Source organism: Citrobacter sp. Ce129, assembly GCF_030334545.1.
Taxonomy (GTDB): domain Bacteria; phylum Pseudomonadota; class Gammaproteobacteria; order Enterobacterales; family Enterobacteriaceae; genus Citrobacter; species Citrobacter europaeus.
In genome coordinates, this window is the sequence record NZ_JAOWDS010000062.1 from 229,480 (window position 1) to 287,150 (window position 57,671).

Annotated in this window: 51 protein-coding genes (2 of these 51 only partly in view); 37 read left to right on the forward strand and 14 right to left on the reverse strand. The window is 52.6% G+C overall.

All coding sequences use genetic code 11. From position 1 onward, the window contains the following. The 4 genes in view from vexB to vexE are tightly spaced (at most 25 nt apart) and all read left to right on the forward strand, a layout consistent with a single transcriptional unit that may run on beyond the window. A protein-coding gene (vexB, locus tag OGV77_RS13090) for a Vi polysaccharide ABC transporter inner membrane protein VexB (RefSeq protein ID WP_087051224.1) crosses the window boundary here: on the forward strand, positions 1-290 show its end. The gene continues 505 nt to the left of window position 1, outside the view; only the last 290 of its 795 coding nucleotides appear in the window; its start codon lies beyond the left edge, outside the window; it ends in the stop codon at positions 288-290. A 25-nt stretch (positions 291-315) separates the two neighbouring features. Continuing rightward, positions 316-1,011 (forward strand): Vi polysaccharide ABC transporter ATP-binding protein VexC, encoded by a 696-nt coding sequence (vexC, locus tag OGV77_RS13095; protein WP_043017468.1) that lies wholly within the window; start codon positions 316-318, stop codon positions 1,009-1,011. Between the two features lie 22 nt (positions 1,012-1,033). Next, positions 1,034-2,335 (forward strand): Vi polysaccharide ABC transporter inner membrane protein VexD, encoded by a 1,302-nt coding sequence (vexD, locus tag OGV77_RS13100; RefSeq protein ID WP_043017467.1) that lies wholly within the window; start codon positions 1,034-1,036, stop codon positions 2,333-2,335. Positions 2,336-2,354: 19 nt separating this feature from the next. Further along, positions 2,355-4,337, forward strand: a complete 1,983-nt coding sequence (gene vexE, locus OGV77_RS13105) for a Vi polysaccharide transport protein VexE (protein ID WP_087051225.1) — start codon at positions 2,355-2,357, stop codon at positions 4,335-4,337. A gap of 297 nt (positions 4,338-4,634) precedes the next feature. On the opposite strand, the gene OGV77_RS13110 is transcribed toward vexE, so the two are convergent. After that, on the reverse strand, positions 4,635-5,171 hold the full coding sequence (locus OGV77_RS13110; RefSeq protein ID WP_075145667.1) for a GNAT family N-acetyltransferase: 537 nt from the start codon (positions 5,169-5,171) through the stop codon (positions 4,635-4,637). Positions 5,172-6,001: 830 nt separating this feature from the next. On the opposite strand from OGV77_RS13110, the gene pgaA reads away from it, so the two are divergent. The 6 genes from pgaA to OGV77_RS13140 all read left to right on the forward strand — a co-directional run bounded on the left by pgaA (position 6,002) and on the right by OGV77_RS13140 (position 12,925). Continuing rightward, positions 6,002-8,464, forward strand: coding sequence for a poly-beta-1,6 N-acetyl-D-glucosamine export porin PgaA (gene pgaA, locus OGV77_RS13115; protein WP_087051226.1), 2,463 nt, complete (start codon positions 6,002-6,004; stop codon positions 8,462-8,464). A gap of 9 nt (positions 8,465-8,473) precedes the next feature. Continuing rightward, positions 8,474-10,495, forward strand: a complete 2,022-nt coding sequence (pgaB, locus tag OGV77_RS13120; protein ID WP_087051227.1) for a poly-beta-1,6-N-acetyl-D-glucosamine N-deacetylase PgaB — start codon at positions 8,474-8,476, stop codon at positions 10,493-10,495. Next, positions 10,492-11,826 (forward strand): poly-beta-1,6-N-acetyl-D-glucosamine synthase, encoded by a 1,335-nt coding sequence (gene pgaC / locus OGV77_RS13125; protein WP_043017462.1) that lies wholly within the window; start codon positions 10,492-10,494, stop codon positions 11,824-11,826. The genes pgaB and pgaC overlap by 4 nt, the downstream gene beginning before the upstream one ends. Further along, positions 11,823-12,329 (forward strand): poly-beta-1,6-N-acetyl-D-glucosamine biosynthesis protein PgaD, encoded by a 507-nt coding sequence (gene pgaD, locus OGV77_RS13130; RefSeq protein ID WP_043017461.1) that lies wholly within the window; start codon positions 11,823-11,825, stop codon positions 12,327-12,329. Before pgaC ends, pgaD begins: the two co-directional genes overlap by 4 nt. A gap of 81 nt (positions 12,330-12,410) precedes the next feature. Continuing rightward, positions 12,411-12,641 (forward strand): 4Fe-4S mono-cluster protein YjdI, encoded by a 231-nt coding sequence (yjdI, locus tag OGV77_RS13135; protein ID WP_047413384.1) that lies wholly within the window; start codon positions 12,411-12,413, stop codon positions 12,639-12,641. An 11-nt stretch (positions 12,642-12,652) separates the two neighbouring features. Then, a complete protein-coding gene (locus tag OGV77_RS13140; protein ID WP_003033869.1) occupies positions 12,653-12,925 on the forward strand; it encodes a GNAT family N-acetyltransferase in 273 nt (90 codons plus the stop codon). A gap of 42 nt (positions 12,926-12,967) precedes the next feature. Here OGV77_RS13140 and OGV77_RS13145 read toward each other — a convergent pair whose 3' ends face one another. Further along, positions 12,968-13,897 (reverse strand): LysR substrate-binding domain-containing protein, encoded by a 930-nt coding sequence (locus tag OGV77_RS13145; protein WP_043017460.1) that lies wholly within the window; start codon positions 13,895-13,897, stop codon positions 12,968-12,970. 391 nt (positions 13,898-14,288) lie between these two features. On the opposite strand from OGV77_RS13145, the gene OGV77_RS13150 reads away from it, so the two are divergent. The 7 genes from OGV77_RS13150 (at position 14,289) to OGV77_RS13180 (ending at position 22,792) form a co-directional block, all read left to right on the forward strand. Then, positions 14,289-14,894: an ankyrin repeat domain-containing protein gene (locus OGV77_RS13150; protein ID WP_047408940.1), complete on the forward strand. Its 606-nt coding sequence runs from the start codon at positions 14,289-14,291 to the stop codon at positions 14,892-14,894. 93 nt (positions 14,895-14,987) lie between these two features. Further along, entirely contained in the window at positions 14,988-15,809 is an 822-nt protein-coding gene (locus tag OGV77_RS13155; protein WP_075145668.1) for an oxamate carbamoyltransferase subunit AllH family protein, read from the forward strand. Further along, the gene (gene fdrA, locus OGV77_RS13160; protein WP_080626138.1) at positions 15,787-17,334 is read left to right on the forward strand and encodes an acyl-CoA synthetase FdrA; all 1,548 of its coding nucleotides are present in this window, start codon (positions 15,787-15,789) and stop codon (positions 17,332-17,334) included. Before OGV77_RS13155 ends, fdrA begins: the two co-directional genes overlap by 23 nt. Then, positions 17,334-18,752, forward strand: coding sequence for a YlbE family protein (locus OGV77_RS13165; RefSeq protein WP_047408946.1), 1,419 nt, complete (start codon positions 17,334-17,336; stop codon positions 18,750-18,752). Before fdrA ends, OGV77_RS13165 begins: the two co-directional genes overlap by 1 nt. Positions 18,753-18,869: 117 nt before the next feature. Further along, the gene (locus OGV77_RS13170; protein ID WP_047408949.1) at positions 18,870-20,420 is read left to right on the forward strand and encodes a hypothetical protein; all 1,551 of its coding nucleotides are present in this window, start codon (positions 18,870-18,872) and stop codon (positions 20,418-20,420) included. 26 nt (positions 20,421-20,446) lie between these two features. Beyond that, entirely contained in the window at positions 20,447-21,397 is a 951-nt protein-coding gene (locus tag OGV77_RS13175) for a carbamate kinase family protein (protein WP_087051228.1), read from the forward strand. A 12-nt stretch (positions 21,398-21,409) separates the two neighbouring features. After that, positions 21,410-22,792 carry an amidohydrolase family protein gene (locus OGV77_RS13180; RefSeq protein WP_087051229.1) on the forward strand — a complete coding sequence of 461 codons (1,383 nt, stop codon included), beginning with the start codon at positions 21,410-21,412 and terminating at the stop codon, positions 22,790-22,792. A gap of 45 nt (positions 22,793-22,837) precedes the next feature. On the opposite strand, the gene OGV77_RS13185 is transcribed toward OGV77_RS13180, so the two are convergent. Continuing rightward, positions 22,838-23,737, reverse strand: coding sequence for a nickel/cobalt efflux protein RcnA (locus tag OGV77_RS13185; RefSeq protein WP_087051230.1), 900 nt, complete (start codon positions 23,735-23,737; stop codon positions 22,838-22,840). Positions 23,738-23,857: 120 nt separating this feature from the next. Between OGV77_RS13185 and rcnR the strand changes: the two genes are divergently transcribed. Next, entirely contained in the window at positions 23,858-24,130 is a 273-nt protein-coding gene (gene rcnR / locus OGV77_RS13190; RefSeq protein WP_043017452.1) for a Ni(II)/Co(II)-binding transcriptional repressor RcnR, read from the forward strand. Positions 24,131-24,914: 784 nt separating this feature from the next. On the opposite strand, the gene OGV77_RS13195 is transcribed toward rcnR, so the two are convergent. Together OGV77_RS13195 and OGV77_RS13200 are read right to left on the reverse strand one after the other, a co-directional pair. Beyond that, positions 24,915-26,144 carry an amino acid permease gene (locus OGV77_RS13195; RefSeq protein ID WP_003825569.1) on the reverse strand — a complete coding sequence of 410 codons (1,230 nt, stop codon included), beginning with the start codon at positions 26,142-26,144 and terminating at the stop codon, positions 24,915-24,917. 142 nt (positions 26,145-26,286) lie between these two features. Then, the gene (locus OGV77_RS13200; protein WP_043017451.1) at positions 26,287-26,742 is read right to left on the reverse strand and encodes a multidrug/biocide efflux PACE transporter; all 456 of its coding nucleotides are present in this window, start codon (positions 26,740-26,742) and stop codon (positions 26,287-26,289) included. Between the two features lie 101 nt (positions 26,743-26,843). Between OGV77_RS13200 and OGV77_RS13205 the strand changes: the two genes are divergently transcribed. From OGV77_RS13205 to araE, 5 genes are all read left to right on the forward strand, one after another. Then, positions 26,844-27,728: a LysR family transcriptional regulator gene (locus OGV77_RS13205; RefSeq protein WP_043017450.1), complete on the forward strand. Its 885-nt coding sequence runs from the start codon at positions 26,844-26,846 to the stop codon at positions 27,726-27,728. Between the two features lie 102 nt (positions 27,729-27,830). After that, positions 27,831-29,009 (forward strand): acetyl-CoA C-acetyltransferase, encoded by a 1,179-nt coding sequence (locus OGV77_RS13210; RefSeq protein WP_043017449.1) that lies wholly within the window; start codon positions 27,831-27,833, stop codon positions 29,007-29,009. A 599-nt stretch (positions 29,010-29,608) separates the two neighbouring features. Further along, the gene (gene kduI, locus OGV77_RS13215; protein WP_008785720.1) at positions 29,609-30,445 is read left to right on the forward strand and encodes a 5-dehydro-4-deoxy-D-glucuronate isomerase; all 837 of its coding nucleotides are present in this window, start codon (positions 29,609-29,611) and stop codon (positions 30,443-30,445) included. 56 nt (positions 30,446-30,501) lie between these two features. Continuing rightward, positions 30,502-31,263 carry a 2-dehydro-3-deoxy-D-gluconate 5-dehydrogenase KduD gene (gene kduD / locus OGV77_RS13220; RefSeq protein WP_003033923.1) on the forward strand — a complete coding sequence of 254 codons (762 nt, stop codon included), beginning with the start codon at positions 30,502-30,504 and terminating at the stop codon, positions 31,261-31,263. Positions 31,264-31,579: 316 nt separating this feature from the next. Beyond that, positions 31,580-32,998, forward strand: coding sequence for an arabinose-proton symporter AraE (gene araE, locus OGV77_RS13225; RefSeq protein ID WP_043017983.1), 1,419 nt, complete (start codon positions 31,580-31,582; stop codon positions 32,996-32,998). Between the two features lie 55 nt (positions 32,999-33,053). Here the strand turns inward: araE and OGV77_RS13230 are convergent, their stop codons facing one another. Then, positions 33,054-33,941, reverse strand: a complete 888-nt coding sequence (locus tag OGV77_RS13230) for an Rpn family recombination-promoting nuclease/putative transposase (RefSeq protein ID WP_043017448.1) — start codon at positions 33,939-33,941, stop codon at positions 33,054-33,056. A gap of 196 nt (positions 33,942-34,137) precedes the next feature. Continuing rightward, positions 34,138-34,464 (reverse strand): cupin domain-containing protein, encoded by a 327-nt coding sequence (locus OGV77_RS13235; RefSeq protein ID WP_043017447.1) that lies wholly within the window; start codon positions 34,462-34,464, stop codon positions 34,138-34,140. A gap of 141 nt (positions 34,465-34,605) precedes the next feature. Here OGV77_RS13235 and OGV77_RS13240 point away from each other — a divergent pair, with 141 nt between their 5' ends. Beyond that, on the forward strand, positions 34,606-35,313 hold the full coding sequence (locus OGV77_RS13240) for an aspartate/glutamate racemase (RefSeq protein ID WP_043017446.1): 708 nt from the start codon (positions 34,606-34,608) through the stop codon (positions 35,311-35,313). Here the strand turns inward: OGV77_RS13240 and OGV77_RS13245 are convergent. Then, positions 35,285-36,220, reverse strand: a complete 936-nt coding sequence (locus OGV77_RS13245) for a LysR family transcriptional regulator (protein WP_043017982.1) — start codon at positions 36,218-36,220, stop codon at positions 35,285-35,287. The genes OGV77_RS13240 and OGV77_RS13245 overlap by 29 nt on opposite strands. A 118-nt stretch (positions 36,221-36,338) precedes the next feature. Between OGV77_RS13245 and lysA the strand changes: the two genes are divergently transcribed. Then, positions 36,339-37,595, forward strand: coding sequence for a diaminopimelate decarboxylase (gene lysA / locus OGV77_RS13250; protein ID WP_043017445.1), 1,257 nt, complete (start codon positions 36,339-36,341; stop codon positions 37,593-37,595). Positions 37,596-37,682: 87 nt separating this feature from the next. On the opposite strand, the gene OGV77_RS13255 is transcribed toward lysA, so the two are convergent. Then, a complete protein-coding gene (locus OGV77_RS13255) occupies positions 37,683-38,693 on the reverse strand; it encodes a LacI family DNA-binding transcriptional regulator (RefSeq protein ID WP_043017444.1) in 1,011 nt (336 codons plus the stop codon). Positions 38,694-38,706: 13 nt separating this feature from the next. Continuing rightward, positions 38,707-39,735, reverse strand: a complete 1,029-nt coding sequence (gene galR / locus OGV77_RS13260) for an HTH-type transcriptional regulator GalR (RefSeq protein ID WP_043017443.1) — start codon at positions 39,733-39,735, stop codon at positions 38,707-38,709. A 597-nt stretch (positions 39,736-40,332) separates the two neighbouring features. On the opposite strand from galR, the gene aas reads away from it, so the two are divergent. Then, the gene (gene aas, locus OGV77_RS13265) at positions 40,333-42,492 is read left to right on the forward strand and encodes a bifunctional acyl-ACP--phospholipid O-acyltransferase/long-chain-fatty-acid--ACP ligase (RefSeq protein ID WP_087051232.1); all 2,160 of its coding nucleotides are present in this window, start codon (positions 40,333-40,335) and stop codon (positions 42,490-42,492) included. Continuing rightward, positions 42,485-43,678 carry a lysophospholipid transporter LplT gene (gene lplT / locus OGV77_RS13270; protein WP_075145678.1) on the forward strand — a complete coding sequence of 398 codons (1,194 nt, stop codon included), beginning with the start codon at positions 42,485-42,487 and terminating at the stop codon, positions 43,676-43,678. The genes aas and lplT overlap by 8 nt, the downstream gene beginning before the upstream one ends. A 100-nt stretch (positions 43,679-43,778) precedes the next feature. Here lplT and OGV77_RS13275 read toward each other — a convergent pair whose 3' ends face one another. The 4 genes from OGV77_RS13275 to mutH form a co-directional block, all read right to left on the reverse strand. Then, entirely contained in the window at positions 43,779-44,819 is a 1,041-nt protein-coding gene (locus tag OGV77_RS13275) for an NADP(H)-dependent aldo-keto reductase (RefSeq protein WP_003033954.1), read from the reverse strand. Positions 44,820-44,925: 106 nt separating this feature from the next. Beyond that, positions 44,926-45,144 (reverse strand): lipoprotein YgdR, encoded by a 219-nt coding sequence (gene ygdR, locus OGV77_RS13280; protein WP_000758660.1) that lies wholly within the window; start codon positions 45,142-45,144, stop codon positions 44,926-44,928. Positions 45,145-45,288: 144 nt separating this feature from the next. After that, positions 45,289-46,002: a TerC family protein gene (locus OGV77_RS13285; protein ID WP_003033961.1), complete on the reverse strand. Its 714-nt coding sequence runs from the start codon at positions 46,000-46,002 to the stop codon at positions 45,289-45,291. A gap of 75 nt (positions 46,003-46,077) precedes the next feature. Continuing rightward, complete coding sequence (mutH, locus tag OGV77_RS13290; RefSeq protein ID WP_043017438.1) at positions 46,078-46,773, reverse strand: DNA mismatch repair endonuclease MutH; 696 nt, start codon at positions 46,771-46,773, stop codon at positions 46,078-46,080. A 684-nt stretch (positions 46,774-47,457) separates the two neighbouring features. Here mutH and rppH point away from each other — a divergent pair. From rppH to ptrA, 10 genes are all read left to right on the forward strand, one after another. Next, positions 47,458-47,988 carry an RNA pyrophosphohydrolase gene (gene rppH / locus OGV77_RS13295; protein ID WP_003825602.1) on the forward strand — a complete coding sequence of 177 codons (531 nt, stop codon included), beginning with the start codon at positions 47,458-47,460 and terminating at the stop codon, positions 47,986-47,988. A 12-nt stretch (positions 47,989-48,000) separates the two neighbouring features. Then, complete coding sequence (gene ptsP / locus OGV77_RS13300; protein WP_043017437.1) at positions 48,001-50,247, forward strand: phosphoenolpyruvate--protein phosphotransferase; 2,247 nt, start codon at positions 48,001-48,003, stop codon at positions 50,245-50,247. A 222-nt stretch (positions 50,248-50,469) separates the two neighbouring features. Next, entirely contained in the window at positions 50,470-51,345 is an 876-nt protein-coding gene (gene lgt / locus OGV77_RS13305) for a prolipoprotein diacylglyceryl transferase (RefSeq protein WP_043017436.1), read from the forward strand. A gap of 6 nt (positions 51,346-51,351) precedes the next feature. Then, the gene (gene thyA, locus OGV77_RS13310; protein WP_043017435.1) at positions 51,352-52,146 is read left to right on the forward strand and encodes a thymidylate synthase; all 795 of its coding nucleotides are present in this window, start codon (positions 51,352-51,354) and stop codon (positions 52,144-52,146) included. 183 nt (positions 52,147-52,329) lie between these two features. Then, positions 52,330-52,800: a prepilin peptidase-dependent protein gene (locus OGV77_RS13315; protein WP_043017434.1), complete on the forward strand. Its 471-nt coding sequence runs from the start codon at positions 52,330-52,332 to the stop codon at positions 52,798-52,800. Then, a complete protein-coding gene (locus tag OGV77_RS13320) occupies positions 52,791-53,354 on the forward strand; it encodes a prepilin peptidase-dependent protein (protein WP_043017433.1) in 564 nt (187 codons plus the stop codon). Before OGV77_RS13315 ends, OGV77_RS13320 begins: the two co-directional genes overlap by 10 nt. Continuing rightward, positions 53,351-53,758 carry a DUF2509 family protein gene (locus OGV77_RS13325; protein ID WP_043017432.1) on the forward strand — a complete coding sequence of 136 codons (408 nt, stop codon included), beginning with the start codon at positions 53,351-53,353 and terminating at the stop codon, positions 53,756-53,758. Before OGV77_RS13320 ends, OGV77_RS13325 begins: the two co-directional genes overlap by 4 nt. Next, positions 53,743-54,066: a prepilin-type N-terminal cleavage/methylation domain-containing protein gene (locus tag OGV77_RS13330; protein WP_286502742.1), complete on the forward strand. Its 324-nt coding sequence runs from the start codon at positions 53,743-53,745 to the stop codon at positions 54,064-54,066. The genes OGV77_RS13325 and OGV77_RS13330 overlap by 16 nt, the downstream gene beginning before the upstream one ends. A 12-nt stretch (positions 54,067-54,078) precedes the next feature. After that, the gene (recC, locus tag OGV77_RS13335; protein ID WP_043017430.1) at positions 54,079-57,447 is read left to right on the forward strand and encodes an exodeoxyribonuclease V subunit gamma; all 3,369 of its coding nucleotides are present in this window, start codon (positions 54,079-54,081) and stop codon (positions 57,445-57,447) included. Positions 57,448-57,626: 179 nt separating this feature from the next. Continuing rightward, on the forward strand, positions 57,627-57,671 hold the 5' end (the start) of the coding sequence (gene ptrA, locus OGV77_RS13340) for a pitrilysin (RefSeq protein WP_043017429.1). The gene runs 2,844 nt beyond the window's last position; the window shows 45 of its 2,889 coding nt (coding positions 1-45); its start codon is at positions 57,627-57,629; its stop codon lies off the right edge, out of view.

Consider the following 57,671-nt stretch of genomic DNA (forward strand, 5'->3'; position numbering starts at 1 on the left):
GTGATGCTCTGTCTGAACGGTTTTCGCTGGTCTATAAAGCGGTTCCTGTGGTGTTAAGACCTATGTTTTTGATTTCAGCTGTATTTTATACTGCGAATGAATTGCCATATTCATTATTAAGTATATTCAGTTGGAATCCTCTTCTTCATGTCAATGAGATAGTCAGAGAAGGAATGTTTGAAGGGTACCACTCTTTTTACCTTGAACCTTTTTATCCTCTGGCATTTTCCGCAACGTTATTCCTCGCGGGCATCATTTTTCACCGGGTTTATGACACTAAAAATCACTGACTTTAGCTTCAGGAGAGACGCGTTCGTGTTCGGTTTATTAGGTTGTACACGCTATTTTGAGTCTGATAAAGGCCCGCGAGTGGTCCTTGATAAAACAGATTTTGTCATGGATTACCATGAGCATATCGGTATTCTGGCGGCTCCTGGTTCAGGCAAAACGACGCTAACTCGAGTGCTGTGCGGCATAGATGCTCCTGATGAAGGGGATTTTCTGGGGCTGCGGGGTGATGCACTTCCGCTGGGGGCAAATGCTTTTGTTCTGCCCGGATTAACCGGCGAAGAGAATGCGCGCATGATGGCCAGTCTTTATGGTCTGGATGGAGATGAGTTTTCACATTTTTGCTATCAATTGACCCAGCTTGAACAGCGCTATACCGACAGGGTGAGTGAATACTCTGTCACGATGAAAGCGCATCTGGCATTTGCCATTAATTTACTGCTTCCCTGCCGTCTTTATATTGCCGATGACAAGCTGTATACCGGGGACAATGCCTCACAATCGCGTATGCAGGAGGCGCTAGCTCATGAGCTAAAGCAGAAAGGGTTGATTGTGCTAACACGCAACCCCCGGCTTATTAAAGAACACTGCCATGCCTTTGGCGTACTGCTGCATGGGAAAATTACCATGTGTGAAGATTTAGCCCAAGCGTCTGCGCTTTTTGAACAATATCAGTTAAATCAGGCGATGATGCAAACTGATGATTATTCTTTTGATATTTAAATAGAAAATATACGGATAGCGTGTGGAAAATTCAGAACGTATTAAAAAATGGAAAGAAGGAAGGGCGAAGGTAGCAGAAGAAAGCCGAGCCTCGCGACTGCAACAAAAAGAAGAATGCGCCCTTCGCCAGAAGGAAAAAATGGCAGAATCGATAAGTCATAATCGACCAGACTCAGTCTGGTCTGCGACGGATGCTGATTCTGTCCGTAGAGCATCATTGGTTATTAAAGAACGGCGTGTTCAGCAAGCCAAACGATCGCTACGTCGACTCTTTCTTTATATTGCTTTGCCGCTACTGATTATTATGCTTATGTCGTGGTTATTAACCTCGCGTTTTTACAGCGCGGATGCCACCTTTATTGTGCAAACTGATGCCAGCCAGGATAATTTTTCTGGAACAGCTTTCTTTGGCGCAGGTAATGAGATGTCAGAAGGCTTTCAGGTTCGCGAGTTTATTCTTTCGAAAGAAATGATGGATCGAATGGAAAAAGAACTCGGCTTTTTATCTTATTTTGCGCAAGATGATATCGCATTATTTTCTCGCTATCACGCGCCGCTGGGAATTAATGATGATCCCTATCGTTACTATTTATCAAAAGTCTCGGTCGCTATTGATATTCAACAGGGCATGCTGCGTTTAAACGTGAAGGCACGGAGTGCGGAACAGGCTGAGTTTTTTGCCCAGCGTATTTTGGCTTTTGCGGAACAGCACGTTAATACCGTTTCAGCGCGGATGCAGCAGGAACGGATATTATGGCTGGAGAACGATGTTAAATCGGCCCAGGAAAATCTGGGGGCGGTTCGGCTTGAATTGCTAAAAATACAGCATATACAAAAAGATATTGAACCACAGGAAACAGTGACCGCGATTTATCAACTGATTGCAGGTTTTGAAACGCAACTGGCGGAGGCGAAAGCGGAATATGCGCAATTAATGGCTAATGGTTTGGATCAAAACCCCCTTATTCCCAGACTGTCGGCCAAAATCAAGGTCCTGGAAAAGCAGATCGGCGAGCAGCGTAACCGTCTGTCCAATAAGTTAGGGTCGCAGGGATCTTCAGAAAGTTTGTCTTTGTTTGAAGATCTTCGCCTGCAGAGTGAAATCGCTAAAACACGCTGGGAATCTGCGTTACAAACCTTACAGCAGGGGAAGCTGCAAGCGCTACGTGAGAGGCGGTATTTGCTGATCATTTCTCAACCAATGGTGGTGTCGGACACCACCCGCTATGCCGATGGTACAAAGTGGTTACTGTTCTTTGTGTTGCTGGGTATCGCGTACCTGGTGACCTCGCTCCTGATAACCATCAGGCGGATGCGTGAATAAAGCTTATTAAGGAAAAACGATGAGCTTGCTCTCTACATGTGAAAAAATATCGCCTACCACCCTGCTCAAACAAGAGGATTGGGATGGGCTATACCGCTATTTTGCTCAGCATCCTGAAAAAGTGCTCGATAGTGCCGGAAATGAGCAGAATATTATTCTCTTCGCCATTGCGTGTTTACGTAAAGATGAAACAGATGCCGGGATGGCGTTATTGTCCGACCGTGTGCTGACGGCAAGGAATAGTCGTAATTTATTGCGACGATGGGTTATTTCGCCGCTGGCATCACATCATCGGGACACTGTACTACAGGTGGTTAACAAACTGCTGGCGGTGAATGCGTGCCAGCCGGATGATGTTCTGCTGGTCGCAAGCGCACTGCTTAAAAGTAAACAATATACGACTGTTGCTGATTTAACCGAGCGGGCACGGCTCGTTTTTTCTGGTAACAGCAAAATTTTTGCGCTCCATTTGCGCAGCTTGACTCTGGCGGATAAAGGGCAACAGGCAATCTCGCTGGCCAGAATTCAGGCGCAGGAAGTTCCCCCACGGGTAGATATGATTGCGACCTGCCTCAGTTTCTTAAATAAAAGCCCCCTACCAGGCGATTATGACCTGGCCTGCGCATTGCTCCCTTTCTTCGCTTTAGAAAAGCAGGAGTCGGCGGGTCTGGCGATTGATACGCTCTGCGCTGTTGGCAAATATCAGGAAGCCATTCAGACTGGAGAATCCGCATTAGCCCGTGGGTTAGATGGCGCTGCGCTGCGTCGTAGCCTGGGGCTTGCCTGCTATCAATCCGGCCGCAGCCAGGAAGTGAAGCTTCAGGCCGCTGAGCATTGGCGTCATGCTCTACGTTTTACCCCTGATAATTTGCGTATCGTGACCCTGTATACCGATGCCTTAATCAGAACGGGTCAGAACGAGAAAGCCATTCCGTTGCTGCAACAGTCGCTCGCTTGTCATCCTGAACTTCATTATGTCAGAGCAATGTATGCTCGAGCGCTGCGTCAGGTGGGGCAATACGCTGCTGCCAGCGATCAATTTGTACAACTGGCAAAGGAAAAAGGGGTTACGAGCAAATGGAACCGTTATGCCGCGGCGGCGTTGTTACAGGCGGGGAAAACAAGCGAAGCGGAAAACGTTTTTGCACACTATGTTCGGGCCAGGGGAGATCATCTGCCTCAGTCATTCGAGGAGGGGCTGTTGGCGCTTGATGGGAAAATATCCGCCGTTAACCTGCCGCATGAGCGCCTTGACTGGGCATGGGAAATTGCCGGCAAACAGTCAGGTATCGAGCGCCATGAATGGGAGCGCCGAGCGAAGTGGGGCTATCTTGCAGATAATTTTCTCCTCGACTGGCTTGAATGCCGAGGAGAGCAGGCCGACGAACCCATGTACCGATTGGCCGATATATCGCATGTTGAGCAGTTTTTCCGAGGGCTGCAGCTCGATCAGCGTGGCTGCATTATTGTCTCGGCTCATCTGGGCGCAATGTATGCCGGGCCGATGATCCTGTCTTTGCTGGAGATGAACAGCAAATGGGTGGCTTCCACTCCTGGCGTGCTCAAAGGGGGCTACGGTGAGCGATTGATTTCGGTTAGCGATAAAAGCGAAGCGGACGTGGTCAGGGCATGCATGCAGACCTTACATAGTGGGCAGTCGCTTGTGGTGGCGATAGACGGTGCGCTGAATTTGAGTGCGCCGACTATCGACTTTTTCGGTCAGCAGATTACCTACTCTTCCTTTTGCTCTCGCCTTGCCTGGAAAATGCACTTGCCAACCGTATTTGGTGTTCCGGTTTGGCGAGACGGGCGCATCCATTTTGTGCTGGAGAAAATGGTCTCTCCGCATAGATTCGAAAGCCAGTCTTCTTTCATTGCTCGCTGGAAGGACAATTACCTTAAATGTGTTACTCAAATCCTGAAAAGCGATCCGGAAAACCTGAGACTTTCGGGAGGGATTTGGCGAAACATCACGCGTAGGGATGAATCAACTTCGGGCTGAAAAGACGTCAGTCCTACGATGCTTATGACGCATCAGGTGGGACCGCCCGCTAAGTAAAACTGAGTGAGTGTATTTTTAAAGCATCCGTTCATTAACGTTCGGGTGCTTTTTTCGTTCTAACAGGCTTAACTATTTGAGAATTAAATAATAACTACGTTATGCCGGGATTGTTATTCTGTTGGTCTGAATGTACGACATATTGGCCGGATGACAGGAGGCATTACTATGCGCTTGGGTCACACAAATTTAGCTGTGGGTTACCAGAGGGCAGTATCCTGAAGTCATCCCTAAGTAGTGTTAAATAGCGGCACCGGAATCTGCTGGTAGGGTGCTGTCGCCTGCGCCCAGGTTGCGTTGCAGTAATACCGTATCAAGCCAGAGTCCATGTTTAAAGCCAATGTTCTTTAGCGTGCCGATTTGCGTAAATCCGGCCTGTTGATGGACCTTCAGCGATCCCTGATTATTGCTGTCGCCGACGATGGCGATCAACTGCCGATAACCGTGCGTTTCGGCCCAGTCAATGACATGGCGGAGCAACGCTTTTCCCGCCCCCTGACGCTGTGCCGTCGGGTCAATGTAAATCGAATCTTCGAGGGTATAGCGGTAGGCATATCGCTCGCGATAGCGAGTGAGATAACAATACCCTATGACCTTATCTTCCTGCAGTGCAACAACCCACGGCAGTCCCAGACTGCGGATTTTTTCCAGACGTGCCAGCATCTCGCGGGTATCCGGCGGGTCAGTTTCAAAGCTGCCAGTACCGTGAATAACATGATGGGCGTAGATATCGCGTATGGCGTGGATGTGCTCTTCTTCTGCGTTAACGATTTTCATTGTTCAGTCCCTGTTGGCGTCTTAGTCAAGATTACCTGAAAGGCTGAAGGGAAGGTAAGTGCAAAAAATTATGCTGGAAGCGCTACGCTCAATAAAATTAAGCTTGCTATCTGTAGGGTTAAAAAGTTGTTTGTGGTTGATATTGTCAATAATACACAAGGTTGGTAAATACATTTCCGAGTAGAGCAAAACACAATTTCTTGCGCAGGAATTCTGTCGAATATCAAAATACCAATTATGGTAGGTTTTACTCATGGATTAAAAAACTCGTTTGATTTCATTGAATTTTTACTGTACCTAATTCTTCTCGCAACTGTATCCTTATTTTCATCTTATTGGTCCTGTTTGAGGACGGAAATTAAGTTATATTACGTATATTGTTATCTTTATTCTTAGCAGAGTGCACATATCAGATTTTTCTCTATCCATCTCGCAAAATAGTTACCATGCAAACAGTTGCGCGGTGTAGCTATGCTAACCAGCAATAGTTATCAGCAGCACAAGGTTTCGTCATGCAAACTTAATCTAAATCCAGAATTCAATCCCAAGAGTATTAGGATAATTTGGTCTAAAATACTTTTTTTGTCTAAGAGTTTTCTTATCGCATAGCCACGAACTACGCTGAGTGATAAAATTTTTGAGTTTACGCCTCCTTTCCAACGATTAGAGGACGAGGCTCGGGTAGTCAATAAGACGAAAGAATTAATTGCTTCATAACCCTATTACGAAATAAGCGATAGTGCATCTTACATGGTCGGCAACCGTCAGGGATTGACCGTAATCTATTGAAAACGCTTATTTTTACTCTGATGTAAGTTATAAGGGCAGATATGTTAAGTATGCGTCGACATGCCAACTTCATTAAACGTTTTAAGTCTTTAAGCTGTTTATTTACGGCAAGCGTTCTTTTTCCTATGCAAATCTCTGCAGCGGTATCAGATTATGACGCTTTGGTTATTGAAGCGCGAAGTGGTAATAGTGCGCCGTTATTGCGTTATCTTGAGGATCAGGGAAAGCAAAGCGCGCTATCGCCAAATCAGGTTGCCGACTGGCTGCAAGTTTCCAGTTGGGTTGAGAACAACGATAAAACCACCATTGCAATCTGGCAGCGCTATCGTGGGCAGATGGAAGTGCCTGCGCGCGGCAAAGTCGCCGCTGCTCGTGCGTACCGTAACCAGAAAAACTGGAATGATTCATTGGCGGTATGGGAAAGCGTTTTACAGGAAGAACCTGACAACGTTGACGTACGTACCGGCTGGATAATGACATTGGCGGATGCTCGCTACAACCAGCAAGCCCTTACTGAAGCGAATAAATGGGCACAGGCGCATCCGGGCGCAGACTCCGACGCGTTACTTGCCTATGTCTATCATTCCCAGGGGAAAAACTGGGACGCGCTGTTGGTTGCCAGCCAGGCAGATGACGTTGATCCAGATAATAAAAATGCAAAATGGACGCTGCTATCTGCTCTGTCAGCAAACCGCGTTTCCGGGCCCGCTCTAAATATGGCGGAGGTAGTACCTACAGCAGATCCTGTGAAGCGTCGCCTTGAACTTGATGCTGCCGCCGAAATGGTACGTTCCTCCTATACGTCCGCGCGGAATGAAGAAGAACGGTTTATCGTGGCGGATAAAGCCCTGGCCCGTTATGACCAGTTACTGGCTGCCTGGAAGGATGAACCATCCGCGCAGAATGATGTTCGTCGGGCGAGAATTGACCGCATGGGCGCTTTGCTGGTTCGTAAACGTACTTCTGAAGTGATTAATGAATACGAATCGCTGTCTGCAAGCGGCGAAGTGCCAAACTACGCAAAACGCTGGGTAGCATCGGCATGGTTAAGCGAGCGCCAGCCAGAAAAAACCGAAGCGATGCTGATGAGCATCTACTATCCGAACGGACCGATTCCTGTTATGCCGCTCGGCCCAGAGGATCAACAGGATCTGTTCTACGCGCATATCGATAATGAAAACTTTGATGCTGCTAAAAAGCAGGCCGAAAACTTAATCAAAGAGAGTCCGTACCTGCGACGTATCTATGGTTCGCCAACGCCGCAGCCTAACGATAACTGGCTGCTCGGACAGTCGCTGCTGACGCAATATCATATTGCTGCCAATGAATTGCCAGAGGCAGAAAAGCTCGCAGAGCATCTGGCGCGAACAGGCTCAGGTAACCAGGGACTGCGCATATCTTATGCCTCTGTACTTGAAGCGCGTGGCTTGCCACATGCGGCGGAGAAAGAGCTGAAGCTTGCGGAAGTGATTGAGCCAAGCAACCTGGAGCTGGAGCGTCAGCAGGCTTACGTTGCGCTGGATCTCCAGGAGTGGAAGCAAGCCGATGAACTGACGGATGACGTTATCGCCCGTAGCCCGGATGACGAAGCGACGCTGCGCCTCGCGCGTATTCGTGATGTCCACAAAATGTCGGAAGTGCGTATTAGCGGCACGCAGGGGATCTCGTCCGATAGCCCGGTCAGCGGTAAGAATGATTTCAACATCAACACGGCGATTTACTCCCCGCCAATTAACGACAACTGGCGACTGTTTACCGGGTTCAACTTTGCTACCGGTGAATTTGAAGAAGGCAAGGGGATCAGCCGCGATCTGGCGGCAGGCGCGGAATGGACTTCCCGTGATTACTGGGCGGAAATGGAAGTGTCTGGCCGAAATTATGGCGATGGTCAGAAGATTGGTGGACGTCTTTCCGGTTGGCACGACTTCAATGACAACTGGCGCGTAGGCGGTTCGGCCGAGCGTTTGTCGCGTAATACGCCACTGCGCGCGCTGCGTAGCGGCGTGTATGCCAACGGCGGCGATATGTTTGTCCGCTGGTATCAAAACGAACGACGTGAATATCAACTGTCGTTCGCCGCATCACATTTCTCAGATGGTAACGATCGCATCGAATACGGACTCAGCGGAAAAGAACGCATGTGGACGACGCCGCGCTTCACTCTGGACTTTACCCCAGGCATCGGCGGGAGCACTAACACCAAAGAGAATGTGCCGTATTACAACCCGAAGAGTGATTTTTCCGTTGTTCCGGGCCTGAGCGCGGAGCAGGTTCTTTACCGCCACTATGACACCGTCTGGACTCAGCAAGGCCTGGCAGGTGTCGGTGGCTACTGGCAGCAAGGCCAGGACGCTGGTGCCATCGTTCAGGTGGGATATGGACAACGGCTCAAATGGAACAACGTCGTAGATGGTGGGGTGATGCTGATTTGGGATAAACGCCCCTACGACGGTAAACGTGAGCGGAATATCTCCCTCGCTTTCGATTTAAATGTCAGGTTTTAAGGATTGTTCATGCTGAAAAGATGCCTGTGGCTTAGCGCATTAATCGCTGGCTGGTTGATGATTACCGCGTGCAGTAGCGCGCACAATACAACGCCTCGCTATGTTCCTCCCGCACAGAGAACGCCGCTGACGGCGGATCATCCGTGGCCGAAAAATAGCTTTCTGGTGCTCGGCTACCACGACGTTGAGGATGGCGCCGCCGACCAGCGCTATCTTTCTGTGCGCACCAGCGCGTTGAGCGACCAAATGGCGTGGCTGCGTGATAATGGCTATAACCCGATCAGCGTGCAGCAAATTTTGGACGCCCATGACGGTAAAATCGTGTTGCCAGAAAAAGCGGTACTGCTCACCTTTGATGACGGATATAGCAGTTTTTATACCCGCGTCTGGCCGCTGCTGAAAGCCTACAACTGGCCTGCGCTTTGGGCTCCGGTAGGGAGTTGGGTTGATGCCCCCGCCAACAAAAAGGTCGATTTTGGCGGACTAATGACGGCGCGAGATAAATTTGCCACCTGGAAAATGGTCGAAGAAATGGGCAAATCGCCGTTGGTGGAAGTCGGTGCGCACACCTGGAACTCGCATTTCGGTGGCGAAGCCAACCCGCAGGGAAGTAAAGAACCGGCGGTGGCGAACCGCCTGTATGATAAGAAGACCGGCGCTTACGAAACGGACGAACAGTACACGCGACGCATAAACGCGGATATCTCTCTTATCACCAATAAGATTAAATCGGTGACCGGGAAATCGCCGCGCGCGTGGGTCTGGCCTTACGGCGCGGCCAACGGCACAACGTTAAACCTGGCTAAAGATCATGGCTATAAGATGGCCTTCACGCTCAACGAAGGGCTGGCGAATGCCGCGTTTCTCGACGATATTCCACGCGTGCTGATCTCTGATAACCCCTCTCTGAAGCGCTTTGCCAGCCAGGTTGCGCAGGTACGTGAACCGCAGACGATGCGCGTGATGCATGTCGATCTGGATTACGTGTATGACAAAGATCCGGCCCAGCAGAAGCGAAACATCGACAAGCTTATCCAGCGCGTTTATGACATGCGCATTTCTCATGTCTTCCTGCAAGCCTACGCCGATCCGCAGGGCGACGGGAATATTCGCGAGCTCTATTTCCCCAACCGCTGGCTGCCAATGCGCGCCGACCTCTTTAACTATATCTCCTGGCAGTTACAAACGCGGGCAGGGGTGACGGTGTATGCCTGGATGCCGGTTCTGGCTTTCGATCTCGACGCTTCCATTCCACGCGTAACCGCCTGGGATCCGAAAACGGGCCGTACTGCGATCAACCGCGAGAACTATGTTCGTCTGTCTCCCTGGGACAGCGAAGCGCGTAAACGCATCACTGAAATCTATGAAGACCTGGCGAAGCATGCCAGCTTTAAAGGGATTTTGTTCCACGACGATGCTTTCCTGACGGATTTTGAAGATGCGTCACCGGAGGCGGTAGCCGCCTACCGCGCCGCAGGTCTTCCGGGCAGCATTGAGCAAATCCGTAGCAACCCACAGTCGTTTGAGCGCTGGACGCGACTAAAAAGTAAGGTGCTGATCGACTTCACCAAACAGCTGACCCAGGCGGTGCGTAATATTCGCGGTCCGCAGGTGCAAACTGCGCGCAATATTTACGCGATGCCGGTACTGGAACCGGAGAGTGAAGCCTGGTTTGCGCAGAATCTGAATGATTTCCTCAATACCTATGACTGGACGGCACCGATGGCGATGCCATTCATGGAGCAGATCCCGGCTAATGATGCCAACGCCTGGCTCGACAGATTAGTGAATGCCGTTGCACAAACGCCCGGCGCGCTGGACAAAACCGTGTTTGAACTACAGGCACGAGACTGGCGTAAATCCGGGGACGAGGCTGAAATCAGCGGAAAACAAATAGCCGAATGGATGCGCCAACTGAAATTAAGCGGTGCAGGTAACTACGGCTATTACCCGGATGATTTCATCAGCGACAAACCTGAGATGTCAGAGATTCGCTCGACGTTCTCCTCATACTGGTACCCGCAAAAATGACAGATCGCATTATTGCTTTCCTGATACTTTGCCTGATGTTCAGCCTGCCGTTTGGCGTGGCTGTCGTCTTTACAGGTGAAGTGATGTTGAACTTTGTCTTCTTCTGGCCCTTATTCATGTCAGCATTGTGGATAAGCGGCGGGGTCTATTTCTGGTTTTACCGTGAACGCCACTGGAAATGGGGAGATGACACGCCGCCGCCGACGCTACAGGGAAATCCGCTGGTTTCCATTTTGATCCCTTGTTTTAACGAAGGGATCAATGCGCGTGAAACCATTGAGGCCGCGCTGGCGCAGCGATATAAGAACATCGAAGTGATTGCCATCAACGATGGTTCAACGGATGATACCCACGACGTGCTGGAACAACTGGCTGTGGAATACCCCAGTCTGCGGGTGATTCATCTGGCTGAAAACCAGGGCAAAGCGCTGGCGCTTAAGACCGGGGCAGCCGCGGCGCGCAGTGATTACCTGGTGTGTATTGATGGCGATGCGTTATTGGACCGTGATGCCGTTGCCTATATTGTGGCTCCGCTTATCCAGTTCCCGCGCGTCGGTGCAGTGACCGGGAATCCACGTATTCGAACCCGCTCCACCTTAATCGGTCGGGTGCAGGTCGGTGAGTTTTCTTCCATTATCGGCTTGATTAAGCGTACACAGCGAGTCTATGGGCAGATCTTTACCGTTTCTGGCGTGGTTGCGGCGTTTCGTCGTCGCGCGCTGGCCGAGGTCGGTTACTGGAGCCCGGACATGATCACCGAAGACATCGACATCAGTTGGAAGCTGCAATTGCGCCACTGGTCAGTATTCTTTGAGCCGCGAGCACTGTGCTGGATCTTAATGCCTGAAACGTTAAGAGGGCTGTGGAAGCAGCGTCTGCGCTGGGCTCAGGGGGGAGCAGAGGTGTTTATCGTTAACATGCGCCGCCTGTGGTCGTGGGAGTTCCGCCGCATGTGGCCGCTGTTTCTTGAGTTCTGTTTTTCTACCGCCTGGTCGTTTGCCTATGCTGTCAGTATCGTGTTGTTCCTGTTAGGGCTGATGATCCCGATGCCGGACTCGCTGTATGTACAACATCTGTTCCCGCCGGCCTTTACCGGACTTATCCTCGGCGTGGTGTGCTTGCTGCAGTTTGCGGTGAGCCTGATGATTGAGCGGCGCTACGAAAAAGGCATTGGCGCGTCGTTGTTCTGGATTATCTGGTTTCCGGTGGTGTACTGGATGCTAAGCCTGTTCACCACGCTGGTCGCTTTCCCGAAAGTCATGCTCAAACGCAAACGCGGCAGGGCGCGTTGGGTGAGTCCCGACCGTGGAATTGGGAGGATCGAATCATGAGCCAGCCACTGATCTTTACGGAGCGGCGTTTGTTGCCGCGCATTATTGACGTGCTGTTGACGGTCATCGCCTGGGTTGGATTTATCTATTTGATCTATAAAGGGCTGATCGCGGCTCTGGCGCACTCACCTTATATGGGCGTGCGACCCTTTTTCACCACGCTGGATACGGTCACGTTTTACATCCTTGTCGCGCTGGTCAACGGACTGGTGCTGATAAGCTGGGCGAAGTACAACCAGTATCGTTTTCGTGTAGAACGCCGCAGCCGCAGGCCCGGACTGGAAGACCATGAGCTGGCGGAAAGTTTACGCATTACCCGGGAACTGGTTACAGAACTCAACAAAGCGCGGGTGCTGACGGTCCACCATCATGAGAATGGTGAAATCAGTCATATCGATGTGGACAGGGATATCGCCGATAACCGCCTGCCGCCGCCGACGCCTGCGATGCTGGAGTATTTGCCGCCAGAGCCGCAGCCGTCGATGCAGAAAAGGTCTGAGTGATATTTCTGGTGCCAACTGCTTTCTTCGGCCTCGCACAGGTCTATGATTAGACCCAGACAATAAAAAATGCGAGGCAATGTCGTGGATAAGGAACTACTGGATGCAGGTTACCGGGCCTATACCGGCGAGAAGATTGATGTCTACTTCAATACGGCGATATGTCAGCATTCGGGCAACTGTGTGCGGGGAAGCGCTAAGCTGTTTAATCTGAAGCGTAAACCGTGGATCATTCCGGATGAAGTGGATGTCGCAACGGTCATTAAAGTGATTGATACCTGTCCGAGCGGTGCGCTGAAATATCGCCAGAAATGAGTGAGGGGACCATGGAAATTCTTGCAGGCCACAATAAGTTTTATGTTAACGATGCTGAAGGCAATCAGGTTGCCGAGATTGTCTTCGTGCCGACGGGTGAGCATCTCAGCATTATTGAACATACCGATGTCGATCCCAGCCTGAAAGGTCAGGGCGTTGGTAAACAGCTGGTGGCGAAGGTGGTGGAGAAAATGCGTGCCGAAAACCGCAAAGTTATTCCGCTGTGCCCGTTTGCCAAACATGAGTTTGATAAAACCCGTGAGTACGACGATATTCGCGCCTGAAAAGATTACGTACCCCGGAAGGCATAATCGCCGTCCGGGGCATCACTCCCGATGCAGCAAATCCTGATAAATTCCCGTCAACACCCCTTGTGGGCCAAACTCCTTTTTAATCCACTGCGTTACCCGACCGGTTGCTGAATGCTGGGTTGCCAGCAACATCCGTGAATCCTGACGCGGGTTGTGGATCTTCCGCGTGACCAGCAACGACTTTTCCATCGCCTCGCGCACCATATAGTCCGGCAGAAAACCGATGCCCTCACCCAGGATCTGGCACTGGCATTTGGTATTAAAATCGGGAACCAGGATCGACTCCTGGCCGTGTAACAGCCAACCGACCTTTTTGTTGATGGTGTGCGCGGTGTCTTCCACCATGATGTTCGGGTACAGGCGCAACTGGCTCTCAGAAATCGGTTCAGGCATAAAAGCCAGCGGATGATCCGGGGCAATCGCAAACGACCAGCGGATCGCGCCGATCTCGGTGTAATCAATCCCGCCGCCATCCAGTAAAGTATCCGGCGCGCCGATAGCGATGTTGGCAAGGTTGTTGATGATCGAATCCCAGACGCCGTTATACACCTCGGTGGTGACGGTTATCTGGCAGGTAGGGAACTGTTTCTTGAGTACCTGCAGCAGTCGCGCCGTGTGTTGAGGGGTATATAACAGCTGGTTAATACAGATACGTACCCGGGCTTCAATACCCTGAGCAATGGTATCAATGCTGCGCTTGATGGCGTGGAAATCGTTGAGCAGGTCGGTGGCCTTGCGAAACAGATAGCGACCAGATTCGGTCAACTCAATGCTACGGGTGCTACGCGTAAACAGCACCACATCAAGCCCCAGCTCCATGCGCTTAATGGTGTAACTAATTGCCGATGTGGTTAAGCCAAGTTCTTCAGCCGCTTTGCTAAAGCTGCTATAGCGGGCAGCCATGGTAAATGCCAGCAGGTTTTCCTCGGTAAAAATTGAATTCATCTTTCTCCCCTCCGGCGGCAAACGCGTATCCGCGATGCGATGATTGTTGAATGTATTTGTAATCCTTATACAGAGCAATCAGTTTTGAACAGAATTTAACACTAGTTTTACATTTGATTTGAAGGCAATCACACTTCTGTATATTAATTGCAGGCCGCTATCCGTGCAGCATCGCGCCTGATTTTCCTGACTATTGATTAATGGCAAAAAGCAGCTCTGTCATAAGGAAAAGATTGCACTACAGCACGTTTTGTTCTCATTGTTAAATATAATTCAATAATCGACACGCTTACGATGAATGAATTTTAAGCGGATATTATTCTCTGCGCTCTGTTGCTATTCTCAGCTTATTGGATATTTAAAAAGTCTAAAAAACTGCAGGAGAGCGATTATGTCAGAGAAAGAACTCATTACTGAATTTCTGCTGGCGGCAGAGCAGGGCAGTGCTGATGGATTAAAATCCTGCCTGGCAAAAAGTGTGGATATTAATGCCACTAACCGCCAGGGACGCACCGCCATTATTATTGCCAGCCTGAATAAGCATTATGACTGTGTTTCTTTATTGATTGCCGCTGGTGCCGATATTAATAAACAGGATCAAACCTGTTTTAATCCATTCCTGATTAGCTGTCTCACTAATGATTTAACGTTGCTGCGTATCGTATTGCCGGCCAACCCCGATCTCAATTGCCTGAGCCGGTTTGGCGGCGTTGGTATTACGCCTGCCAGCGAAAAAGGCCATGTCGAGATCGTCCGCGAACTTCTGCTGCGTACCGATATCAATGTTAACCATACCAACTTTGTCGGCTGGACGCCGTTACTGGAAGCCATCGTGCTTAATGACGGCGGCGCGAAGCAGCAAGAAATCGTTAAGCTGCTGCTCGACCATGGCGCAAACCCACACATGACGGATAAATACGGTAAAACCCCGCTGGAACTGGCGCGGGAGAAAGGGTATCACGAGATTGCCGAACTGCTGATTGCGGCCGGAGCCTGACAGAGGAGCGCCACTATCGCTACGCCATCACGGCGATGCGTACAGGCGCTAACCGCAGACGGCGCGTTTCTCGCTTTCCGGGGAACGGGACGGGTGGAACAGGTTTTTTCCCGCGCGGTAAACCTGTTAATACCCGAACAGCAGCGACTGCTGACGTTACTGAGTGAAGGTTGTGATAACGCGCCTAACAGCTGTCGGCTGGCGCTGACGCATTGTGAAGAGCTGTTTTACCCCGGTGAGTGGGTCAGTTTTACCAGGTCGGGAATAGCAGTTGGCAACGATAAATGGATAGAAACCTCCGGGTGCCTGCCGTGGCGCATACCACGCTGGACGCCAGATGCAGTAAGCCTTGCCGCAATCCGCTGGCTGTGCTGGGAAGAGCTTATCCGCCAACAGCTAAGAAGCGATGACTCATTATTTTTGTACCAGGGAGATAACCCGTTTTATCAGGAAATCACCCGTCAATTACTCAACCGCCGACAAACTTTACTGGCGGCGTTACATACAGGAGAAAATATCTCTACAGCGGTCAGCCATTTAATTGGTCTGGGGATTGGTCTGACGCCCTCATCGGATGATTATTTAGTGGGCTTAAGCACCATTCTATTTATTCCCGGGCATCCGCTGGGGAAATATCGTGAAGATTTTTTAGTTGCCTTACAACGTGCTGGAAATAATACAACGTTACTCAGCAAAATAACGCTGGAGGAAGCCTTTCATCAACGTTATCGGGAAAGCGTCGGACGGCTGCTGAACCATATTATTACTGAGCAACAACCCGTTTCTACGCAATATATTACTGACATTAAAAATATCGGCTCAAGTTCTGGCTGCGACATGCTGTATGGCATGGCGGATGCCTGCGCCCTGAGCCACAGGTCCGGAGGGAATTATGTCGATCAGGATAGTTGTTAAAAAGAACACGTATTTTGATTCTGTCTCACTGATGTCTATTTCCACACGCGCAAATAAGCTCGATGGCGTTGAGCAGGCGTTCGTGGCTATGGCGACAGAAATGAATAAGGGTGTACTGAAGAATCTCGGCCTGCTGACGCCTGAACTTGAAGAGGCGAAAAGTGGCGACCTGATGATTGTCATTAAAGGCGCCAGCGAGGCGGCGAATGACCAGACGCTGGTGGCGATTGACGATCTGTTTACGCATAAAGAGCAGGGCGGTCAGCATGAAGCGCGCTATGCCACGCTGGCCAGCGCGAAGAAGCACGTCGCTGACAGCAATCTGGCGGTGATCTCGGTCAATGGCCTGTTTGCCGCGCGTGAGGCGCGTCAGGCGCTGCAAAATAACCTCAACGTGATGCTGTTCTCTGACAACGTCTCTCTTGAAGACGAACTGGCGCTTAAGCAGCTGGCGCATGAAAAAGGGCTGTTGATGATGGGGCCAGATTGCGGAACTGCCATTATCAACGGCGCGGCGCTGTGTTTTGGCAACGCGGTGCGTCGCGGCAACATCGGGATTGTTGGTGCGTCCGGTACCGGTAGCCAGGAACTGAGCGTACGTATTCACGAGTTTGGCGGCGGGATTTCCCAACTGATTGGCACCGGTGGGCGCGATCTGAGCGAAAAGATTGGTGGCCTGATGATGCTTGACGCGATTGGCATGCTGGAGGCCGATCCGCAAACTGAGATCATTGCGCTTATTTCCAAACCTCCTGCGACCGCGGTGGCGCGCAAGGTGCTGGAACGTGCGCGCGCCTGTCATAAGCCCGTTGTGGTGTGTTTCCTCGGCCGTGAAGCCGCGCCTGCAGATGAAAAAGGTCTGCAGTTTGCACGCGGAACTAAAGAGGCGGCATTGAAGGCGGTATTGCTGACCGGCGTGAAAAAAGAGAGCCTGGATCTCCATCCGCTCAACTGGCCGCTGATTGAAGAGGTTCGCGCCCGCCTCACCCCGCAGCAAAAGTACATCCGTGGCTTATTCTGCGGCGGCACGTTGTGCGATGAGGCGATGTTTGCCGCCATGGAAAAACATGCCGAAGTTTATAGCAACATTCATCCGGATCCGGCGTTCCGCCTAACGGATCTCAATCGCAGCGTGGCGCATACCTTCCTCGATTTCGGTGATGACGATTTTACCAACGGCAAACCGCACCCGATGATCGATCCGACCAACCGCATTAGTCGTCTGTTGCAGGAAGCGCGCGATCCTGAAGTCGGCGTGATCGTTATGGACTTCGTTCTTGGATTTGGATCGCATGAAGATCCGGTTGGCGTGATGCTTGAGGCGATCGTTGAAGCCAAAGCGATCGCCGCCGCAGAGGGGCGTCCGCTTGAGATCCTCGGCTATGTGCTGGGAACCGATCTTGATACGCCGTCACTGGAAAAACAGTGTCAGATGCTGACCGATGCTGGCGTTATCTGGGCGAGCAGTAGCACCAACACCGGATTGCTGGCGCGTGAATTTATCTGTAAGGGGGAGGAAGCCTGATGAGCCAGACACTGTTTAACCAGCCGCTGAACGTGATTAACGTCGGCATCGCGATGTTCAGCGATGACCTGAAAAAGCAAAACGTACCCGTGACTCAACTCGACTGGACGCCGCCGGGCCAGGGCAACATGCAGGTCGTGGCTGCGCTGGACGACATTGCCGATTCGCCGCTGGCAGACAAAATTGCTGCCGCTAACCAGCAGGCGCTGGAACGCATTATTCAGTCGCATCCGGTGCTGATTGGCTATGACCAGGCGATCAACGTCGTACCGGGCATGACCCGTAACACCATCCTGCACGCCGGGCCGCCAATCCGCTGGGAAAAAATGTGCGGCGCAATGAAGGGCGCGGTAACCGGTGCGCTGGTGTTTGAAGGGCTGGCGAAAGATCTGGATGAAGCCGCCGAACTGGCCGCCTCGGGTGAAATCATCTTCTCACCCTGCCACGAGCATGACTGTGTCGGCTCGATGGCGGGCGTGACCTCGGCATCGATGTTTATGCACATCGTTGAGAACAAAACTTACGGCAACCGCGCATATACCAATATGAGCGAGCAGATGGCGAAGATCCTGCGCATGGGGGCGAACGATCAGAGCGTTATCGAGCGCCTGAACTGGATGCGCGATGTGATGGGACCGATGCTGCGCGACGCCATGAAGCTGGCGGGCGAAATCGATCTGCGTCTGATGCTGGCTCAGGCGCTGCATATGGGCGATGAGTGTCACAACCGCAACAACGCCGGGACGGCGCTGCTGATTCAGGCGCTGACGCCGTGGATTATTCAGACCGGCTATCCGGTTGAGCAACAGCGAGAGGTGTTCGAGTTCGTCCTCAGCAGCGATTACTTCTCCGGACCGACCTGGATGGCGATGTGTAAAGCCGCAATGGACGCCGCACACGGTATCGAATACAGCACCGTGGTGACGACGATGGCGCGTAACGGCGTTGAGTTCGGTCTGCGCATCAGCGGCTTACCGGGTCAGTGGTTTACCGGTCCGGCACAGCAGGTGATTGGTCCGATGTTTGCGGGCTACAAGCCCGAAGATTCCGGGCGCGATATCGGCGACAGTGCGATTACCGAAACCTACGGCATTGGCGGTTTCGCCATGGCGACGGCACCGGCCATCGTGGCGCTGGTGGGCGGTACGGTCGAGGAGGCGGTTGATTTTTCGCGCCAGATGCGTGAAATCACCCTCGGCGAAAACCCCAACGTCACCATTCCATTGCTTGGTTTTATGGGTGTACCGACCGCTATCGATATTACGCGCGTGGGCAGCACCGGCATTCTGCCAGTGATCAACACCGCCATTGCGCACAAAGATGCGGGGATCGGCATGATCGGCGCTGGAATAGTTCACCCGCCGTTCGCCTGTTTTGAAAAGGCGATCCTCAACTGGCGCGACCGCTACTGCCAATAACAATAACCGGGGCTAACGCGGTTAGCCCCACAGTAGCGAAGCGAAAAACGTTGCTTACCTGCAGGGCTGGGCGATCTCCGCGATCGCAAACGATGCTTAACCTGTGAAGGATATTCCATGAACAGCATAAAACTAGAATGGAAACGTGGTGACTGGGCGGCTTACTTTGGGCTGATGACCAACAACCTGACTAACCTGCTGACAATGATGGGGCTGCTCATTTTTGTTGTCGGGATCCCTACCGAAATTGTCTATGGTCGCATTGCGCCAGCCTTTGGTCTGGCGGTTCTGGTGGCCAGCGTCTGCTATGCCTGGTTTGGCCTGCAGATGGCAAAGCACACCGGGCGTAAAGACGTGACGGCGCTGCCATCCGGACCGAGCGCACCGTCGATCTTTACCGTGACCTTCCTGGTGCTGATGCCGGTTTATCAGCAAACCAAAGATGCCAACTTCGCTATCCAAATCGCGCTGGTGTGGTGTTTTGTTGAAGCGTTGATCCTGGTGGGCGGCTCCTTCCTGGGTGAGACCATCCGCAAGATGATCCCGCGCACGGTACTGCTGTCTTGTCTGTCCGGCCTGGGGTTGCTGCTGCTGGCGATGAACCCGATGCTGCAGGCATTTGAAGCGCCGACCGTCTCTTTCATCGTCCTGTTGCTGATCTTCATTAACTGGTTCGGTAAGAAGCCGATTTTTGCCCGTATTCCTACCGGTTTGCTGCTGCTGATTGCTGGTACGGCCCTGGCGTGGATCTCTGGTTTGCAAAGCCCGGAGGCCATTAAATCGTCGATGGCTTCCTTTGGTTTTAACCCACCGGAAATCCATGTCGACAGCTTCCTGCAAGGTTTGCCGCACGCGCTGCCGTATCTGGCTTCTGCTGTTCCTCTGGGTCTGGCGAACTACATTTTTGACCTCGAGAACATTGAAAGCGCGCATGCGGCGGGGGATGAGTACAACACCCGTAAAGTCATGATGGCGAACGGTTTTGCTTCCATGCTCGGTTGCATGCTCGGCAACCCGTTCCCGGTGACCGTGTATGTTGGGCATGCGGGCTGGAAAGCGATGGGTGCCAGCATCGGTTATACCCTCGCTTCGGGGATCACCATGTTCCTGGTGCCGTTATTTGGGTTAGGAGCGTTTATGCTCGCCATTATTCCGATGACCGCGATAGTGCCGATTCTGGTATTTATCGGTGTGGTGACCGCCAACCAGGTGGTGCGGGAGACGCCCAAAGTCGAGGTTCCCGTTATCTTCATCTGCTTGTTCCCGTGGATTGCTAACTGGGCATTGACCATCGTCAACAGCGTGATGGGGGCCGCCGGAACATCTGCGGGGAAACTGGGGAGCGATCTGCTGCACAGCAAAGGTGTCTATTACGACGGACTGGTGCATCTGGGAAGCGGCGCGCCGCTGGCCAGCATGCTGTGGGGCTGCGTCGCTATCTTCGCCATTATGAATAAGCCGCTGCGCGGGGCGATTGCCGCAGCCTTTGGCGCGCTGTTATCGCTGTTTGGCGTGATCCACTCTCCAGCGGTTGGCTTTGCCGAAGGCAGCTCGATGATGTTTGTTGTGGCCTACCTGATGATGAGCGGCATGTTTGTTCTCAAGCATGTTCTTGATAGCCGTGAAGCGGTGACTGCGCCAGAGCAGGAACCGACGAAAACGACCTGAATCGCCTGCACGCGGAAGATAACACTATGAAAGAACTTGTGGTCGTTGCCATTGGCGGCAACAGCATTATCAAAGATAACGCCAGCCAGTCGATTGAACATCAGGCTGAAGCGGTGAAAGCGGTGGCGGATACGGTGCTGGAGATGTTGGCATCGGACTACAACATTGTGCTGACGCACGGTAACGGGCCGCAGGTTGGGCTGGATCTACGGCGTGCGGAAATCGCACACGAGCGTGAAGGGCTGCCGCTTACCCCGTTGGCAAACTGCGTCGCCGATACGCAGGGCGGCATCGGCTATCTGATCCAACAGGCGCTGAACAACCGACTGGCACGACGCGGCGAGCAGAAGGCGGTCACGGTGGTCACGCAGGTGGAGGTCGACAAAAACGATCCGGGCTTCGCTAACCCCACCAAGCCTATCGGGGCGTTCTTTAGTGAAGCACAGCGCGATGAACTGCAGCTGGTCAATCCGGGCTGGCGCTTTGTTGAGGATTCAGGGCGCGGTTACCGCCGGGTAGTCGCCTCTCCACAACCGAAGCGCATTGTCGAGGCGGAGGCGATCAAAACGCTGACCCAGCAAGGCTTTGTGGTGATTGGCGCAGGCGGTGGCGGCATCCCGGTGGTGCGTAGCGAGCAGGGGGATTACCAGAGCGTGGACGCAGTGATTGATAAAGATCTCTCCACGGCGCTGCTGGCGCAGGAGATCCGCGCTGACATTCTGGTCATCACCACCGGCGTCGAGCAGGTCTGTATTCATTTTGGCAAACCCAACCAGCAGGCGCTGGATACGGTGGATGTCGCAACGATGACCCGTTACATGCAGGAGGGGCATTTCCCGCCGGGTAGCATGTTACCCAAGATCGTTGCCAGTCTGGCGTTTCTGGAGCGTGGCGGTAGACGAGTGATCATCACCACGCCGGAATGCCTGCCTGCCGCACTGCGTGGCGAAACGGGCACCCATATTGTCCATTCCTGAGAGGAAACGTGAATGAAGGAAAGTAACAGCCGCCGTGAATTTTTAAGTCAGAGTGGAAAAATGGTGACAGCTGCCGCGCTGTTTGGCGCAGTGGCTCCGGTCGCGTATGCTGCTAATCCTGTCGGGAACACCTGCGGGTCGAAGAGCACAATGACGATTAACGATAAGCACTATTACCTGGATAACGTCCTGCTGGAAGCCGGGTTTGATTACGAAAACTCGGTGGTGGTGCATACCCGTACCGCGCTACAAACCGTTGAAATCCAGGACGGGAAAATTGTTGCGCTGCGCGAGAATAAGCAGCATCCGGATGCGACGCTGCCGCACTTTGATGCGGGAGGAAAGCTGATGCTGCCCGCCATGCGCGACATGCACATCCATCTGGATAAAACCTTTTACGGCGGTCCCTGGCGCTCGCTGAACCGTCCGGCAGGCACTACCATTCAGGATATGATCCGCCTGGAACAAAAGCTGCTGCCTGAACTCCAGCCTTACACCCAGGAGCGCGCGGAAAAGCTCATCGATCTGCTGCAGTCAAAAGGCACCTCGATCGCGCGCAGCCATTGCAATATCGAACCGGTTTCCGGGCTGAAAAACCTGGAAAACCTGCAGGCGGTACTGGCGCGTCGCCAACCGGGTTTTGCCTGTGAAATCGTGGCGTTTCCGCAGCATGGCCTGCTGTTATCAAAATCTGAACCGCTGATGCGCGAAGCGATGCAGGCGGGAGCGCATTATGTCGGCGGTCTGGACCCCACCAGCGTCGATGGAGCGATGGAAAAATCCCTCGACACCATGTTCCAGATTGCGCTGGATTACGATAAAGGCGTGGATATCCATTTGCATGAAACCAGCCCGGCGGGCGTGGCGGCAGTGAATTACATGGTGGAGACGGTGGAGAAAACGCCACAGTTAAAGGGCAAACTGACCATCAGCCACGCGTTTGCGCTGGCAACGTTGAACGAACAGCAGGTAGACACGTTGGCGGGCCGCATGGCGGCACAGCAGATTACCATTGCCTCGACGGTGCCGATCGGTACCTTGCACATGCCGCTCAAGCAACTGCGTGATAAAGGTGTGGAAGTGATTACCGGAACTGACAGCGTTATTGACCACTGGTCGCCGTACGGGCTGGGCGACATGCTGGAAAAGGCAAATCTGTACGCGCAGCTCTATATTCGCCCCAACGAACTCAACCTGTCGCGGGCGTTGTTCCTCGCCACTGGCGATGTGTTGCCGCTCAACGATAAAGGTGAGCGCGTCTGGCCGAAAGCGCAGGATGAAGCCAGCTTTGTGCTGGTGGATGCCTCCTGTTCGGCGGAAGCCGTCGCGCGAATTTCCCCACGCACTGCGACCTTCCATCAAGGGCAACTGGTGTGGGGGAATGTCGCAAGCTAATCTGGTTTTACGCGCGGCGGCAATCGCTGCTGCGCTCTTTGCTTGTTAGCCGACAATTCCCAGATAGCCGTGGATCCCCATATACAACCCCACCATGCCAATGAGTGCGCTGGAAAAATAGGGAGCTTTGCGTGCCAGCGTGTTAAATCCGCTCCAGCGTTTGGCCGCCTGTTGCACGCTGATTGCCGCTCCCACGCCCACCGTTACCAGCGTCAGCGCCAGCCCGAGGCTGAAGCACATTACCATGGTCGCGCCCAGCGTGAAGGCTTTGAGCTGGATGCAAATCAGCAGTACCGTAATGGCGGCAGGGCAGGGGATCAACCCGCCGGTCAGACCAAACAGTAATATCTGGCCGTTGGTGACCTCTTTGTCCGCAAAGCGGCGCTGAATATCGGTGGCATGCGCTCGTTCGTGGGCATCCTGATACTCTTTTGAACCTTCGTTCAGCCCGGCCAGTGCGCCATGGTCGTGTTCATGATGATGATGGTGATCGTCATCGTGGTCATCATGATGGTGGTGATGACCGTCATGATCATGGTGATGCTCGTGAGCGTGGTGATGATGCCCATGATCGTGGTCGTGATGCGTCTGGGCCAGCCAGTTCTGCTCTCCCTGCCTGGTCCGCCAGAACATCCAGAATGCGGTCCCGAGAATAATAATCGCCGAAACAAACTGCAGCCAGGGCTCGACGGCCTGGGCGGTAAACGCTTTGCTGATATACATGCCGCCTAGCGCGATCAGCCATACCACGGCGGTATGCGACAGCGTTGCCGCCAGCCCTAGCATCACCGCCTGTTTGATGGTTCCCTTAATAGCAATAATAAAGGCCGCCATCATCGTCTTGGAATGCCCTGGTTCCAGCCCGTGTAACACACCCAATAGAATCGCGCTGGGAATGAAAAACCAGGCGTTGCCTTGCTGAAGAAGCGTAGAAAACTCACCCATGAGAATGATTCTTAGTTGTTTAATTTTGCTTGATTCTACTCCCCCCCAGTATTAAATACTACCCCCCAGTAGAATGAGGATGGTATTGTCGCTACAGCCAGACGTTAAAAAGGTAAAGCTATGTCACATACGATCCGCGACAAACAAAAGCTGAAAGCCCGAGCCAGCAAGATTCAGGGGCAGGTAGCGGCGTTGAAAACCATGCTGGATGAACCGCATGAATGCGCGGCGGTATTGCAGCAAATAGCGGCGATCCGCGGTGCGGTAAATGGATTAATGCGTGAAGTGATTAAAGGTCATCTAACCGAGCACATTGTGCATCAGGGCGATGAAATTAAGCGCGAAGAGGATTTGGATGTGATCCTGAAAGTGCTGGATTCGTACATCAAATAAGTCAGTTTAACGGCTCATCCACGTTCAATACCGTCCAGTTAAGCATGTAGGGTGAACATGTGATTCTTTCTCAGGGTTCCGTTCACCTCAGCAGTGTTATTTTTCTGAAGCATTGATACCCGTGAACGTGTAAAGGGCGTTCTTCGCCACGCCCTTTACAATCCCGGCTCCCGGCGGGAAAATTGCCGCTCCGCGGTCCCCTCCGCTTATTCCTCCAGGCTACCGGGTCGGGCGCGAGGTAGCGTCCCTGCAAAGCGCGCCCTGAGCCAGCATCCATGCTGGCTCTCCCGGGCTTACGGAAACACGTCGGCAATTTTCAGCCGGACCAGCCCACACCTCACCATCTGCGTTTTTGGTCTGAACAGCAAAACAGATTTAACTGGAAATCAGAGCGTTGAAGCGATGACTCGGGTCCGGCTGAAAATCGATGAGGAGTTGACGTCTGACCGGGGCTGTCCGCAGGGATGCGGACAGAGGGGACGGGCTGCATGGACGCAGGCTCGGCCCCGACCCGACAGGCAGACGGCATAAGACGAATGAATCGCGTAGCGACGATTTTCCCGCCGGGAGCCAAGGTTGCAAGGGAGGCGGCGGTGAGCCTCCCTTGCACGTTCACAGGAATCGGTGCTTCAGAGAAACGATGAACATGAGGTGAACGGAACCCTTCTCTGAGATAGCATGTTCATTACTTCCGCCAACACAGGTTGATACTTTCTGAAATTGAGTTGTTAACTGAACGACATCGCACCCACTTTCAGGAGAATGAGCCGTTCAACAACACGTTCTAGCCAAAAAACATCACAGATACGCACAGCAGACCGACAATCAGGGTGATCAGATTACCCACTGAACGGTACGGCTTCAGTGCCGGGATCAGATAGGTCGATAATGTCGGCATGATAAACAGAATCATGGCAATCAGTGGCCCGCTAATCGCGTAAATCATTGAAATGGCATTAGGGTTAATGCAGCAGATGATGAACGTAATGGCCGAAACCAACATAATGGACAGGGCGCGGTTAAAAGCCCGGCTTTTCTTCACTCCCACCTGATGCAACGACGTTTTTACTACTTCCGTTGCCCCTTCAATCACGCCAAAGTAGGTGCCGAGGAACGATTTTGACATCGCCACAACGGCAACGATGATCCCGGATATCGACAGCCAGGCCGGCGCATTGGGCATCATCGATAGCGCTGACAGAATGGTCACGCCTTCATTTTTCGCGTCTTCGATATAGTTTGTCGGAATCGAAAGCAAACAGCTGAAGACGAAAAACAGCACGCTCAGGCAGATGATGACGTAGGCTACCTTCATGATTTTTTTGCATTTACCCATGGCCTGCTCGCCGTATTTCTCACGTCGGTCAATGGCGAACGTAGAGATAATTGGCGTATGGCTAAAAGCGAAAACCATCACGGGAATAGATATCCAAACCTGATGCAGCGTGTGCTGATCGAAAGACATCTGGCCAGTGAGTAACGTTGGTTGCCAGCTTCCGGTCAGGTAAAGCGAAAGGAATAAAAAGTATGCGATCAGCGGGAACACCAGAAAGCCCATGACCCGAATGGTGGCTTGTCGGCCCATCAGAAAAATCAGGTTCAGCACCAGCACCACGCCAAAACTGACCAGCATGCGGATCCGCAGATCGATGGTGATATGTTTTGCCAGCTGTTCGGTGAGTGAATTGGTTATCGCTACGGCGTAGATCAGCACCACCACAAAGAAGGCAATAAAATAGAGAGTGGTAATCAGGCTGCCAATCTTCTTGCCGTAGTAGTGCGTAACCGCGCCGGTAATTCCTTCACCTGCCGAGGTTTTTGAGGACAGGATAAACTGGCACAGCGCCTTGTGCGGCCAGTAGGTTAAAGGCCAGGCGACGAGTGCGGTGATAAACAATACCACCGCGCCTGCAGAACCCAGCTGTATGGGGAGGAAGAGGGTTCCTGCGCCGACGGCAGTCCCATATAGTGCGAAGCTCCAGAGAGTCTCTTCTTTTGACCAAAATTTCGACATTATTTGAACGTATCAACTATAAAATAAACAAAAAGAAGCGCAATTTACCACAAATGGCAGGGGCTGGGGGAGGTGTGAACGAGTGGGCTAGTGAATGGATTAATAGCCGGAACCGAGAAGATTCCGACTATTATTTTAATTATCAGGCAGTAACGCGCTGCTGGCGACGCTTCATAACACGCTCGCGTAACGTGTCATAAGCCCAGTTATAGAACATGGTGTACGGCAGGAAGAACAGGAAGAAACCTATTTCCAGCGTGAATGCCTGAAGCAGGCTGACGTTTAGCACATACGCCACGATGCTCACCCCGATCACAATAAAACCGCTCTCAAAGCCTAAGGCGTGAAATGCCCGCACTTTCGCCGTACGTTTTACCAGATGTGATGGCCACAGGCGGTCAAACAGGGCGTTATAAATGATATTCCAGATCATCGCCGTGGTGGCGAGAAGAACGGTCAGTCCGCCCATTTCCAGCACCGAGCGCTGCATCAACCATGCGGTGGTTGGTGCGAGAACAGCGGTGGCAATGCCTTCAAAGCAGACGGCATGAAAAATACGCTCCACTAGCGAGCGGCGTTGGACTGTATCGTGTTGCATAACCTAAAACCTTCTTTAATGCCCGGATAACGGAATGGTGGCAATTTTATCGTTTTATGTGATATCTAAAAGATAGTATCCATCGATAAAGTAGATAGTTCATGCGTTACTCTCCTGAAGCGTTAACGGCATTTGTGGAGACCGTGTCCTGCGGCTCGTTTTCTGCGGCGGCCCGGCGGCTGCGCAAAAGCCAGTCCACCATCAGTACGGCCATTGCGCACCTGGAAGCCGATCTTGGTTTTGCGCTTTTTGACCGCTCATCCCGCCAGCCAACGCTGACTGAAGAAGGTAAGCGGGTGCTGGGCTATGTGCAGGCAATTTTGACGGCCAGCGAACGTCTCGATGAGGCGGCGATCTCGCTGTCGGGTGAGACGGAAGCGCGTCTGACTTTCGTGCTTTCGGACACGCTACACCCGGATGTGCTGGAAGAGTTGATGGTGCAGTTTGACCGCAAGTTTCCCCATACCGAGTTTGAATGTCTGATTGGCGAAGATGAAGACGTGATCGATCTGCTGCAAAAAGGACGTGCTCAGGTGGGGTTGATCGAAGCGCGCGAGGATTACCCGACCGACATGGGCGTTACGCGTCTGCCGATGCAAACCTGGATGGGATTATACGTCGCGGCGTCGCATCCGCTGGCGGCTCATGAAAAACTGCAGTGGGAACAGCTACATACCTGGCGCGAGTTGCGTCTGAATACCTATCTGGAAAACGGCACCAACGTGGCGCGTGGCCCCGTCTGGTCGGCGCCTAACTATTTGTTGCTGCTGAGTATGGCGGTGCAGGGATTCGGCTGGTGCGCGCTCCCTTGTGCGCTGGTGGAGGAGTTTGCGGCAGAAAAACCGCTGGTTCAATTGAATCTGCCCGGTTGGCCAAAGGCTATCTCTATCGATCTGTTGTGGAATAAAAAATCCCCCCCTGGCGTGGCGGGAAGTTGGCTGCGCGACCATTTACAGCAGAGTGGCGTTCAGATGTCCAATAAATGATACGAATTTCCTTTGTGATAAAAATCACCGTTTTTAAACAACCTTGATAACTCTTTTTAACAATCATCTACTATTGCGGTGTTATTTTGCGCTGAGGTGGTGATGAAAGAGGTTGTGATAGTCGGGGCGTTACGGACACCGATTGGCTGCTTCCAGGGGACGCTGGCGCGCCACTCTGCCGTTGAATTAGGTAGCATGGTGGTCAGGGCGTTACTGGAACGCACTGGCGTGGATGTTCACGCCGTGGATGAAGTGATCCTCGGACAGGTACTTACCGCAGGCGCCGGGCAGAATCCGGCGCGTCAGTCCGCCATCAATGGTGGGCTACCCAATACCGTTTCCGCCATCACCATTAACGATGTCTGCGGCTCGGGTCTGAAAGCGCTGCATCTGGCGACCCAGGCTATCCAGTGCGGCGAAGCCGACATTGTGATTGCGGGCGGGCAAGAAAATATGAGCCGTGCGCCGCATGTTCTTACCGATAGCCGCACCGGTGCACAGTTGGGAAACAGTCAACTGGTCGACAGCCTGGTGCATGACGGACTGTGGGACGCTTTCAACGATTACCATATGGGCGTTACTGCGGAAAACCTGGCGCGGGAATACGGCATCAGCCGTGAATTACAGGATGCCTACGCGCTGCACTCACAGCACAAGGCACGGATGGCAATCGATGCCGGACGTTTTAAAGATGAAATCGTGCCGGTGGTAATGCAGCGTAATGGGCAATCTTTCGTGGTGGATACCGACGAGCAGCCGCGCACCGATGCCAGCGCCGAAGGGCTGGCGCGTCTGGATCCTACCTTTGACCGGCTCGGTTCGGTCACCGCGGGTAACGCTTCATCCATCAACGATGGCGCCGCCGCGGTGATGATGATGAGCGAAGCCAAAGCGCAGGAGCTGAATTTACCGGTGCTGGCCCGCATTCGCGCCTTTGCCAGCGTCGGGGTTGATCCCGCACTGATGGGGATTGCGCCAGTGTATGCGACGCGCCGCTGTCTTGAGCGTGTGGGCTGGCAACTGGCTGATGTTGATCTTATTGAAGCTAACGAGGCGTTCGCCGCGCAGGCATTATCCGTTGGGAAAATGCTGGAGTGGGATGAACGGCGGGTAAATGTGAACGGCGGAGCCATTGCTCTCGGCCATCCGATTGGCGCATCTGGCTGCCGAATTCTGGTTTCACTGGTACATGAAATGGTGAAGCGTCGGGCGCACAAAGGACTGGCAACGCTGTGTATCGGCGGCGGTCAGGGGGTGGCGCTCGCTATCGAACGAGACTAATCCCCGTCATACTTCAAGCTGCATGTGCGTTGGCTTTACTCGCTCACCCCAGTCACGTACTTATGTACGCTCCGGGGAATTCGCTGCGTCGCCGCCTTCCTGCAACTCGAATTATTTAGGGTATATATTTTTCTTCTCGAACAGTTTTCTGCCGTGTTATCTCTTCCTCTATAAAAAAGCCCTCCAACAGGAGGGCAAGGCCAGTTACAGAAACATACACTCTAAACCCTGCCAACATATCAAAACGCTGTTTCATTTCATGTGATTGACTGCGCACTTTGTTTGAAAAGGTGTGCAAACATCGTATGAGTCCGACTGTATTTTCAATGTCTTATCCCTACCACTAATGAACTACTTCTTTGTGTATTTATCTATCTAATTGTTTTAAATAATTTTATTTGAAATGTTCTCGCGAATTATATGCGCTAGCGTGATCGCAATTACACTTTTGACAATAAGATGCAGAAAAAGTGAAACATCGTTTTAGTTGTAATTGAAAACCCATTCCGGGAGGGATATCATGAGCGCATAAGATAAAACGGAACAGCGTTTTGCTATTCGTTTAAGCATTCACGGTCAATTTATCACTGGAGGTAAATGTGGACGTAAGACAAAGCATCCATAGTGCGCATGCGAAAACCCTGGACACTCAGGGGCTGCGTAATGAGTTTTTGGTCGAAGAAGTGTTTGTCGCAGATGAATACACCATGGTCTACAGCCACATCGATCGCATCATTGTTGGCGGCATTATGCCAGTGGCCAAAACCGTCTCTGTGGGTGGCGAAGTCGGCAAACAGCTGGGCGTAACCTATTTCCTCGAGCGTCGTGAGCTGGGTGTGATCAACATCGGCGGCCCTGGCACGATTACCGTTGACGGCCAGTGCTATGAAATTGGCCATCGCGATGCGCTGTACGTCGGGAAAGGGGCAAAAGAAGTGGTATTCGCCAGCATCGACACGGCGAAACCGGCGAAGTTTTACTACAACTGCGCGCCGGCACACACGACTTACCCAACCAAAAAAGTCACGCCAGCAGACGTTGCGCCAGTGACGCTGGGCGATAACCTCACCAGTAACCGTCGTACCATCAACAAATACTTTGTGCCGGATGTTCTGGAAACCTGCCAGTTGAGCATGGGCCTGACGGAACTGGCGCCGGGTAACCTGTGGAATACCATGCCGTGTCATACCCATGAACGTCGTATGGAAGTCTACTTCTACTTCAATATGGAAGAAGATACCTGCGTCTTCCACATGATGGGTCAGCCTCAGGAAACGCGTCATATTGTGATGCACAACGAACAGGCGGTGATTTCTCCGAGCTGGTCAATTCACTCCGGTGTCGGCACAAAAGCTTATACGTTCATTTGGGGCATGGTCGGCGAAAACCAGGTCTTTGATGATATGGACCATGTTGCAGTCAAAGATCTGCGCTAATCGCGGGCGACAGCCGTGCCTGCTGCGGCAGGCAATATAAAAATTAAGGATTTACAATGATTTTGAATGCATTCTCTCTTGAAGGAAAAGTCGCCGTTGTGACCGGTTGTGACACCGGCCTGGGTCAGGGTATGGCGTTGGGTCTGGCTGAAGCAGGTTGCGATATCGTCGGTATCAACATTGTTGAACCGACGGAAACCATCGAACGCGTGACCGCGCTGGGCCGCCGTTTTTTAAGTCTGACCGCCGACCTGCGTCAAATCGACGGCATTCCGGCGCTGCTTGAGCGTGCAGTGGCGGAATTTGGTCATATCGATATTCTGGTCAACAATGCGGGTCTTATTCGTCGTGACGATGCGATCGACTTCAGCGAAAAAGACTGGGATGACGTGATGAACCTGAACATTAAGAGCGTGTTCTTTATGTCTCAGGCCGCGGCGAAACACTTTATCGCTCAGGGTAACGGCGGCAAAATTATCAATATCGCCTCTATGCTGTCCTTCCAGGGCGGGATCCGTGTGCCGTCTTACACCGCGTCTAAAAGCGGCGTAATGGGCGTTACCCGTCTGATGGCGAACGAATGGGCAAAACATAACATCAACGTCAACGCAATTGCGCCGGGGTATATGGCGACGAACAACACTCAACAGCTGCGTGCTGATGAGCAGCGTAGCGCAGAAATCCTCGATCGTATCCCGGCGGGTCGTTGGGGGCTGCCGAGCGACCTGATGGGGCCTGTCGTGTTCCTGGCGTCCAGCGCATCTGACTATATCAACGGCTATACCGTTGCGGTTGATGGCGGCTGGCTGGCACGTTAATTCGCTTTCCTGAACCGTCAAACCCTGCCCTCTGGCAGGGTTTTTTTTACATTTTGATCATTAAAATCCATATTGTGGTTATAAATTATTCCATATTCATTTCCATATTTATGGATTCTTGATTTTTAATATTCATTAATATCAATAGATTAAATTTAATTGAGTGATTGTCATTAAATTTTAAAATTGGAATATCCATCACATAACGATGTGGTGTAGCTATTTAATCCATGTTTTTGCCGTTTCCCGCCTGACGCTTCCTGTAAGGGATCCCTTACTTTCAATGACATGGTTATTCTGTATCTGGCAGGAAAAAATGGTCTCAATAAATAATGATGCTGCTTTAGCGCCGCGCACTGCGCGCGATACGCGACGTATGAATATGTTTGTATCTATCTCTGCGGCTGTCGCAGGGTTGTTATTCGGCCTGGATATTGGCGTGATAGCCGGCGCGTTGCCTTTTATCACCGATCATTTTGTCCTGACCAGCCGTCTGCAGGAGTGGGTGGTGAGCAGCATGATGCTGGGTGCGGCAATGGGTGCGCTGTTTAACGGTTGGCTGTCATTCCGCCTGGGACGTAAATACAGTCTGATGGCGGGCGCGATCCTTTTCGTCGTCGGATCTCTGGGGTCGGCCTTCGCCTCCAGCGTAGAAATGCTCATTTTTGCCCGCGTGGTGCTGGGCGTTGCGGTGGGGATCGCGTCTTACACCGCACCGCTCTATCTCTCCGAAATGGCCAGTGAGAACGTGCGTGGCAAAATGATCAGTATGTATCAACTGATGGTAACGCTTGGTATCGTACTGGCCTTTTTGTCCGATACGGCATTCAGCTACAGCGGTAACTGGCGCGCTATGCTGGGCGTGCTGGCGCTCCCGGCGGTGTTACTGATCATCCTGGTTGTTTTCCTGCCCAACAGCCCGCGCTGGCTGGCGGAAAAAGGTCGCCACATCGAAGCCGAAGAAGTACTGCGTATGCTGCGCGATACGTCAGAAAAGGCCCGCGATGAGCTGAACGAAATCCGTGAAAGTCTGAAGCTGAAGCAGGGCGGTTGGGCGCTGTTTAAAATTAACCGCAACGTGCGTCGCGCGGTTTTCCTCGGGATGTTGCTGCAGGCGATGCAACAATTTACCGGGATGAACATCATCATGTATTACGCGCCGCGAATTTTTAAAATGGCGGGCTTTACCACCACAGAGCAGCAAATGATTGCCACGCTGGTGGTCGGCTTAACGTTTATGTTTGCCACCTTTATCGCCGTTTTCACGGTCGACAAAGCAGGACGTAAACCGGCGCTGAAAATTGGTTTCAGCGTGATGGCCCTCGGGACGCTGGTGCTTGGTTATTGCCTGATGCAGTTTGATAACGGCACGGCTTCCAATGGACTATCCTGGCTGTCAGTTGGCATGACGATGATGTGTATTGCAGGCTATGCGATGAGCGCCGCGCCGGTAGTGTGGATCCTGTGTTCGGAAATTCAGCCGCTGAAATGCCGCGATTTTGGTATTACCTGCTCCACAACCACCAACTGGGTATCGAACATGATTATTGGCGCAACGTTCCTGACGCTGCTCGACAGCATTGGCGCAGCCGGTACGTTCTGGCTTTATACCGCGCTGAACGTCGCGTTTATCGGGATTACCTTCTGGCTTGTTCCTGAAACCAAAAATGTCACGCTGGAGCATATCGAACGCAAGCTGATGGCGGGTGAGAAGTTAAGAGATATTGGGGTGTAAGTGAGCAGGGAGCCCGATAGAACAACTGATTATCGGGCTCTCATAACTACTTATTTCAGTGTGGAGCAGCCTGCCTGGCGAGGAGATCCTTAGCAGACAGCCCGGTTATCTTTAGTATAATTTCATGACTAATACCATTCGCTAACATCATCTGGGCAATGCGTAACGCTTCTTGTTGTTTGGCTTCTTGTTGCAATACTTCCGCAATAGTCATCAGACTTTCCTTTTGCTGTGGTACCCGCTGAGCGACTTCACGGATAAATTTATCTATGTGAGGCGTATTTCCAAACTGCATCATGTAATTAAATAGCGTTTTGAGCTGGCTGTCATTAGCGTATCCCGTAGCCAGCAACGAGACCAGTTGTTCCACTAATCCCATTAAATCACGCTTGCGGATATGTTTTTGCATCAATTCCAGCAGTGCTATACGGCGATGTTGCATGATTTCGTCATCGGGTATTACGGTGATATCTACCAGCGGAAATGTTGCTGAGTATAGCTGTCGTGCCACTATGGGGTCGTCAAACTCATCCAGCCAGCAGAGTGAAAAGGGGTAGGGGCTGAGTGCGCCATGATAAAACAGCATCGGTATCACCAAAGGTAATGTTTTATGGCCAGCATCCAGATGGCGTTGCATTGCGGCCATTGCATAGCGCATTAGCCGAAATGCCATGTGAGCGTCTGGCGAACTCTGATGCTCGATAACAACATAGATATATCCATCGCCTTCATTTGTTTTTAATGACCACAGTACGTCGGAGTAGCTGGCTCGCAGGCTATCCTCAATAAAACTGCCTGATTCCAGTTTTAGTGTTTGCAGATCACATAGCTCCCGCAAGGTTGATGGAAGATAGATATCCAGAAAATCTCTTGCGGTATCAGGATGGTACAAGAACTGTTTGAAGACTGCGTCATGTGGAGTGGATGTTGTCATTTTTGTCATGGCGATCCGTCACCGTTAATTAAGATAACGTGACTGTAATCGCCCACATGGCGAGACGCATCGGGTGATTAACGCTTATGCGAATTGGTATCGAGGGAAAATGCCTCACCTTGTAACGTATACATTTTTAGGGAACTGAGTACGCATTTTAGCGTGTTCTCAAACCGGTCAGTAGCACGGCTTGAGAACAGCGAAATTACCCGTGCAGAAAATCTTCGCGTATGGGCGTAAAGGTATCCAGCAACGTTCCCGGTTTTAAACAAACGCAGCCATGCATAATGTTCGGCTGTTTATACAGGGTATCGCCTGCCCTGACGACATGCTTTTCTTCGCCGATGGTAAATTCAAACTCACCGGACAACACGTAAGTCAGCTGCTCATGCGGATGATTGTGCATCGGGCCTATCGCGCCTTGCTCGAAGTTCACCTCAACCGCCATCATTTTACCGTCGTGAGCGAGAATGCGCCGGGTAACGCCATTGCCCAGATCGTCAAGCGTAGTCTCTTTATGAAAAATAAACATCCGGCCTTCCTGTTATTAATTAAAACGATGTTTCATTAAACCTATATCAGAAAATAAAAAAAAGAAATGCACGCCAACAGATGTGGAAAGTTGATCACATCTTTGGTTCACTGGAGAGACAACAACGAGTCAGGGGAAATGATGAAAACGATCGGTCTGTTAGGCGGTATGAGCTGGGAATCCACTATTCCTTATTATCGGCTCATTAATGAAGGGGTAAAACAGCATCTGGGTGGTCTGCATTCGGCACAGATTCTGTTGCACAGCGTAGATTTTCACGAGATTGAAGTTTGTCAGTCAAGCGGTGACTGGCAGCGGGCCGGGGAGATCCTCGCGCAGGCCGCCACAGGGCTTCAGCAAGCTGGAGCGCAAGGGATTGTGCTGTGTACAAATACCATGCACAAAGTTGCTGAGGCGATTGAAAGCGCCTGTGATGTGCCGTTCCTGCATATTGCCGACGCAACGGGTCGGGCTATACAAAAGCAGCAGATGAGCAACGTGGCGCTACTGGGTACGCGCTACACCATGGAGCAGGATTTTTATCGTGGGCGTTTACAGACTGAATTTGGCATTAGCACGCTTATTCCTGAAGCTGATGACCGCCAGAAAATAAACCAGATTATTTTCGACGAGCTGTGCCTCGGTGTGTTCAGCGAAGCCTCTCGTGACTATTACCTGAGCGTGATTGACCAGTTGGCTAAACAGGGTGCGCAAGGGGTTATCTTTGGCTGTACCGAGATTGGTCTGCTGGTTCCGGCAGAGCTAAGCCCACTACCTGTTTTCGACACTGCGGCAATCCATGCGCAAGATGCGGTGGCATTTATGCTTTCGACTGTGGATGCAAAATAGCCTCCAGCGGTTCGATAAGTCTCGGCAGATGGGCTTGCAGATGTGCAGTAAAAGCATCAACCAGCGCCGAGGCGGGGCGATGAAGCGGGTGAATCAGACTGACCGTGAACGGCACCGAAATACTGAAGCGGCGGATAACGACTCCGCTGCTGGCGTAATCCAGCGCGGTCAGCGGGTTTACCACCGAGATCCCAACGCCCGCCCGCACCATCGCACAAATTGAAGCGGCGCTATGGGTTTCAATCACCATGCGGCGCTTCACCTGATGTTCATTAAACAGGGTGTCCAGTAGCTGACGGTAACTGTCGGTTCGTGACAGGCTGATGTAGTTCTCTCCCTGGAAATCCTGCGGTGTTAATACCGCTTTGCGGGTCAGCGGATGCCCTTGCGGCAGTACGCACACCTCATCCAGCGCCAGCAATTCGGTGCGTTTCGTTCCGGCAGGTGTATGCAGCGTTTCCGTTAACCCCAGATCGTGGCGCTGTGCCGACAGCCACTCTTCCAGCAGCGGTGACTCCTGCGGCACTATCTGAATATTGACCTGCGGATAACGCGCGAGAAATGGCTGCAGCAGCGGCGGTAAAAAAGACTGTGAGAATACTGGCAGGCAGACGATCGACAGTTCGCCCTGACGGAATTCGCGCAGGCTTTCGGCGGCGCTCACTATTCTGTCCAGGCCATACCACGAACGTTGCACCTCTTCAAATAAACGTAATCCCTGTACCGTTGGATGCAAGCGCCCACGGCTGCGCTCAAACAGCTTTAGCCCCAGAACTTGCTCGAAGCGCGCTAACTCGCGGCTGACGGTAGGCTGTGAGGTATTGAGCATCCTCGCGGCTTCCGTCAGGTTTCCCGCCGTCATCACAGCGTGAAAGATTTCAATGTGACGCAGGTTAACGGCGGGCATGGGCAATCCTCGAATGAACCAATCCATATCATTTTTGCATAGACTCACGATAAAACGATATTTTTTATTCTTTTCGGGTTGTGGCGTAATCATAAAAAAGCCAATACCGGAGCACACCATGCCACGTCCACTCAACAACACAGACACTGACCTGACCGCCGACAACCTGCTGCGCTTGCCTGCCGAATTCGGCTGCCCGGTGTGGGTCTATGATGCGCAGATTATTCGCGCCCAGATTGCTAAGCTGAGTCAGTTTGACGTGGTGCGTTTTGCTCAGAAGGCATGTTCGAATATTCATATTTTGCGTCTGATGCGCGAGCAGGGCGTGAAGGTTGATTCCGTCTCGCTTGGCGAAATTGAACGTGCGCTGGCGGCAGGCTTTGTACCTGGGAAAGATGAGATAGTCTTTACCGCCGATATGATTGATGAAGCGACGCTCGCGCGGGTGCATGAATTGAGCATTCCGGTAAATGCCGGGTCGGTGGATATGCTGGAACAACTGGGTCAGGTCTCGCCGGGCCATCGCGTGTGGCTACGCGTAAACCCTGGCTTTGGGCATGGGCACAGTCAGAAAACAAATACCGGCGGTGAAAACAGCAAACATGGTATCTGGTACAGCGATCTACCGGCGGCGCTGGAAGTGATCCAGCGCTATAAGTTAAAGCTGGTGGGGATTCATATGCACATTGGCTCCGGCGTAGACTACGGCCATCTGGAGCAGGTGTGCGGCGCGATGGTGCGCCAGGTGGTTGAATTTGGTCAGGATCTGGAGGCTATCTCCGCGGGCGGTGGTTTATCAATCCCGTATCGTGAAGGGGAAGAGGCGATCGACACCGATCATTACTTCGGCCTGTGGAATGCCGCGCGTGAGCAGATCGCTAAACACCTGGGCCACCCGGTCGCACTTGAGATAGAGCCTGGTCGTTTTCTGGTCGCAGAAGCTGGCGTGTTAGTGGCGCAGGTGCGCAGCGTAAAAGAGATGGGCAGCCGTCACTTTGTGCTGATCGACGCGGGATTCAACGATCTGATGCGCCCGGCGATGTATGGCAGCTATCACCATATCTCCGCGCTGGCGGGTGATGGCCGCTCGCTGGAAAACGCGCAGCAGATTGAAACCGTGGTGGCGGGGCCGCTGTGTGAATCCGGCGACGTGTTTACCCAGCAGGAAGGTGGGAATGTAGAAACCCGTCTGTTGCCTGCGGTGGTGTCGGGAGATTATCTGGTCTTGCATGATACCGGGGCGTACGGCGCGTCAATGTCGTCAAATTACAATAGCCGCCCGCTGCTGCCGGAGGTCTTGTTTGATAAAGGCGTGGCGCGACTGATTCGCCGTCGCCAGACCATTGATGAGCTACTGGCGCTGGAGTTAATCTGAATATAGCGTTGTGAAACGCCGGATGGCGCTACGCTTATCCGGCCTACGAAATTAACTGGCCGGATAAGGCGCTTGCGCCATCCGGCACTATTCGTAATACGGCCCCGTTGTCACCGATTCCCGCAACACCAGTTTACCGGTAAACGGTGGGATCGGCTCTACGCTCTCGCCGTTAGCCAGCCGGATAGCCTGGTCGATTGCCGTGGTTATCATGGTATCAATCGGCAGATAAACGGTAGACAGCCCCGGCTCCAGCCATTTGGCGCTGGGCGCATCATCAAAACCAAATAATGAGACGTCCGCTGGGATCCTTAGTCCGGCCTGATGTAACGCTTTTGATGCGCCTAATGCCATGTCATCGTTACAGGCGAACAGAGCGCTGAATTTCACCCCTTCCGCCAGCAGTTCACGACAGGCTTCATAGCCTCGCGTCATCGTGGAGTCGCCGTATTTGACCTTGTCAGGATCCCAGGGAATACCGTTTTTTTCCAACGCCTTACGATATCCCATCAGGCGGGATTTACCGGTAGGCGTATGGCCAGGCACGGTGATACAAGCAATATCGCTGTGTCCCTGAGAGATCAGATAATTGACCGCCTGATATGCTGCATCTTCTTGTTCAAAGAAAATGGCGCGATCGCGGGCCTGACTGACATCACGGTTGATGACCAACAGGGGCATAGCAATGCTGTTCATCAGCGACATTATCGCCTTTTCACTCATATAGCGGGTATAGAGAATAATGGCGTCGCACTGCCTGTCGGCCAGCATTTGTACGGCTTCCTGTTCACGCTCCGGCGTGTCGTGTCCGTCGGTGACGATCAACTGTTTGCCGTGAGACTCCGTCTGGCGCGAGGCCTGTTGCAGCAGGCGGCCGAAGTAGAATCCATCAAATGTCGAAACGACCAGACCAATGCTGTTGCTGGTGCGGTTTGCCAAAGAGCGCGCTAAAAAATTGGGCCGATAATCAAGTGCCTGCATGGCCTTAAACACTTTCTGGCGCGTGCTCTCTTTTACCTGACCCGTGCCATTCAGTACGCGCGAAACGGTCGCTTTTGAGACACCTGCGTGCCGTGAAACGTCCAACATCGTAGTCATAACGCTATCCTGGTTAATCGTTTGATGATGAATTCCCTGGCTCCGTCAGCGTCGAAACGGAATGGCGACGCACCAGAGTCGGGTTAAAAACGTGGGTGATTTCAGGCACGGGGCGCTTCTCCGCCAGCGCGAGTGCCAGTTCGGCGGCCTGGGTTGCCATCGTCACGATGGGATAGCGTACCGTGGTCAGACGTGGGCGCACGTAGCGGGAAACCAGTACATCATCAAAGCCAATCAGCGAGATTTCTCCCGGCACATCAATGCCGTTATCATTCAATACGCCCATGGCGCCAGCCGCCATTGAGTCGTTATAGCAGGCTACCGCAGTGAAGTTTTTACCACGGCCAAGTAACTCGGTCATCGCCTGTTCACCGCCGCTTTCATCCGGTTCGCCGAAGGTCACCAGTCGATCGCTGACCGGTATGTTGCTCTCATTCAGCGCGTCGTAATAACCTTGCAGACGATCTTCCGCATCCGAAATCGTGTGATTGGAGCACAGATAGCCAATGCGCGTATGGCCTTGTTGAATGAGGTGTCGGGTAGCGAGCCACGCGCCGAAACGGTCATCGAGGGCAACGCAGCGCTGTTCGAATCCCGGCAGAATTCGGTTAATCAAGACCATGCCGGGGATTTGCTTCATTAACGAAGCCAGTTCGGCATCCGGGATTATTTTGGCATGGACAACAAGCGCCGCGCAGCGATGACGAATGAGCTGTTCAATCGCCTGACGTTCCTTCTGTTCATTATGGTAGCCGTTGCCAATCAGCAAAAAATTTCCGGTGTTATAGGCCACCTGCTCGACAGCTTTAACCATTGCCCCAAAGAATGGATCGGACACATCACCGACCACCAGGCCGATGGTTTCTGTGGATTGTTGCGCCAGCGCACGCGCGTTGGCATTGGGGTGGTAGCTGAGTGATTCCATTGCACTCGTTACGGCCAGACGCGATGCTTCGCTGGCTTTGGGGGAATCATTGATCACTCGAGAAACGGTGGCGACTGAAACACCAGCTAGTCGGGCTACATCCTTTATGGTCGCCATGATAGTACCTGTTGTGGGTAAACGCTTACATTCCGTCAGTGTTACGGAAAATGGCTGGCTGTTCAAGCAGATTGCCCGTCAGGACGTCGCAAATGTGAGCGCGCACGAGCGAAGTAAGACAGAAAATAGAAAATGCTAATTTTTGCTTACACTTTGCGATGCGCTGTTGCGATTGTTCGCTGGTGGGAGAACTGAGCGGATTGCTAGAGTTGGGATCCCAGAGGTATTGATAGGTGAAATCAACTTTCGGGTTGATCACTAGAATTACACCAGCCTGCGCAGATGCGCAGGTTTTTTTTTATCTTCAGCCTATCTGTAACAGTAACCGATAATTTACACAACTCGTTGCATTTGGGTTCATTCCTTTGCGTTTTCGCGCTGGCGTATCTGGTGTCTGACGACCACAATCAAGATCCCAGAGGTATTGATTGGTGAGATTATTCGGTACGCACTTCGTACCTGTCTCTTGCACCGACCTGCGCGGATGCGCAGGTTTTTTTTCGGATTGTATTTACCAGTTACCTGTCGCGCCTGTTCCCCAACTCGTATACTCTCCCACCATTAATGTTTATGTAATTAATGGCACAGGGAGTTGAGATGCTATTTGGCTTTTTTCGTAATCTGTTTCGCGTGCTTTTCCGCGTTCGCGTCACGGGCGATGTTAACGCGCTACAGGGAGAACGCGTTCTAATCACTCCCAACCATGTCTCATTTATAGACGGCATCCTGCTGGCGCTATTTTTACCAATTCGTCCCGTCTTCGCCGTTTACACCTCGATCAGCCAGCAATGGTATATGCGCTGGCTAACCCCGCTGATTGATTTCGTGCCGTTAGACCCAACCAAACCAATGTCGATTAAACATCTGGTTCGTCTGGTCGAGCAGGGGCGTCCGGTGGTTATTTTCCCGGAAGGACGTATTTCTACCACCGGTTCGTTAATGAAAATTTATGACGGCGCGGGGTTTGTCGCCGCTAAGTCGGGGGCGACGGTCGTTCCTGTCCGTATTGAGGGCGCAGAGCTTTCCCGCTTTAGCCGCCTGAAAGGTCGGGTTAAACAGCGATTCTTCCCGCGTATCCAACTGCATATTCTGCCGCCGACCCACATGCCGATGCCGGAAGCGCCGCGTGCTCGCGATCGCCGCAAAATTGCTGGTGAAATGCTGCATCAAATTATGATGGAAGCGCGCATGGCGGTGCGTCCGCGTGAAACGCTATACGAGTCGCTGCTGGCGGCAAAATACCGTTTTGGCGCAGGCAAAAACTGCATTGAAGATATCAACTTTACCCCGGACAGCTACCGCAAGCTGCTCACGAAGACGCTCTTTGTGGCCCGTATTTTGGAAAAATACAGTGTCGAAGGTGAAAAAATTGGCCTGATGCTGCCAAACGCGGGCATCAGCGCCGCGGTCATTTTTGGCGCCATTGCGCGTCGACGCATTCCGGCCATGATGAACTACACCGCGGGCGTGAAAGGGTTAACCAGCGCCATTACTGCCTCCGAAATCAAAACGATCTTCACATCCAGACAGTTTCTCGAAAAAGGCAAACTCTGGCATTTACCAGAACAGCTCACCCAGGTGCGCTGGGTTTATCTGGAGGACTTAAAAGCTGATGTGACATTTAGCGATAAGCTGTGGATTTTCTCACATCTGCTGGCACCGCATCTGGCGCAAGTTAAGCAGCAGCCGGAAGAAGCCGCGGTGATCCTCTTTACCTCCGGTTCGGAAGGCCATCCGAAAGGCGTGGTCCATAGCCACAAGAGCATTCTGGCGAACGTTGAGCAGATTAAAACGATTGCCGATTTCACCGCTGATGACCGCTTTATGTCGGCGCTGCCGCTGTTCCACTCCTTTGGCCTGACGGTGGGATTATTCACGCCGCTGCTGACTGGCGCAGAAGTGTTCCTTTATCCCAGCCCGCTGCATTACCGCATTGTGCCAGAGCTGGTATATGACCGGAACTGCACCGTGTTGTTTGGTACGTCTACGTTCCTTGGCAACTACGCGCGTTTCGCGCATCCGTACGATTTCCACCGCCTGCGCTATGTGGTGGCGGGCGCGGAAAAACTGCAGGACAGCACAAAGCAGCTGTGGCAGGAGAAATTTGGCCTGCGCGTCCTTGAAGGCTATGGCGTGACGGAATGTGCGCCGGTGGTGTCGATCAACGTACCAATGGCGGCAAAACCGGGAACGGTAGGGCGCATCTTGCCTGGCATGGATGCCCGACTGTTAGCCGTTCCGGGTATTGAGGACGGTGGGCGTTTACAACTGAAAGGCCCTAATATTATGAGCGGCTATTTACGCGTTGAAAAACCCGGTGTGCTGGAAGTGCCGACGGCAGAGAATGCGCAAGGTGAGATTGAGCGCGGCTGGTATGACACCGGCGACATCGTGCGCTTTGATGAAAACGGCTTTGTACAGATTCAGGGGCGTGCCAAGCGTTTCGCTAAAATTGCCGGAGAGATGGTGTCTCTGGAAATGGTTGAGCAACTGGCGTTGGCGGTATCTGCAGACAAAATGCACGCCACGGCGATCAAGAGTGATACCAGCAAAGGTGAGGCGCTGGTGCTGTTTACTACCGACACCGACCTCACGCGTGAAAAACTACAACAGTATGCGCGGGCGCACGGCGTACCTGAACTTGCCGTACCGCGTGATATTCGCCACCTGAAGCAACTCCCATTACTCGGCAGCGGTAAGCCGGATTTTGTTACGCTGAAAAGCTGGGTCGATGAGCCGGAAAAACAACATGAGTGAGTCAGTGCACACTAACACTTCAATCTGGTCCAAAGGGATGATGTCCGTTATCGCCGCGCAGTTTCTGTCGGCGTTTGGCGATAACGCGCTGCTGTTCGCCACGCTGGCGCTGCTGAAGGAACAATTTTATCCGGACTGGAGCCAGCCAATCCTGCAAATGGTGTTTGTGGGCGCTTACATCCTGTTTGCGCCGTTTGTTGGACAGGTGGCGGATAGCTTTGCCAAAGGCAGAGTGATGATGTTTGCGAACGCCCTGAAACTGTTGGGTGCGGCGAGTATTTGCTTCGGCATTAATCCCTTTCTCGGGTATACGCTGGTGGGGATCGGCGCGGCGGCGTATTCACCGGCCAAGTATGGCATTCTCGGTGAACTGACTACCGGTGACAAACTGGTGAAGGCCAACGGCCTGATGGAAGCCTCCACCATTGCCGCGATTTTGCTCGGTTCTGTCGCCGGCGGCGTACTGGCCGACTGGCACGTGATTGCCGCGCTTTCTGCCTGTGCGCTGGCTTATGCTGGCGCGGTAGTGGCTAACCTGTATATTCCGAAACTGGCCGCGGCTCGCCCTGGTCAGTCCTGGCATCTGGGGAAAATGACGCGCAGTTTCTTCTGTGCCGCCTCTTCGCTATGGCGCAACGGTGAAACACGTTTCTCGTTGGTCGGAACCAGCCTTTTTTGGGGCGCGGGCGTCACGCTGCGTTTTCTGCTGGTGCTGTGGGTCCCGGTGGCGCTCGGTATCACCGATAACGCCACGCCGACCTATCTCAATGCCATGGTAGCGATTGGGATTGTGGTAGGCGCGGGTGCGGCAGCGAAGCTGGTGACGCTGGAAACCGTGTCGCGCTGTATGCCGGCGGGGATCCTGATTGGCATTGTGGTGCTGATTTTCTCTCTTCAACATTCGCTGCTTCCGGCCTACGCGTTGCTGATGCTTATCGGCGTGTCTGGTGGCTTCTTTGTGGTGCCGCTGAATGCGTTGCTGCAGGAGCGGGGCAAGAAAAGCGTCGGTGCGGGTAATGCGATAGCGGTGCAAAACCTCGGCGAAAACAGTGCGATGCTGCTGATGCTGGGTATTTACTCACTGGCGGTGCTGGTGGGGATCCCGGCAGTTGCGATTGGTATTGGATTTGGTGCGCTGTTTGCGCTGGCGATTGCGGCGCTGTGGATTTGGCAGCGCCGCCATTAGTCTGTTACGTGCTGTTGCCGGATGGCTGCGTTGCCTTATCCGGCCTACAGGGAACGCTGTCTGTAGGCCTGATAAGCATAGCGCCATCAGGCGCTAACCGTTACGGTGCAGGATAGGTATACACCTGATGCACCGCTTCAATCTCCGCCAGTACTTCTTCGCTCAACTCCAGATGCAGGCTTTCAACGTTGGTTTTTAACTGCTCCATCGTCGTGGCACCCAGCAACGTGCTGGCGACAAACGGCTGACGACGCACGAATGCCAGCGCCATTTGCGCAGGATCCAGATTATGGCGTTTCGCGATATCCACATAGGCCGCGACGGCTTTTTGCGTTTGCTCGCCGCTGTAGCGCGTGAAACGGCTAAACAGCGTATTACGTGCACCGGCAGGTTTCGCGCCGTTCAGGTATTTACCGGTTAACGTACCGAAGCCCAGGCAAGAGTAGGCCAGCAGTTCAACCCCTTCATACTGGCTCACTTCCGCCAGTCCAACCTCAAAGCTGCGGTTCAGCAGGCTGTAGGGGTTCTGGATGGTGGCGATGCGCGGCAGATCGTGTTTGTCCGCCAGGTGAAGATAGCGCATCACGCCAAAGGCGGTTTCATTGGACACGCCGATATAGCGAATTTTCCCCGCCCGCTGAAATTCTGCCAGCGCGTCCAGCGTATCCAGCAGGGAAACGACCGGCGCGGAGTCCGTCCAGCTGTAGCCTAACTTACCAAAGCAGTTGGTCGGGCGCTGCGGCCAGTGAACCTGATACAGATCCAGGTAATCGGTTTGCAGTCTTTTCAGGCTGTCATGCAGCGCTTCACGAATATTTTTACGATCCAGCGCCTGATTCGGGCGAATGCCGCTGTCGTTGTTACGTGATGGGCCGCTGACCTTAGAAGCAACGATTAGTTTTTCGCGGCTGCCGTGTTTGGCGAGCCAGTTACCTACGTAGGTTTCGGTGAGCCCCTGGGTTTCAGGACGCGGCGGTACCGGATACATCTCGGCAACGTCGATTAAATTTATGCCCTGTGCTACGGCATAATCGAGCTGTGCATGTGCGTCGGCTTCGCTGTTTTGTTCACCAAACGTCATTGTGCCCAGCCCCAGTGTACTGACTTCCAGCGAGCTGTGGGGTATACGGTGATATTGCATAGCCGTTTCCTTTTTATAATCACGACATAAGGATTATAAAAATGGCTGAGGGAAGCGAAAAAGGGAAGTAAAATTGTTAAGGCCAGCGCGCTGCTGACCTCAACCATCAGCGTTCAATGATTTGAGACACATCATCGCGGTTAATCTGCATCGCATTGCCCTGCTGGTCGTGATAGCTCACCAGACCGGTATCATCGTCAATTTCTGGTTTTCCATCGGTCAGGATCATTCGACCATCTTTTGTTGCCATTACATAATCGCTGCTGCATCCGGAAACGGCAAAAGCCAGTCCTACGGCGGAAATCAAAACTGCCCATTTTTTCATCTGCTTATCCTCACATGGCCTGCGTCTGACAATAGTTTAGTAATAACGCGAAGTTGTGCATGGTGAAAGCAGTAAAATCTTAAACTGTGAGAAGGGGTAGGTGTGGCCGGCATTCGCTCCCCTTGCAGGGAGCGATGGGTTTCCTCAGAGCGGATTTTTTTTATTACGCCACAGGTTCAGGGTCTCTACTGCGATAGAGAAGAACATGGCGAAATAGATATATCCTTTCGGAACGTGGACGTCGAAACTTTCCAGAATTAGCGTAAAACCGACCAAAATCAGGAACGAGAGCGCCAGCATTTTTACCGAAGGATGGCGATCGACAAACTCGCCAATTGGGCGCGCGGCAAACATCATCACGCCTACGGCAATCACCACCGCCGCCATCATAATAAACAGATGATCGGACAAGCCAACCGCAGTAATCACGGAATCCAGACTGAAGATAATGTCTAACAACATGATCTGCACAATCGCGCCCAGGAAAGAAGATACGCGGGTTTTCAGTCCCTCTTCCTCGCCTTCAATGGATTCGTGGATCTCCTTACTGGCTTTCCAGATAAGGAACAATCCCCCCAGCAGAAGGATCAGGTCGCGCGCTGATATCGCCTCGCCAAACAGTTCGAATAGCGGGTTTGTCAGCCGCGTTACCCAGGCGATAGAAGCCAGCAGTGCCAGACGCATGATCATCGCCGCTGCAAGCCCAATGCGTCGGGCATGATTACGTTGCGCTGTCGGGAGTTTGGCTACAACCAGAGAGAGGAAAATAATATTGTCGATCCCAAGAACGATCTCCAGCAGCGTCAGCGTACCGAGCGCAAGCCAGGCGTTAGGATCGGTTATCCATGCAAATAACATCGAACAAAGTCCTGCCAAAAAAAAGAAGCGGTAATTATAGGCCCGTAACGCGGCGGGTGAAAGGTCGGACGGTGCCTATTGCGCCTGGAACAAGAAATGTCGCTCAAGCAATGCGCGGGTGAAGTTCTTTTTCAAGTAAAAGCCGCGTGGCAGGGTGAGGATGGGTTCGCCATGAGCGCCAATGGCCTCGGTTAGCGCTCGGGCGTTGGCTGCTTTAGGACGCAGCTGCAGTACTTCCCCATGGCGAGCGGTGATGCGTTCGACATGGCCTAACACTATCATGTCCATCAACTCTTCCCAGTCCAGACGCAACTGCTGGTCTTCTTCTTCATTCGGGCTCCACAGCAGGGGAGAGCCGACGCGACGCTCAGCCAGCGGGATGCTGCGTTCGCCTTCCACCGGGATCCACAGAACGCGTTTAAGTTTGTGCCGCACATGGCTGGTTTCCCAGGTGACGCCAGTATTACCGGTTAACGGCGCCACACACACAAAGGTGGTTTCCAGCGGTCTGCCAAGACTGTCCACAGGGATCGTTTTCAGCTCCACGCCTAGTGCCGCAAAATCCTGCTCTGGTTTACTGCCCGCGCTGGCACCGAGCCAGATTTCCAGTAGCACGCCAATCCAGCCTTTATCGCGCTTGAGATCCTTAGGCGCCACGATTCCCGCCATTGCCGCTAATTCTCCTAACGCGTAGCCCGAAAGTAGCCGCGCCTGGCTTAGCAACTGGGCTTCAGATTCAGGGGGAGAAAGCAACGGACGGAGTTCAGGCATCGGGTTAACCCTTAGGTGAAAAAATGAGCAATGATTTTATACCGTGTGGACAGAGTTTATCTTTTTCCACATGCTTTATTCAATTCTATGATTTATATTGGTTTTTAGATTCACGTGTGCAGAGTTGCGCAACAGCGAAGTAGGTTTTCCAATTCTGGTCACTGACAATGAACAGGATCTTACACCATGTTATCCACAGAAAGATGGGATAACTGTGAAAAAGCCCCACTACTGTTTCAATTTACAGCCTTGACGTGCGACGAAAATCGAATTTTCACACAAATTGTGCCTAACTTATTGGCATAATCTGTGGATAAAACCAACGCTGGTCGATCTTTCATCAGCCTGAAGATCGTGTGCGTGATACACGTCACATTTCTAAGTGTTTATTTGCACTGATCGGTTTTAACTTTATGAATCCATAAGACTATTTTTAATATGTGACGAATGTCTTATTCGGACTGTTCTGGGTTTTCCCATAGTAATTCCGTACTTCTTCACAACTATATCCACAGAAAAGGTGAATAAAATCGCCTTGCTTGCCCTTATTCTGTTTATAACTCGGCCCTTAGCTGTGAGTTATTCAATTGTTATTAGAATATCGCACCCTTAACAGAGTGGTTTACCGCCCCTCAGGAGTGTGAAACAATCGTTTGTATATAAGGTTTATGTTGAGGTAGTCCGGTGATTGATGACGATGGCTACCGCCCGAATGTAGGGATAGTAATTTGTAACCGCCAGGGGCAGGTCATGTGGGCCCGGCGATTTGGTCAGCACTCCTGGCAATTCCCGCAAGGTGGGATAAATGCAGGAGAGACAGCAGAGCAGGCGATGTACCGGGAACTCTTTGAAGAAGTGGGTCTTAGCCGTAAAGATGTACGGATCCTTGCTTCTACTCGTAACTGGTTGCGTTACAAGTTACCGAAACGTTTGGTGCGTTGGGACACGAAGCCGGTTTGTATCGGCCAGAAACAAAAATGGTTTCTTCTGCAATTGGTCAGCAGCGATGCTGAAATCAATATGCAAACCAGCAGTACACCTGAGTTCGACGGCTGGCGCTGGGTGAGTTACTGGTATCCGGTTCGACAGGTGGTGTCATTTAAACGCGATGTCTATCGCAGGGTGATGAAAGAATTCGCAAGTGTTGTCATGGCGCTTCAGGAGAGTACTCCTAAGCCGCAAAGCGCACCTGCGTACAGACGTAAAAGAGGTTAAGCTACGCAAATTATGCTCACCCGCCTGCGCGAAATAGTCGAAAAGGTGGCCAGTGCTCCGCGTCTGAATGAAGCGCTGAATATTCTGGTTACCGACATCTGTCTTGCGATGGATACAGAGGTCTGTTCGGTTTATCTGGCCGATCACGATCGACGTTGTTATTACCTCATGGCGACCCGGGGACTGAAAAAACCGCGTGGTCGCACTGTCGCACTCGCGTTTGATGAAGGTATCGTTGGCCTGGTTGGCAGGCTGGCGGAACCTATCAACCTCGCCGATGCGCAAAAACATCCCAGCTTTAAATACATTCCTTCGGTAAAAGAAGAGCGCTTTCGTGCGTTCTTAGGCGTGCCGATCATTCAGCGCCGCCAGCTTTTAGGTGTGCTGGTGGTACAGCAGCGCGAATTGCGCCAGTACGATGAAAGTGAAGAGTCTTTCCTCGTCACGCTCGCCACGCAAATGGCGGCTATTCTTTCGCAGTCGCAGCTAAACGCGCTATTTGGCCAATACCGGCAAACGCGTATCCGTGCATTGCCTGCCGCTCCCGGTGTGGCAATAGCCGAAGGCTGGCAGGACGCGACGCTGCCTCTGATGGAACAGGTCTATCAGGCTTCAACGCTGGACCCGGTGCTTGAGCGCGAGCGACTGACCGGTGCGCTGGAAGAGGCGGCGAACGAATTTCGCCGCTACAGCAAACGCTTTACCGCCGGGGCGCAGAAAGAAACGGCGGCGATCTTTGATCTCTATTCACACCTGCTTTCCGATACCCGTCTGCGCCGTGAGCTGTTTGCGGAAGTGGATAACGGTTCGGTGGCCGAGTGGGCCGTGAAAACGATCATCGAAAAGTTTGCCGAACAGTTTGCCGCCCTGAGCGATAACTACCTCAAAGAGCGGGCCGGAGATTTACGTGCGCTGGGCCAGCGTCTGCTGTTCCATCTTGACGACTCTGTTCAGGGGCCGAATGCCTGGCCGGAACGTTTTGTGCTGGTGGCGGATGAGCTTTCCGCGACCACGCTGGCGGAACTTCCTCAGGACCGGCTAGTCGGTGTGGTTGTCCGGGACGGCGCAGCCAACTCCCATGCGGCAATTATGGTTCGTGCGCTGGGTATCCCTACCGTCATGGGGGCCGATATCCAGCCTTCGGTGCTGCATCGCCGTACGTTGGTGGTGGACGGTTATCGCGGTGAACTGCTGGTTGATCCGGAACCGGTGTTGATCCAGGAATACCAGCGTCTTATCAGTGAAGAAATTGAGCTGAGCCGCCTGGCGGAAGACGACGTCAACCAACCCGCGCAGTTGAAAAGCGGCGAGCGCGTGAAGGTGATGCTCAATGCGGGTCTCAGCCCGGAACATGAAGAAAAGCTGGGTAGCCGAATCGACGGCATTGGCCTGTACCGCACTGAAATCCCGTTCATGCTGCAAAGCGGTTTTCCTTCGGAAGAAGAACAGGTTGCGCAGTATCAGGGGATGCTGCAAATGTTTAATGACAAGCCGGTAACTCTGCGTACTCTGGATGTCGGCGCCGATAAACAACTGCCCTACATGCCGATCAGTGAAGAGAACCCGTGCCTTGGCTGGCGTGGGATCCGCATAACGCTCGATCAGCCGGAGATCTTTTTGATCCAGGTTCGCGCCATGCTGCGAGCCAACGCGGCAACAGGCAACCTCAGCATTTTGCTGCCGATGGTTACCAGCATTGATGAAGTGGACGAAGCGCGACGTTTGATTGAACGCGCCGGACGTGAAGTGGAAGAGATGATCGGCTATGCGATCCCGAAACCGCGCATTGGCATCATGCTGGAAGTTCCGTCGATGGTATTCATGCTGCCGCATCTGACAAACCGGATAGACTTTATCTCGGTCGGAACTAACGATTTAACCCAGTACATTCTGGCCGTCGATCGTAACAATACGCGGGTAGCCAGCATTTATGACAGCCTGCATCCGGGGATGTTACGTGCGCTGGCGATGATTGCGCAGGAAGCCGAAAAAAGCGGTATCGATTTGCGCCTGTGCGGTGAAATGGCGGGCGACCCGATGTGCGTGGCTATTCTGATCGGCCTTGGTTTTCGTCATTTGTCGATGAACGGTCGTTCCGTCGCTCGCGTCAAATATCTGCTGCGTCATATCGATTTTGATGAAGCGCAAACGCTGGCACAGCGCAGCCTGGAAGCGCAGATGGCGGCAGAAGTACGCCATCAGGTAGCGGCCTTTATGGAGCGCCGTGGCATGGGGGGATTGATTCGCGGGGGATTATAGGCCTGACAAATTTCGTGTTATCAGCCTGTAGGCCTGGTAAGCGTAGCACCATCAGGCATTACGGGGGGATGAAGATTACCTATACAGATCTTTTACATCTTCCCGGCATCCGCTGCGATCCCCTTGTGCTATCATTCGCACCTTTGGAGCGCCTGTATTATGCAGGCGCGCTTATCAATTGCTGTCTGACTTCAGCGAAATAACAAGAACTTGTGGTGACAGATGACCAGTAGCTATCTGCATTTTCCGGATTTCGATCCGGTCATTTTCTCAATCGGACCCGTTGCGCTTCACTGGTACGGCTTAATGTATTTGGTGGGGTTTATATTTGCGATGTGGCTGGCGACCCGCCGCGCGAATCGTCCGGGCAGTGGCTGGACCAAAAATGAAGTAGAAAACTTACTGTATGCGGGCTTCCTTGGGGTGTTCCTTGGTGGACGTATTGGTTATGTACTGTTCTATAACTTCCCGTTATTCCTCGACAACCCGCTGTATCTGTTCCGCGTCTGGGACGGTGGGATGTCCTTCCACGGTGGGCTTATTGGTGTGATCCTGGTGATGATTATCTTCGCCAAACGCACCAAACGTTCGTTCTTCCAGGTTTCTGATTTCATCGCCCCGCTGATTCCGTTTGGTCTGGGCGCAGGGCGTCTGGGTAACTTTATCAACGGTGAGCTGTGGGGACGCGTTGACCCGAACTTCAAGTTTTCCATGCTGTTCCCGGGCTCTCGCACCGAAGATATTTTACTGCTGCAAACTAACCCGCAATGGCAGTCTATTTTTGATACCTACGGCTCGCTGCCGCGCCACGCCTCACAGCTTTATGAGATGGCGCTCGAAGGTGTCGTGCTGTTTATCATTCTCAACCTGTACATTCGCAAGCCGCGCCCGATGGGCTCGGTATCCGGTCTGTTCCTGATTGGCTATGGCGCATTTCGTATTATCGTTGAATTCTTCCGCCAGCCGGATGCGCAGTTTACCGGCACCTGGGTACAGTACATCAGCATGGGACAGATCCTCTCTATCCCGATGATTGTCGCAGGCATTATTATGATGGTTTGGGCGTACCGCCGCAGCCCACAGCAACACGTTTCCTGAGGAACCATGAAACAGTATTTAGAACTGATGCAAAAAGTGCTGGATGAAGGCACACAGAAAAACGACCGTACCGGAACCGGAACGCTTTCCATTTTTGGTCATCAGATGCGTTTTAATCTGCAGGAAGGGTTCCCGCTGGTTACGACTAAACGCTGCCATTTACGCTCGATCATTCATGAGCTGCTGTGGTTTTTGCAGGGCGACACCAACGTTGCCTACCTGCATGAAAACAACGTCTCAATCTGGGACGAATGGGCGGATGAAAACGGTAATTTAGGCCCGGTTTATGGCAAACAATGGCGCGCGTGGCCTACGCCAGATGGACGCCATATTGACCAGATCACCACGGTGTTAAACCAGCTCAAAAATGACCCGGACTCTCGCCGTATCATCGTTTCCGCATGGAACGTCGGCGAGCTGGATAAAATGGCGCTGGCGCCGTGCCATGCGTTCTTCCAGTTTTACGTAGCGGATGGCAAGCTCTCCTGCCAGCTGTATCAGCGTTCGTGCGATGTGTTCCTCGGCTTGCCGTTTAACATTGCCAGCTACTCCCTGTTGGTGCACATGATGGCGCAGCAGTGCGATCTGGAAGTGGGTGATTTTGTCTGGACCGGTGGCGACACGCACCTGTACAGCAATCATATGGATCAAACGCATCTGCAGCTTAGCCGTGAACCGCGCGCGCTGCCGAAGCTGGTTATCAAACGTAAGCCTGAATCTATCTTTGACTATCGCTTCGAAGACTTCGAAATTGAAGGCTACGAGCCGCATCCTGGTATTAAAGCGCCAGTGGCTATCTAACCGGCTTCATGCTGTCACAACCGACGCCTGTGTGCGTCGGTTTTTTTTATCTAAAATCGCGTTCTTCGGCGCAGATTCCTGAATTATTGCAATGGACTGCAACTCGAAAAATATTCTCCGTAGCTCGCCGTAGAAACCGAATTTCCCGCTCGTTATTCATTTTCCTCACGCCATACTGGCGGCATGAAAAAACAACATGGCTACACGCTTCTCGAAACCCTGATTACGATGCTGATCGTCGCGGCGCTTGGCGCATCAGGTCTTTATGGCTGGCAGCGCTGGCAGCAACAACAGCGCCTGTGGCAAACTGCCTGCCAGGTCCGGGATTACCTGCTGCAACTGCGTGAAGATGCTAACTGGCGTAACCGCGATCACGTGATAAGCGTGATTCGGGATGGCGCATCGTGGTGCTTTGTCAGCTCTGCGGCTTCGCAAGATGTGTGCAAACCCACTTCACCTTTGGTGTTTACACCGCTCTGGGACGATGTCGAGTTGGCAGAGATAACGCCTTCACTGGCCTTTTTTGGTCTGCGCAATACGGCATGGGCCGGACATATCCGCCTGAAAAATACGGCAGGGGAATGGCGGGTGGTGGTATCTGGTTGGGGGCGAATCAGGCTTTGCGAACGCGATGAGGCCCGGTTATGTCAGTAAAGGAACGGGGATTTTCACTGCTGGAGGTACTCATTGCGATGGCGATTAGCAGCGTTTTACTGCTTAGCTCAGCGCAATTTTTACCGGCGCTACAGCGAGAGATTCTGCGCAATACGAGCCAGTTGGCGCTGGAAGATGAAATATGGCAGCGGGTCTATACCGTGGCTAAGCACCTTCAGCGGGCAGGGTATTGCCGGGGAAACTGTGGCGGAGAGGGACTGGTGATATCGGCTAAGGGGGACTGTGTTATTGCCCGCTGGGATGCTAATAGCAACGGCGTTTGGGACAGCAGTTCCGCTAAAGAGGCTGATGCTATCGGGTTTCGTTTACAGGACAAGGTGCTGGAGACCCTGCGGGGAGCAACTGACTGTAATGGAAAAGGGTGGGAGAAAATGACCGATCCAGCCACGATACAGATTGAGGCATTTCAGGTTGAACGGCTGAATATCAGCGGGTATTCCCCGCTCATAACGCTGCGTTTGCGCGGAGTGAACAATGTCGAACCACAAAAGGTTATTGAAGCCGTGTACAGCGTTACGGGATTCAACCTGTGAACCGCGAGAGAGGCGCTTCATCTCTGGCGATGGTCCTGTTGCTGCTGGTGCTCGGAAGTCTTCTGCTGCAAGGCGCTAGCAGACAGGAGGCCAGTTTTGCTTCACGAGTGGTGACGCAAAGCCAGGCGCTGCAGCGTCAGGCGACGGTGCAATCCGCGATGGAATGGGGACGTATGCAGCCCTGGCGCATACAACCCGCCGTACAGTGTCGGCGCGATACCATGCAGGATACCGAGGTTTGCCTGCGCCTGCTTACTAATAATTTCGTGCTGCTTATTGCTCACTATGAAGGGGTGTCTCTATGGCGTCAGGGAGCGGTTATCGATGGCAATATCAAATTTTCGCCGCATGGCTGGAGCGATTTTTGCCCGTTAAAGGCGGTAGCGTTATGTCAGATCCCCTGAACAGACAGCGTGGCTTTAGCCTGCCGGAAGTGATGCTGGCAATGGTACTGATGATAATGATTGTGACCGCGTTGTCGGGATACCAGCGGGCGCTAATGAGCAGCTTTATCATCAGAAACCAGTACCAACAACTCTGGCGTCATGCCTGGCAGCAAACTCAGCTGTATCAGTTTTCATCACCTTTGGACTGGCAGATTAACCGAATGCAGACAACGAGAGCGGGATGTGTCAGCATCAACGTTAAAATATCTTCACCCCTGGGCAGGCAGGGTCAGATGACGCGTCTGCATTGCCCGAATCGTCAGTAGTCAGGAGTCGCTATGTTAAGGGTCTACCACTCCAATCGTCTGGATGTGCTGGAAGCGTTAATGGAATTTATCGTTGAGCGCGAGCGGCTGGACGACCCCTTTGAACCTGAGATGATCCTGGTTCAAAGTACCGGCATGGCGCAGTGGCTACAAATGACCCTTGCACAGAAGTTTAGTATTGCCGCCAACATCGATTTTCCGCTGCCTGCGAGTTTTATCTGGGATATGTTTGTGCGCGTGCTGCCGGATATCCCGAAAGAGAGCGCGTTTAGCAAACAGAGCATGAGTTGGAAGTTGATGACGCTGTTGCCGCAGTTACTGGATGGCGATGATTTCGCATTGCTGCGCCACTATCTGACGGACGACACCGATAAGCGCAAGCTGTTTCAGCTTTCCTCGCGCGCTGCTGACCTTTTTGACCAGTATTTAGTCTACCGCCCTGACTGGTTGACCCAGTGGGAAGCCGGGCGACTGGTTGACGGACTTGGCGAGTCTCAGGCCTGGCAGGCCCCGTTGTGGAAAGCGCTGGTGGAATACACTGAGGAATTGGGCCAGCCGCGCTGGCATCGTGCCAATTTATACCAACGTTTTATTCAGACCCTGGAAAGTGCGTCCGAGTGCCCGCAGGGACTGCCTTCTCGCGTCTTTATTTGCGGTATTTCGGCGCTGCCGCCGGTTTATTTGCAGGCATTGCAGGCGCTGGGTAAGCACATTGATATTCATCTGCTGTTTACCAACCCTTGTCGCTACTACTGGGGGGATATAAAAGATCCCGCCTGGCTGGCGAAGCTGATGGCGCGTCAGCGTCGGCACAGCTTTGAAGAACGCCATCTGCCGTTGTTTCGTGACAGTCAGAAAGCTGAAGGATTATTTAATAGCGATGGCGAACAGGATGTGGGCAACCCGATGCTGGCCTCATGGGGCAAACTGGGGCGCGATTACATTTACCTGCTTTCAGAGCTAGAGAATAGTCAGGAGCTGGATGCGTTCGTCGATATTACGCCTGACAATCTTTTGCATAATATTCAATCGGATATTTTGGAGCTTGAAAGTCATGCTGTGGCGGGCGTTACGCTGGAAGAATATTCCCGGAGCGACAATAAACGCCGGCTTGAGCTGAACGATACCAGCGTGACTTTCCATGTCTGCCATAGCCCACAGCGCGAGGTAGAAATTCTTCATGACCGCTTGCTGGCAATGCTGGAAGCGGATCCAACGCTGACGCCGCGCGATATTATCGTGATGGTGGCGGATATCGACAGCTACAGTCCATTCATTCAGTCGGTCTTTGGCAGCGCGCCAGCCGAGCGTTACTTACCTTACGCAATTTCCGACCGTCGGGCGCGCCAGTCTCATCCCGTCTTACAGGCCTTTATTAGCCTGCTGTCGCTGCCGGATAGCCGTTTTGTCTCAGAGGATGTCCTGGCGTTACTGGATGTTCCCGTGCTGGCGGCGCGTTTCAATATTGATGAAGAGGGGCTGCGCTATCTTCGCTTATGGGTCAATGAATCCGGTATTCGCTGGGGAATTGACGACGATAACGTGCGTGAGCTGGAGCTTCCGCCTACAGGTCAGCATACCTGGCAATTTGGTTTAACGCGTATGCTGCTCGGCTACGCGATGGAAAGCGCGCAGGGCGAGTGGCAATCGGTATTGCCTTACGATGAGTCCAGCGGATTGATTGCCGAGCTGGTAGGGCATCTGGCCTCGTTGCTGATGCAGCTCAATCTTTGGCGTAGAGGGTTAGCGCAGGAACGACCGCTGGAAGAATGGCTACCTGTTTGCCGGGACATGCTTAATGATTTCTTCCTGCCGGACGCGGATACCGAAGCGGCGATGACGCTGATTGAACAGCAGTGGCAGGCCATTATCACTGAAGGTTTGGGAGCCGAGTATGGCGAGGCCGTACCGCTCTCTCTGTTACGTGATGAGCTGGCCCAGCGTCTTGACCAGGAGCGCATCAGCCAGCGCTTCCTGGCGGGGCCCGTCAACATTTGTACGCTGATGCCGATGCGTTCTATTCCTTTCAAGGTGGTGTGCCTGCTGGGCATGAACGATGGCGTTTATCCGCGCCAGCTTGCGCCGCTGGGCTTTGATTTAATGAGCCAAAAACCGATGCGGGGCGATCGTAGTCGTCGCGATGATGACCGCTATCTGTTCCTCGAAGCATTGATTTCGGCACAGCAAACGCTCTATATCAGCTACATTGGCCGATCCATTCAGGACAACAGCGAGCGCTTCCCGTCGGTTCTGGTACAGGAATTGATGGACTACATTGGGCAAAGCCACTATCTGCCGGGCGATGAATCGTTAACCTGCGATCAAAGCGAGGCCCGGGTAAAAGCGCACGTTACCCGTTTGCATACCCGTATGCCCTTTGATGCACAAAACTATCTACCGGGTGAACAGCAAAGCTATGCCCGGGAATGGCTGCCTGCGGCGAGTCTGTCAGGAAAAGCGCACACGGATTTTGTACAGCCTCTTCCCTTTGAGATGCCCGAAACGCTGACGCTGGAAACGCTGCAGCGATTTTGGGCTCATCCGGTACGCGCCTTTTTCCAGATGCGTTTGAGGGTTAATTTCCGCTCTGAAGAGAGTGAGATCCCCGATACGGAACCTTTCACCCTTGAAGGATTAACCCGCTATCAGCTTAATCAGCAATTGCTTAATACGCTGGTTGAAGAGAACGATGCTGAACGGCTGTTCCGCCGTTTTCGTGCGGCGGGCGCGCTACCCTATGGGCCATTTGGCGAAATTCTGTGGGATACGCAGCGTCAGGAGATGCAGTCGCTGGCTGAACGCATTATCGCCTGTCGCCAGCCCTGTCAGAGTATGGAAATCGACCTTAACTGTAACGGCGTGCAAATCACCGGTTGGCTGCCGCAGGTACAAGAGGACGGTTTGTTGCGCTGGCGCCCATCTTTGATAAGCATTGCGCAAGGTGTGCAACTTTGGCTGGAACATCTTGTCTATTGTGCCAGTGGCGGTACGGGAGAGAGCCGGTTGTTCCTGCGTAAAGACGGGGAATGGCGTTTTCCGCCGCTGGATGCAGAACAGGCGTTACTGTACCTGTCGCAACTCATTGAGGGGTATCGGGAAGGCATGTCGTCACCGTTGCTGGTGTTGCCCGAAAGCGGCGGTGCATGGATAAAAACCTGTTATGACGCCGCAAATGATGCCATGTTAGATGACGATGCAACGTTGCAAAAAGCGCGCAGTAAGTTTCTGCAGGCCTATGAAGGCAACATGATGGTACGGGGTGAAGGCGACGACATCTGGTATCAGCGTCTTTGGCGACAACTGGATGCTGATACGCTGGAGACCATTGTTTTACAGTCTCAGCACTACCTGTTACCGATTTTTCGCTTTAATCAGTCATGATGATTGTATAAAAATTGCGCAATTTGATGGCTTCATCTATGATGCGCATTCTGTCACGGACTGATTCTTATAAAGAGAAGATGCTGGCTCGTTCAGCACAGAGTCTTGCCCTGTTCAGACCACGTATTCATACGTGCTTTGCAGTGAACAGGTGAATACGTTAATGATGAGGTTTGTGAATGCCCCGCAGCACCTGGTTCAGCGCATTACTGTTGTTCGTCGCC

Excerpts from the sequence above, each read along its gene's own strand:
- vexE (WP_087051225.1), top strand. The coding sequence starts at position 2,355 with ATGAGCTTGCTCTCTACATGTGAAAAAATATCGCCTACCACCCTGCTC.
- OGV77_RS13110 (WP_075145667.1), bottom strand. The coding sequence starts at position 5,171 with ATGAAAATCGTTAACGCAGAAGAAGAGCACATCCACGCCATACGCGAT.
- pgaA (WP_087051226.1), top strand. The coding sequence starts at position 6,002 with ATGTTAAGTATGCGTCGACATGCCAACTTCATTAAACGTTTTAAGTCT.
- pgaB (WP_087051227.1), top strand. The coding sequence starts at position 8,474 with ATGCTGAAAAGATGCCTGTGGCTTAGCGCATTAATCGCTGGCTGGTTG.
- pgaC (WP_043017462.1), top strand. The coding sequence starts at position 10,492 with ATGACAGATCGCATTATTGCTTTCCTGATACTTTGCCTGATGTTCAGC.
- pgaD (WP_043017461.1), top strand. The coding sequence starts at position 11,823 with ATGAGCCAGCCACTGATCTTTACGGAGCGGCGTTTGTTGCCGCGCATT.
- OGV77_RS13140 (WP_003033869.1), top strand. The coding sequence starts at position 12,653 with ATGGAAATTCTTGCAGGCCACAATAAGTTTTATGTTAACGATGCTGAA.
- OGV77_RS13145 (WP_043017460.1), bottom strand. The coding sequence starts at position 13,897 with ATGAATTCAATTTTTACCGAGGAAAACCTGCTGGCATTTACCATGGCT.
- OGV77_RS13150 (WP_047408940.1), top strand. The coding sequence starts at position 14,289 with ATGTCAGAGAAAGAACTCATTACTGAATTTCTGCTGGCGGCAGAGCAG.
- fdrA (WP_080626138.1), top strand. The coding sequence starts at position 15,787 with ATGTCGATCAGGATAGTTGTTAAAAAGAACACGTATTTTGATTCTGTC.
- OGV77_RS13165 (WP_047408946.1), top strand. The coding sequence starts at position 17,334 with ATGAGCCAGACACTGTTTAACCAGCCGCTGAACGTGATTAACGTCGGC.
- OGV77_RS13170 (WP_047408949.1), top strand. The coding sequence starts at position 18,870 with ATGAACAGCATAAAACTAGAATGGAAACGTGGTGACTGGGCGGCTTAC.
- OGV77_RS13175 (WP_087051228.1), top strand. The coding sequence starts at position 20,447 with ATGAAAGAACTTGTGGTCGTTGCCATTGGCGGCAACAGCATTATCAAA.
- OGV77_RS13180 (WP_087051229.1), top strand. The coding sequence starts at position 21,410 with ATGAAGGAAAGTAACAGCCGCCGTGAATTTTTAAGTCAGAGTGGAAAA.
- OGV77_RS13185 (WP_087051230.1), bottom strand. The coding sequence starts at position 23,737 with ATGGGTGAGTTTTCTACGCTTCTTCAGCAAGGCAACGCCTGGTTTTTC.
- rcnR (WP_043017452.1), top strand. The coding sequence starts at position 23,858 with ATGTCACATACGATCCGCGACAAACAAAAGCTGAAAGCCCGAGCCAGC.
- OGV77_RS13195 (WP_003825569.1), bottom strand. The coding sequence starts at position 26,144 with ATGTCGAAATTTTGGTCAAAAGAAGAGACTCTCTGGAGCTTCGCACTA.
- OGV77_RS13200 (WP_043017451.1), bottom strand. The coding sequence starts at position 26,742 with ATGCAACACGATACAGTCCAACGCCGCTCGCTAGTGGAGCGTATTTTT.
- OGV77_RS13205 (WP_043017450.1), top strand. The coding sequence starts at position 26,844 with ATGCGTTACTCTCCTGAAGCGTTAACGGCATTTGTGGAGACCGTGTCC.
- OGV77_RS13210 (WP_043017449.1), top strand. The coding sequence starts at position 27,831 with ATGAAAGAGGTTGTGATAGTCGGGGCGTTACGGACACCGATTGGCTGC.
- kduD (WP_003033923.1), top strand. The coding sequence starts at position 30,502 with ATGATTTTGAATGCATTCTCTCTTGAAGGAAAAGTCGCCGTTGTGACC.
- araE (WP_043017983.1), top strand. The coding sequence starts at position 31,580 with ATGGTCTCAATAAATAATGATGCTGCTTTAGCGCCGCGCACTGCGCGC.
- OGV77_RS13230 (WP_043017448.1), bottom strand. The coding sequence starts at position 33,941 with ATGACAAAAATGACAACATCCACTCCACATGACGCAGTCTTCAAACAG.
- OGV77_RS13235 (WP_043017447.1), bottom strand. The coding sequence starts at position 34,464 with ATGTTTATTTTTCATAAAGAGACTACGCTTGACGATCTGGGCAATGGC.
- OGV77_RS13240 (WP_043017446.1), top strand. The coding sequence starts at position 34,606 with ATGAAAACGATCGGTCTGTTAGGCGGTATGAGCTGGGAATCCACTATT.
- OGV77_RS13245 (WP_043017982.1), bottom strand. The coding sequence starts at position 36,220 with ATGCCCGCCGTTAACCTGCGTCACATTGAAATCTTTCACGCTGTGATG.
- lysA (WP_043017445.1), top strand. The coding sequence starts at position 36,339 with ATGCCACGTCCACTCAACAACACAGACACTGACCTGACCGCCGACAAC.
- OGV77_RS13255 (WP_043017444.1), bottom strand. The coding sequence starts at position 38,693 with ATGACTACGATGTTGGACGTTTCACGGCACGCAGGTGTCTCAAAAGCG.
- galR (WP_043017443.1), bottom strand. The coding sequence starts at position 39,735 with ATGGCGACCATAAAGGATGTAGCCCGACTAGCTGGTGTTTCAGTCGCC.
- aas (WP_087051232.1), top strand. The coding sequence starts at position 40,333 with ATGCTATTTGGCTTTTTTCGTAATCTGTTTCGCGTGCTTTTCCGCGTT.
- lplT (WP_075145678.1), top strand. The coding sequence starts at position 42,485 with ATGAGTGAGTCAGTGCACACTAACACTTCAATCTGGTCCAAAGGGATG.
- OGV77_RS13275 (WP_003033954.1), bottom strand. The coding sequence starts at position 44,819 with ATGCAATATCACCGTATACCCCACAGCTCGCTGGAAGTCAGTACACTG.
- ygdR (WP_000758660.1), bottom strand. The coding sequence starts at position 45,144 with ATGAAAAAATGGGCAGTTTTGATTTCCGCCGTAGGACTGGCTTTTGCC.
- OGV77_RS13285 (WP_003033961.1), bottom strand. The coding sequence starts at position 46,002 with ATGTTATTTGCATGGATAACCGATCCTAACGCCTGGCTTGCGCTCGGT.
- mutH (WP_043017438.1), bottom strand. The coding sequence starts at position 46,773 with ATGCCTGAACTCCGTCCGTTGCTTTCTCCCCCTGAATCTGAAGCCCAG.
- ptsP (WP_043017437.1), top strand. The coding sequence starts at position 48,001 with ATGCTCACCCGCCTGCGCGAAATAGTCGAAAAGGTGGCCAGTGCTCCG.
- lgt (WP_043017436.1), top strand. The coding sequence starts at position 50,470 with ATGACCAGTAGCTATCTGCATTTTCCGGATTTCGATCCGGTCATTTTC.
- thyA (WP_043017435.1), top strand. The coding sequence starts at position 51,352 with ATGAAACAGTATTTAGAACTGATGCAAAAAGTGCTGGATGAAGGCACA.
- OGV77_RS13315 (WP_043017434.1), top strand. The coding sequence starts at position 52,330 with ATGAAAAAACAACATGGCTACACGCTTCTCGAAACCCTGATTACGATG.
- OGV77_RS13320 (WP_043017433.1), top strand. The coding sequence starts at position 52,791 with ATGTCAGTAAAGGAACGGGGATTTTCACTGCTGGAGGTACTCATTGCG.
- OGV77_RS13330 (WP_286502742.1), top strand. The coding sequence starts at position 53,743 with ATGTCAGATCCCCTGAACAGACAGCGTGGCTTTAGCCTGCCGGAAGTG.
- recC (WP_043017430.1), top strand. The coding sequence starts at position 54,079 with ATGTTAAGGGTCTACCACTCCAATCGTCTGGATGTGCTGGAAGCGTTA.